This is a genomic window from Pseudoalteromonas gelatinilytica, from assembly GCF_001641615.1.
Classification (GTDB): domain Bacteria; phylum Pseudomonadota; class Gammaproteobacteria; order Enterobacterales; family Alteromonadaceae; genus Pseudoalteromonas; species Pseudoalteromonas gelatinilytica.
In genome coordinates this window covers 1-57390 of sequence record NZ_LRRU01000005.1, presented here as the reverse complement: position 1 = coordinate 57390, position 57390 = coordinate 1, and the positions used below count along the sequence as shown (strand labels likewise).

Sequence of the window (57390 nt, the reverse complement as noted above, 5' to 3'; positions counted from 1 at the left end):
CCAGCTTTTCGGGCTGACCACACATCTCATCATAAGCACTGGTGTGGCGTAAAACCATATCACCATAACTTAAGTGATCGAGGCGCTTTTGAATGTGCAACGGGCTAATATCGCGAATAAACTCACCTTGCTCATCAGTGACATAATATTCAACGTTATTGATCACCACAGACACCTGATACAGTGCCATTTCCAACGAATGAAGGATAACCTTTTGCAGTGGTTGGTGCGCTGCAAGTTCAGATAACTTAATTGCCATGTCGAACCCCTTTTGTATGTAGTACTTCTTATACGCGGGTTTGATATACTGTGATCAAATTAACTGTACAAAAATCACTCATGCTAGAAAAAGTACGACTTGCTAAATTTATTGCCCATGCAGGTGTTTGTTCTCGAAAGCAAGCATCACGCTTGATAGATCAAGGTGAGGTAACAGTAAATGGCCGTGCTGCAAATCACATAGATCACGTTAATGAGCACGATGATGTAATTGTACTTGGCGAAAAAATTTCAGCTAAAGCGCCACTCACCTACTTTGCATATCACAAGCCTGTTGGTATAGATTGCAAATTAAATGCTGACGACCCAACAAGCCTTATTCATAGCCTGCCTAAAACCACTCGCGTTTACCCAATTGGCCGGCTCGACAAGGACTCTCGTGGGTTGTTAATTTTGACTAATGACGGTGAGTTTTGTAATCAACTGATCCACCCTGATTACCACCAACCCAAGCGCTATTTAGTCACCGTAGATAAACCTCTTGATAGTGATTTTTGTAAAAAAATGGCAAACGGTGTGCCTGTAGATAAACAAATAACCCTTCCTTGTGAGGTGACTCAAGTCACCGAAACACAGTTTTGCATCGTCTTAAAGCAAGGTTTAAACCGGCAAATACGTAAAATGGCACGTTTTTGTGGCTACAAAGTCATCGACCTGTACCGCACAGATATCGCAAAACTGTCACTCACCACGCTGAATTTGCCCGAAGGGCAGATAGTCAGTATCAAAAAAAGTGACGTTCTCTAACAAAAAAGTTTGCATTATTTGATTACGCGTGTAATCTTAAATTAAAGATTACATCTGTAGGCATAAAAATGATTGAACTTTCTAAAGCTGAATTTGAAGTATTAGATGCGGTATGGCTTGGCTACCCAGCCACGGCTAGTGAAGTAATTGTGCGTTTAAGTGACGATAAAGAATGGCACGAAAAAACCATTAAAACGCTATTAAGCCGTTTAGTTAAAAAAGGCGCACTAAGCTTCGAGAAACAAGGTCGCCAATATAACTACACCCCTTGCATTGCTCGTGAAGAATACACATTAAAAGAAAGCCAAAGCTTTATTGAACGCTTTTTTAATGGCCGAATTGCGCCGCTGGTGAGTGGCTTTGCTAAATCAGAGCAACTCTCACAACATGATATTGATGAGCTGAAAAAGGTTATCGATGATTGGGAAAAACAGCAAAAATAAGGCGTTGTTATGTTAGATGCATTTTTTAATTGGTTGTTAGATCAACAACTTTTGATCTCATCTGCAATTATGTTTTTATTGCTGCTAGAGCGAAAGTTACTAAGCCAGCTATCGGCGCGCTTGGTTTATACACTGTGGGCGCTTTTACCAATTAGTTTATTGTTAGCGAACCTACCAGAGCACTTAAAGCCAATTCAAAACGACTTTATCAGTAAGCTGACTATCACGCCAAACACAGCAATAATGCCGCAGTTTACGCTCACTTGGTTTGCTATTTATGGCTTTATTAGTGCCGCACTGCTGATCACTGCCGTATATTTTCATTACCGTTTTCTAGCAAAACTGCAATTAGCGCCAATTACCCTTGATCAGCACAGCAACCAAAGCATGCGCTTGTACCAAAGTAATCAGGTGAGTTCACCAATGGTTGTAGGGGTTATAAACACCAAGCTAGTGCTGCCAACAAACTACCAAAGCCATTACAACAGCCATGCTTTAGCACTTATTTTAGAGCATGAATCAGTGCACATTAAACGCAAAGATAACCTAATTAATGCCATCGCTTTATGTGCCACTATTTTGTTGTGGTTTAACCCTGTCGCTTGGCTTGGTTATGCAAGTCTGCGCCGCATTCAAGAGCTTTCATGTGATGAGCAAGTACTCAAAAATAAATCAACTGAACAACGAATTTTATACAGTAAGGCATTAGTGCACTGTGCAAGCTTTAGCAGAACAGGCTTAATGGCTTATTCACAATACGGAGATAAAAACACCATGTTACAACGTCTAAATCAGATCAAGCAGATCGACAACAGCTCATTTATTGCAAAAACAGCGTTAGTTATTTTTACAATGGGCATGCTTAGCAGTTTTGCCATTGCAAAACAGCCGATGTCCGTTGAAAAGACAAAAGACTATCAAGCGGTAATGCGCGTAGAGCCGATATACCCAATTCAAGCGGCAGAGCAAGGTATTAGCGGTTCAGTCGTTTTGAAATACGATATTTTACCAAGCGGCGCCACCAGCAATGTTAGTGTGGTGAGCGCAGAGCCTGAAGGTGTTTTCAATCGAGAAGCGAAAAGAGCCTTAAAACAATGGCAATATGCGCCGTCTGAATCTGGCTTTAAAAATGCCTTAGTGCAACTCGACTTTGCCTTAGATGAAAACTATCAAGCAAAGGATTTAATAGAGAAAATTAAAGTTAGCTCTAAGTAAAAGTAACCACTTAAGACCCTAAAGCAAGCGCCTTATTTAAGCCGCTTGCTTTGTGGTTTTTAACTCATTGGCTTGTGACTAAAGGCAAACAGCAATCATCGCCACAGCACAAACATAACCCACTAGCCAGACTAATGAGCGCAGAATATCTTGGTTTATGTAGTAGAAAATACAATACAACACGCGGGCGATAACATGCATAATTGCTAAGGTTTCTGTCACCTGATAGACATTATTGCTACCTATTACAACTGCCAGCGCGACGGCAAAAATAATTAGTGACTCAAAGCTATTTTGATGTGCAGCCAATGCTCGAGCACCAAAGCCTGTTAGTTTAGCTTGTTGTTCACGCGGATGTTTATTGTCATAGCCTGACAACTTATTTTGTGCAAAAGCCACGGGGGCTTTAGCTAAATAAGGTATGAGCACTGCGATGAGTGCGCAGATAATCAATGTGGTCATGGTATTTCCTTATCTTTTAACTGTAATAGCTCACCCTACCGCAAACAAAAAAAAGCCGCTACTTAAAACAGCAGCGGCTAGCAATAGCATCATTGTCACTATAGCCTAATGACAGCATAAAAGCCCTGCGGCATATTGTCACAGCTGAGTTTTTCTCAAGTTGGTCGATAAGCTAATGCTCTCATACTTTGGTTTTGTTACTCTAATTGCCTCTCCTCATTAATTTATTTTCAATATGACTTGGATTTTCTTAACTATTTTTGCGGCATTTATGCAGTCGTGGCGCAACGCTCTGCAAAGTAAACTCAGTGTAACTGTGAGTGTTGCCGGGGTAACACTTGCTCGCTTTATCGTTGCCAGCCCAATTGCTGCCTTGTATTTATTTGCACTTTATCAGTATCAAGACGCCGCACTTCCTGATTTTAATCTCGCTTTTATTGGCTACATTGTTGGTGCCAGTATCGTCCAAATCGTTGCCACTGGTTTGATGGTAAAACTGTTTAAAATGAATAACTTTGCAGTCGGCGCAGGGCTTGCCAAAAGTGAAGCACTGATGGCGGCGATTTTAGGTGTAATGTTCTTTGGCTCAGCACTGTCATTGCTAGGTTGGGTTGGCGTATTTATTGGTGCAATTGCGGTATTGCTATTAAGTGGCATCGCGAATGTTAAACACTTTAATTTGGGCACCGCACTGCTTGGGCTTGCCTGTGGTACTTCATTTGCTCTTTCATCGTCATGGATCCGTGAGGCAAGTTTAAATTCAGGACTGACTTTTCCACACTCAGCAGCTTGGGTGTTAGTGCTGATAATTAGCTTACAAACACTGATGCTGTGCGTGTATATTGCATTAAAAGAGCGCGATACATTTAAGAAAATGTGGCATCACAAAGGCACCACGACCGCTGTTAGTGTTTGTAGCTGTTTAGGTTCTATTGGTTGGTTTAGCGCCATGAGCTTGCAGCATGTTGCTTATGTAAAAACATTGGGGCAGATAGAAGTATTCTTTACCATTTTGGTATCGATTCTTTGGTTAAAACAACCGCTAAAACGCCAAGACACGGCGGGGCTTGTGTTAATTGCACTGGCAGCCATTCTGGTAATGCTACCCAATTAGGTGCGTTTCTAGTCATTAAAAAAGCGGCTATTGCCGCTTTTTTAATGACTAATTTTGAGCGTTATCACTCCGCTAATTATCAGCAGTACTCCGGCAATGCGGCCAAATGTGGCGGCATCACCATAAAATAAAATACCGACCAAGAAAGTGCCCGCTGCACCGATCCCTGTCCATACAGCATAGGATGTCCCCATCGGAATATCCTTCTGCGCCAACCACAACATAAAGCCACTAGCGACCATAAAGGCGACGGCTATTGCAATGCCTAACCAGCGGCTGTCTGCCTGTTGAGACATCTTAAGGCCAACAGGCCAGCCAATTTCTAACAGACCTGCGACAATTAAATACAACCACGCCATTATTGATCTCGCTTTTTCAAGATCACGTCATACAAATCTTCACGGCGGTCTTTTAAGTTTCTTACCGTACCTTCACTGTGAAGAATTTTCAGTTTATCCATATCTAAATCACTGAATAACAGCATTTCGGTATTCGGTGTTGCTTCATTCAAGGTCGCATCATGCGGGAATGAGAAATCAGATGGGGTAAGCACTGCCGATTGTGAGTACTGTACATCTAAACTTTCTACCTCTGGTAGGTTACCAACCGAGCCTGCAATCACAACATAACATTCATTTTCGATTGCACGTGCTTGCGCACAATGACGAACACGTAAGTAACTGTTTTTAGTATCCGTCCAAAATGGCACGAACAAAATATCCAGCCCTTGCTTAGCGAGAATACGCGACAGCTCAGGGAACTCAACATCGTAACAAATTTGAATACCGACACGACCCGCATCCGTTTCAAATACCGCAATTTTGTCACCGCCTTGGATCACCCAGTCATTTTGCTCATGGGGCGTAATATGAATTTTGCGCTGCTCATCAATTTTACCGCTACGGTGGCACAAATAGCTGACATTATAAATCTTGTCATCTTCTGCGAGCGGCATTGAGCCGGTGATAATATTGGCATTGTATTCAACCGCCATGCGCGACATCGCATCACGGAATGTTTCTGTGTATTCGGCCAGATAGCGAATTGCTTCCGTTTGATTACTTTGCTCAGTGAGCCCCATTAATGGAGCATTGAAAAATTCCGGAAACAGAATAAAGTCACTTTTATAGTCAGACACCGTATCAACAAAATATTCCACCTGCTTGAGCAGTTCTTCCACAGACTCAACACAGCGCATTTGCCACTGTACAGCACCGACACGCACAATTGATTTAGTCGACTCAAGTACCGTATCAGTGGGCTCAAACATAATATTATTCCACTCTAGTAAAGTGGCATAACCAACGGATTCCTGATCTTCAGGAAGATACTTTTTAAGTAAACGTTTAACTTGGAAATCATTAGATAGCTGAAAGCTTAAAATCGGATCGTACAGCTCTTTGTGGTCAACTTTTTCGATGTACTCCATAGGAGACATCTCTGCACTGTGATTGTAATATCGCGGAATTCGCCCACCCGCTAAAATAGCGCGTAAGTTGTACTGACGGCACAGCTCTTTTCGTGCATCGTATAAACGTCTGCCAAGTCGCATCCCTCGATGAGTCGATGAAATAACCACATCCAAACCATAAAGTGCATCACCCTCAGGGTCACTAAATACTCGGTCGTGACCATCAACAATGTCTTCGTAGGTATGAGGGTTAGAAAAGCGCGCGTAATCTACCTGCACACTCAAGGCGATGCCCACCAAGACACCATCATCGACGATGCCTATTTGCCCTTCCGGAAACTGGTCTATCAGCCTAAAAATAGTGTGGCTAGGCCAAGCCCCACCAAGCCCTGGATAGGCTTGATCCATCAGAGTTTTGATTTGTGGATACTGTTCTTTAGTGAGATTACAGATCGCTAAATGCGTTTTTTCCGCCGGCATAGATACTCCTTTTTTAGGCACGAGAGAATAATCACAGCAAACATTGAGTCAGTATGTTTCTTGATTTGCTTTAACTAGAGTGGCATCAATTGCAAACTCTGCCAAGCCCTAAGCTTAGCAAACTCGATGTGAACAAACGCTTAGCCTCATTCATAAACAGAACCTACCTAAGTTTACAAAGCAAAAGCGAGCAATTATAAACCTGCATTGTTCAGCTTTTAATCTATAATTATGCTACTTCCATGTGTATTAGAGGTTGGATTGATCAAACATTTATTAAAACAATCAAAGCAATCTGGCTTAGAAGAAATTGAACACGTTAAATTTCTGATTATTTCCAAAATCGCATACTTTGCGCTAATTGTTCATGCTTTGCTGATCCCCGCATTTGCCCACATAGGGGCGAACATGCTTGCGTTAGTTAATATTTTGAGCGTGTTTGCTTGGGCCAGCGGTATCTTCTTAATTAAGCAAGGACTGACTTCGCTAGCACTCAGAGTATTTTGTCTAGAAGTAATTATTCATGCAGTGATTGTCTGCGCCACCCTAGGCTTAGGTGCAGGCTTTCAATTTTACTTGTGGACAGTGTCTTGTATTTTAATGATCGATTATCAATTAACCTTTAAACGCGCTGCTTTTTATAGCCTAATGATGATTGCGACATTCGCCCTGCTGTATGTATTTTTTGCAGATGTTCAGTACAGTTTTGCTTACCCTGAACTCCTCCCACACGTGAATGTGATCAACATCATTATTGCTGGCTTACCTATGGTCTACGGCATGGGTCTAATTAGAGAAATCACCTTGTCACAACGTGTTGAGTTAACCGACATGGCCGCTCGCGACCCACTCACTAAACTCTATAACCGCCGTTTTGCAAAAAAGCTGATTACTGCTGCACATCAAAAAAGCATCGAGCTTGAGAGCAACCTTTGCATTGTTATGGCTGACATCGATAAATTTAAAAATATTAATGACAATTACGGCCACGAAAAAGGTGATACGGTGCTCATTAATGTCGCAAGGCTCATTCGCCAATTTATTGATGATGACGATATTGCGGTACGTTGGGGGGGTGAAGAGTTTTTAATTTTATTAACCAATACAGATGCAAAACAAGCCTTTGCAAAAATTGAAGCGCTACGTTTAAAAATCGCCGAATTAGAGGCGCATCACGAGTTTCCTGATCTCAATGTCACCATGAGTTTTGGGCTTATTGAATGGCAACCGCTCGCTTCAATAGAAAAAATGCTACAGCACGCCGATGAGGCGCTGTATAAAAGTAAGCATGCAGGGCGCAACCAAACAACCGTTGCCAAAGGCCAACACCCTGCTTTTAAAGATGCTGATGCGGTTAATTAACCGCATCGATAGTGATACTGTGGGCAATCTCTTGCGGCAATAATGGTGTTAAACCATTACTGACATAATCATTAAATCCTGCGCGGTAAAATTCTGACAATGGGTGCCCAGACTGCCCTCCCGGAATTGCCATAATTGCTTTATCTAAGTGCCCAGGTTGGACAATAAAGCGCTGCGAAGCGCCAAAGCTACGTCCTTGCACCGAAGGCATAAAGGTATCACCAAACCCTGGCGCTGTTGGCATATTCAGTAAACTTTTCAATGCGGGTATTTGCTTAGCAAATGGGTGCTCAATCACTAATTCGTTAACCTTGCCCCACTCCCAGCTGTGCGGGTTTTTACCGTATTGCTCGGTTAGTTTGGTGATAACGCGATCAAAAGCTCCTACCATTTGCTGTTGCCAGTTTGCATACTCAGGATTTAACCATGCCTGAGGCTGCTCTTCGATAAGTTGCCAAACAGCGGGCTCTAAGTCTCGCTTTACTGGTTTTAAGCTACTATCGAGGGCTTTTAGCTTATTCTCTAACGGACTAAATAAGCCATTAATCACTTCACTGCGGTAGCGTTTGACTAGGGTGTAGCCAATTGAGTCGCTACAAGCACACGCCTGCCAATTATTTAGCTCTTTTAAATACAGGGCATATTTATCGCCGGCAGCGCTAAGCTGTTTGACCAGCAGTTTATGCCAAGCCGTTAAGAAACGCGCTTCGTTATCATGTTGTAAGTCGTAAAAATCGTGTTCGTTAAACTGCTGCTTTTCAAATAGGCGATCGCGAATTTGTGCCGAGCGAGCCCCCATTGCATAACCACCATTACCAAAGCGCTGATCATCCTCTGCTGAAACGACTCGTGAGTTGCCTGTCCATAATCGGCCACTTTCTGGATTTTTTACAAATGGACGCTGCGTTTCGTTATCATGCCATGCTGCAGGATACGCTTGCTCTGAAACAGCTAATTGATGCGGAACTTTACGGGCAGGCACAGCCCCCATATTCTTCCAAGCTGCATTACCTTTATCATCAACGACCATTAAATTTTGTACAGGAATTCCCACCTCAGCAGCAAGTGCTAATGCATCGTCAACAGTGTTTGCTTGCTCAAGCTTAAGTAATTCCATATCAACCGCATACTCATGGTGAGCAACCCAACTTAGCGCATAAGGTTTGCCGTTAATTTCTTTAACCGGGCCGTACTCACTCATGGTTAAAGCGTAATTTTCGCTGTTGCCGTCATTGAGTAAAATTGGTTCATCTATTTGCCAGGTTTTCTCTTTACTCTCAAGTGCGACCCAATCCGCTGTATCTAAATAACCGTTAGTGAATCCCCACGCAATTTTATTATTGGTCCCAACAACAATGGCAGGAGCGCCTGGTAAAGACACACCAGTGATTTGTTGCATTTCGCCATTGAGAGGGTAATTAAGCTGAGCACGGTACCAAATGATTGGCACTGCAAATGATAAGTGCATATCGTCAGACAGCATGGCTGCACCGGTTTCAGTTAGCTGCCCAGTTACAGCCCAGTTATTACTGCCAAGTTCTTTTCGGTCGGCAATCTCTGTCATAGCCCATTGAGCGTCTTTAAGATTAGGAATACCGCCGTCATAAGGCGCTAATTGGCTGTTATCGAGTGCAGCTTGATAGAGGCTAGGCTGCGTAATAAAGTCAACCATCTCCTTGCCATATAAATCTTCGATTTCGATCAATGCTTTGTCACGCTGAAACGTCGTCGATTGCAAATCAAGGTACATGCTAAAAATGATTAGCAAGCTATCTTCACTTTGCCAAGGCTTTGCTTCAGCGCCAGTGAGTAAATACTCAAAACTATCATAGCCAACTTGTGCATGGCCTTCATTGACTCCATTCGCATACGCTTTTAATAGCGCTTTATCTTTAGCGGGTAATTGTGCAACCGCAATCTGACTACGTTTACGTAGCTGATGAAAGCGCATTTTTTTATCAAGTCCAATAGCGGCTTTACCAAATAACTCGCTGAGTTCGCCAGCAGCATTACGGCGCAGTAAATCCATCTGAAAGAATCGATCCTGACCATGCGCAAAGCCTAATGCATAGGCCGCATCTAAACGGTTTTCGGCATGAATAACAGCTTGCCCCAACGTATCTCGCTCGATCTTGACAGACTGCGCAATAGCGCCACTTTTACCACGGCCATCAAGTGCCGGTAAACTTAAGTTTAATACGCCATAAACAAGCCCGGTTGCGAGTAACACCACCACGAACAAACCTATGAGTAACCATTTGATTATCTTAAACATGCCAATTATCCTTGCGCTAAAGTAACACTATATTAACCTGAGTTTTGTGAAAGAATAGTGTTGCGATACAAATAATTGCAATTAGTACTCTTAGTCTACTGTTCATTGTTAATTACCACAGAAATTGTCTATAGTAGGTAGAAAGTATAAAACCCGATATTTCTCATGCCGCTAGCCACCGAAACAGATAATAAAAAGCTGCAAAAACTGAAGCTAGCCTTCTGGGTTTCACTCGCCTGTGTGGTGGTAATTGGCTTCGTCATCGACCAAATTAATTACAGCCGTGAGAAAGATGCTTTTCGGGCGCAGGAGCTTGCAAAAATCAGCGCCTATCGTGCAGAGCTCGAAGCCACCTTAGTATCTAACATTCAACTTGTTAGGGGCCTTGCCGTTGCCGTTGCTGCCGAACCCAATTTAGACCAAGCTCGCTATGAGCAAATAGCCGCGCCCTTATTCGCAACCTCTTCAGAACTTAGAAACATCGGTGCAGCACCGGATATGATTATCCAAATGACTTATCCTCTCGCAGGCAACGAAAAATCCATCGGGCTAAACTTTTTAGAAAATCCAGCACAGCGTGATGATGCGATTAGAGCTCGAGATGAAAATCGTATTGTTATGGCAGGCCCTTTGGAGCTTGTACAAGGAGGCCAAGCGCTGATAGCAAGAATGCCGGTGTTCATTCCTCCTGAGAACACTTTTTGGGGACTCCTCTCGGTCGTACTCGATGTAAATAAAATCTATAGCAATTCGGGTTTGATTGCGCTTAGCCAGCATTATGATGTTGCACTGCAAGGCCGTGGTGGTCGCGGTTTACAAGGCGATTTTTTCTATGGCTCAGAAGATATACTTAACACAAAACCTCTAAGCTTTACGATAAACCTGCCCGGTGGTGAGTGGCGCATGTATGCCTCGCCAAAATCTGGCTGGCAGCCACCAAGCTCTGCTGTTTGGCCTCTAAGATTCGCCATTATTTTGTTCTGCATTTTGTTTGCTTGTGCTTCACTATTCTTTTTGCGCATGGTTGAAAGACAGTACAAAAGCGAACGCATGTTAGAAACCATGAGTAGCCTTGCCAAAGTGGGTGCATGGTCATTTAACCTTGAAACAAAAACCGTGTATTGGTCAGATATGACCAAGCAAATATTTAAGTTTCCACTGAATGTTCAACCTGAGTGGCCTGCTAACTTTACCCATTTCAAAGCTGGCGAAAGCCGCGATAAAATTCGCCGTTTGAACGAGCGCGCAATCAAGTATGGTGAAAGTTTTGAAACACAAGTTGAGATCATCACTGCAGAAGGTGATGAAATTTGGGTGCTGCTACATGGTGAAGCCGAACACAAAAATGGTCGTTGTATAAAACTTTTTGGCTCACTGCAAAATATTGATACCCGTAAACGTGTTGAGCTCGAAAATAACAAAATCGCCTTACATAACGAGATTTTAGCGTCTCTCACCGTCAATGATGCGGTACTGACAGGTAATCTAAACCTCTCCAAGCATGTTATTGTGCAAGCCATTTGTCATGCATTTGATATAGATCGCGCCAGTATCTGGCTATTCAGTGACGATCGACAATCGCTCAACACCTTTGCCATTCACGATCAGAGCCAACCCGAATTTAATGAAGCCATATCGTTGCAACAAATTGAATTTCAAAACTATTTTGATGCCATTAATAATCACGCAGTAATTAATGCCAGCGATGCCCAGCAACACCCTCTGACAAGTGATCTTCGTAGCAATTACCTAGATTGGTTTAATATACGCTCAATGTTAACGGTGATTATTCCCACAGGGAGTAAAAGCATGGGGGTGGTGTGCGCTGAAAAATGCTTTACACGTAGGCATTGGAGTAAAAATGAAGAAAGCTTTTTAATTGCCGTTGCCGCACTCATTGGTAGTTTGCATGCCAGCCAACGTCGTATAGAGACCGAACAACAACTCGTTCAAGCAAAAGAAGCTGCAGAACAAGCCGTAAAAGCCAAAAGTGAATTTTTAGCGAGTATGAGTCATGAGATCCGCACCCCGATGAATGGCGTGATCGGCATGCTCAATATCATTAAACAAAGCAAGCTAGATAGCCAACAAAACCACCATCTTGAACTTGCGCAATCATCAGCAGAGTCTTTACTGCATATCATTAATGATATTTTAGATTTCTCTAAAATTGAGGCTGGTAAACTCGATATTGAAAATGTCAGCTTCAACGTGTCTAAATTACTAGGCGACACAATCGAATCGTTTGCTATTAAGGCTGAACAGAACAATACCAAACTACTGCTTGATACAACGAATCTTCATCACGGGTTTATTATCAGTGACCCCAATCGGATTAGGCAAATCATCAATAACCTAGTGAGCAACGCGGTTAAATTCACAAAAGATGGTGAGATAATTGTTATCGCCAAGCTCGAAACTAGCAATGAAGAATTGTTCTTGAACTGCTCTGTTATTGATTCGGGAGTGGGAATTAAGCCTGAAAAGCAAGCCACTTTATTTGACTCATTCACGCAAGCAGATGCCTCTACCACCCGTCAATACGGCGGTACGGGGCTTGGCCTTGCAATTGTAAAACAGCTTTGTCAGTTGATGGCTGGAGATGTCAGTGTCGTTAGCTCATACGGAGAAGGCAGCACCTTTAATTTCTCAGTAAAGGTTAAACGTGATCACACGAAACATGCGCCAGAGCCAAGTCATATTATTGATAAAAAACATATCTTAATTGCTGATAGCTGTAAGCTCAGCAGCAATATCGCCAAAAAGCAATTGCAGTTGTGGGGAGCTGAGGTAGAAACTTACAGCGATATGCCAAACTTATTAAATCGCGCAGCCATGCCTGATAATAAGGGCTGCGATGCAATTCTAATAGATTATAAGTTTTATAACAGTGCTACTAAAGAATTGCAGAAAGAGTTCTTAAACTACTTCAATGCCACCAGCTGCAAGCGTATTTTAATGGCGCCTATGAGCCTAACAGAAAAACAAACAAGACAAACCTTAAAAGTTGAGAGTATTATCTTTAAACCATTAACGCAGTCTGATTTATTTAATGCTCTTGCGAACGACAAGTACATTGAACAGCAGCAGGTTAATAAAGAAACCCTAATTACCAAAGTGATGACAAACAGCGGTAGCGCTGAGTCGCAAGTGTTGCTGGTTGAAGATAATAAAGTAAATCAGATGGTGGCAGGTTCGTTGCTAAAACAAGCAGGCATTAGTTTTGATATTGCCGAAAATGGCCTTGAAGCGATTGCAAAACTTTCAAGCCGAGAACAAAGCCCCTATCAATTAGTGTTAATGGATTGCCAAATGCCAGAAATGGATGGTTACCAAGCAACACGAGCCATTCGGGCAGGTGAAGCAGGCGCAGCTCATCAGGGAGTTAATATCGTCGCACTCACTGCAAATGCGATGCAAGGTGACAAAGAGCGTTGTTTAAACGCAGGTATGAACGACTATGTTACCAAACCCCTAAAATTTGACTCGCTCAATAAAAAGTTAACAGTGTGGCTAACCACTGAAGAATAAAGAAAGAGAGTAAAACCATGCAATTATCATCAATTCAACAACGTGTTATTGGCTGTTTACTCGAAAAGCAAAGTACAACACCCGAACATTATCCATTATCTTTAAACTCACTGACTAATGCATGTAATCAAAAATCTAACCGTGAGCCAGTATTGTCTCTCACTGAAGCGCAAGTCCAAGATACACTCGATGAGCTTATTGCATCACGCTTAGTGACGGTTGATGAAGGGCTATCAGGGCGTGTAAATAAATACGCTCACCGCTTTTGTAATACCGAATTTGGCAGTTTGCAATTTACTGAGCAGCAACGAGCCATAATTTGTTTGTTACTGTTACGTGGCCCGCAAACACCAGGCGAACTGAGAACTCGCAGCAACCGCCTCGCTGAGTTCAGTAACGTCAATGAAGTCGAAGCCGCATTAAATGCACTTATAGAGCAAGAACATGTTGCGCGCTTAGCACGAGAGCCAGGCAAGCGAGAGAGCCGCTACATGCACTTATTTGTTGACCCAGACAGCATTACTGAAGACATGGCAAGTAACGAGCCGATGCAGGATAACAGTAGTGAAGTGCAACAATTACGAAGCGAAATCGAAGATCTTAAGCAGCAAATTAACGCAATAAAAGCGCATTTAGGTCTTTAATAAAAACTGCGCCCGTAACATAATGTACTAAACGCTGACAACCACAACGAAAAATAGGAGCTCTACCATGCGTGCCGACATTCTGGCGGAAATGAAAGTCCAACCAACTATTGATGTAAAAGCGGAAATCACCCGTCGTGTTAACTTTCTTAAAAGCCGACTTATTGCTGCGCACTCTCGCTCACTTGTATTAGGGATCAGTGGCGGTGTTGACTCATCAACCTGCGGCCGTTTATGCCAATTAGCGGTGGATGAATTAAACCAAGAACATAACACCAACGAATATCAATTTATTGCTGTGCGCTTACCTTACGGCGTACAAGCAGACGAAGACGAAGCACAACTAGCCGTTGATTTTATTCAACCGAGTAAACGTATGACGGTTAACATCAAAGCGGCTGTCGATGGCATGCATGAACAAGCAATGGCCGCGGTTGTTGGTGGTGGCGCCGAATTGCCAGAACAAGCTAAAATCGACTTTATCAAAGGTAATGTAAAAGCACGCCAGCGCATGGTTGCACAATATGAAATTGCCGGCTTCTGCCAAGGGTTAGTTGTTGGTACCGATCACAGTGCAGAGAACATCACTGGTTTTTACACAAAATTTGGTGACGGAGCGTGTGATTTAGCCCCCCTATTTGGTTTATCAAAACGTCAAGTTCGTGCACTTGCTGAGCACTTAGGTGCGCCAGCAGTACTTGTGCATAAAGCCCCGACTGCCGATTTAGAATGTGATCGCCCAGGCCTGACTGACGAAGAAGCGCTTGGCCTCACTTACGATCAAATTGATGATTTCTTAGAAGGTAAAGACGTCAGTAGTGAAGTTGAAGAAAAGCTGACTGGCATTTACTTACGTACTCAGCATAAGCGCCAAGCGATCCCAACTGTTTACGATGCGCTTTAAACAACACTCAGCAATTCATAAATCGTAAATGACACCTCGAGGGCAATGAGTAGAAATAAAAAGCTAATGAGTTGCCCGCTTTTCACTTTTGCACACACATAAGCACCAAGCGGTGCGCCAAGCACCACAACAGGAATTGCAGCTAATAAGTAGGCTTGAATTTGTGAGTTAATTGTCTCGAGGTAAAAATAATTCACGATACTTGCAACGACAGACGTCACAGCCATAATGATCACCGTGGTTGCCGTTGCACGTTGGATATTCGCGTTATAAGCAATAACTAACAGCGCAAAAATAGCAATATCGGCGCCCGACCCTACCAACCCTGATGCAACACCACCCAGCGTTGCAATCAACGCGACCCGCGTTTTATTCACAATAATCTTTGTTTGGCTACAAATATGCTGAGCTCGGCGATAAATACGCCATGCTAAGGTCAACGCAAAACATAATAATAGTGCGCTAAAGACCCCTTTCACCGCTAACCTTGGTAAATGATCAGCAATGAACAATAAACTCAATACAGCGCCTAAAATAGCCATTGGCGTCGCGATTAACACCACTTGTTTGTAGTAAGGGATACGGCTAAAAATAATTGTTAAAGCTGCTGCTGTCATACCAAAGCTTTGGATAGCAAGAGAGAACACTTTCGCTGTCGCAGGTTCAATTGCTAATAGTTTGGTCATTACCGGAAACGCTACCGCACCGCCTCCTAGAGCCGTGCCACCAGCAACAAATGAGCCAACGGCCATCGTTGCAGCAATACTCAATTGCGCCACAAAATTACTCACCGCATTAGCAGGCCCTTGCGAAAGCAATAAAGTACTGTAAACAGCGATTATAAATAGCCATGGCACAGTCCGTAGCCAGCTAAATGATTTTATGACAGCAAACATAGTGAAAAAGAAAAGCATCAAGTATGGCTATTATGCCTGAGACAGAAAACCGAGCAACTGATCTATGTTTGACAGTATCGCGTAGAAAGTTTGGCAACATGATTGCAGTAAAGATGAAATAGTTCTGTAATTTGGTTTATAGTTGTTACAGTTATAGCCATTAAATACATTACATTTCGTATTAAAAATCTAAGGTTTTATATTATTTTATGTCATCGCCCATATTAATTACTGGCGCAGGCCAACGTATTGGACTCGCTCTGGCCGAGCACTTTTTAGCGCAAGGGCAAGAAATCATAGTCACTTATCGTACCCGCCATGCAGCAATAGATGTGCTTGCAGGAAAAGGTGCTACTTGTCTTCATGCCGATTTTAATAGTGACCAAGCTATCGGGCATTTTATCGAAGAATTAAAAACCCATACCAATCAGCTCAAAGCAATTATCCATAATGCGTCTAGCTGGGATTGTGAGGAAAATAACCACGATTACGCAGACCTGTTTGATAACATGATGCGTATTCACGCCAAAGCGCCTTATTTAATTAATCTAGCAGCTTCTGATTTGTTGCTGCATTATCAGCAAAACAGTGGCCAAGCCGCAGATATTATTCACCTAACCGATTATGTGGTTGAAAAAGGTAGCCCTAAGCACCTTGCTTATGCAGCAAGTAAAGCGGCGCTTGATAATTTAACCAAGTCGTTTGCCGCTAAATTTGCACCAGCCATTAAAGTGAATGCTATCGCTCCCTCGCTTATCATTTTTAACGAGCACGATAGCGACGAATACAAAGCAAAAACATTAAAGAAATCGCTAATGGGCATTGAGCCCGGCTGCGCCGAGATTATTAACAGCGTAGAACTATTACTAAACAGTCACTACATCACAGGTCGCTCTATGCCTGTTGATGGTGGCAGACATTTAAAATAACGAATTACTGAGAAAGCTATGCACGATGATTTAAAAAACAGTTACCAACAAATAATTAGCGCAGTGGGTGAAGATCCTGCTCGTGAAGGACTACTCGACACACCAAAACGCGCAGCAAAAGCAATGGAATACCTAACTAAGGGTTATCGTCAAACGTTAGACGAGATCACCAATAATGCGGTATTCACTTCAGATGCCGATGACATGGTATTGATCCAAGACATTGAGCTTTACTCTATGTGTGAGCATCACTTGCTGCCATTTGTTGGCCGCTGTCATATCGCTTATATCCCTAACGGCAAAGTACTTGGTTTATCTAAGTTTGCGCGAATTGTTGACATGTATGCGCGTCGTTTCCAAATTCAAGAACAATTAACCCATCAAATTGCTAAAGCAGTTGAAGAAGTAACTGGCGCGAAAGGTGTTGGCGTAATCGTTGAAGCAAAACACATGTGTATGATGATGCGCGGCGTTGAAAAGCAAAACTCAAGCATGCGTACATCGGTTATGTTAGGTAACTTCAGAGCCGATCCAAAAACCCGTAACGAGTTTTTACAACTAGTTAGAGGGTAATGATGGCCAACGCAATTATTAATGTCACTAACCTCAGGCTACGAACCTTTATAGGTTTTAACCCTGAGGAACGTGAGAAAAAGCAAGATGTAGTGATTAATTTAGAAATTCACTATCCCGCTGATCAAGCTTGTGAGACTGACGCAGTCGATAAAGCACTAAACTACAAGACCATCACCAAAGAAGTGATCAGCCTTGTCGAAGAAGGCCACTTTTTGCTGTTAGAAAAATTGGTTGCTGAAATTTTAGCAATTTGCCACCAGCATCAAAGTGTTCACTATGCCAAAGTACGCGTCGATAAACCTCATGCGCTGCGCTTTGCTGATTCAGTATCACTGACCCTTGATTGGCTAAAAGGTTAAAATAATTTATCAAGTCCAAGAGCAAAGGCAAGCACAGCTAAATAACGTGCGCCTTTGCCTAGGGTCACGAGTAACAAAAAGATTGAAAACTTAACCCTAAAAATTCCGCCAACAACCGTTAAAGGGTCGCCGATAATAGGCAGCCAAGCAAACAACAAACTGTAAACACCGTACTTATTAAATTGCTGTTCGGCTTTGTCTATCGAGTTTTGTGAAACAGGAAACCATTTACGGTCTTTAAATCGCATAACCTGCGTGCCCAGCCAATAATTCACACAACTCCCAAGCACATTACCCACGGTTGCACTTAGCCATAACAACCAAAGTAGATAGTCACCACTGGCTATCATTGCAGTCATCACTAATTCTGAAGAGCTAGGTAATAAGGTTGCGGAAATAAACGCGCTGAGAAATAACGATAAGTAGGCCATAAACATCACATAAAAAAGCTCAGCAAATGGCTGAGCTTTTAGTATATGGCAATTAGTTTACTTTATAAATTCTATCGCCATAGGGTATTTAACTTCTTTACCATCGTTGGCTTTAATCGCCGATACGACCACCATAATCAATGATAATAGCGCAACCAATGGCAACAGAATGACACCAACGACAACAAACATCAGCATAAAGCAGACAATGTAGGCGATCATCATGGTTAATTGAAAGTTTAATGACTTGCGTCCATGCTCAGCTACAAGTGGCATTTCTTCTTTTTTTACAAGCCAAACAATCAAAGGTCCAATCACTGAGCCGAACGGGAAAAGCAAGCCGGCTAAGGCACTTAAGTGACAAAACATTGCCCATGTGCGCTGCTCTTTATCTGCCACAATTATTTCAACCTTTTGATTATCATCCATTTTAAATTCCTTGTTATGGGTCTGTTTGTCTCTCTACTATAAACTGTAATGACCTTTTACCCTAGCTAAATTGGTTAAATTTAATACTCCAAACCAACACTAAAGACTGTAATCAACGCTGTGATAAAAATGTGATAACTTTGTGAGAGTTTCTGGATATTGCTATTCGATACTGGTTTTGAATCATCAAAAACAGGAATCTCACATGAAAGCTTTACCTTTAACTTTGTTCGCTGCATGCGCAGTAACTAGCCTTGCAAGCCAAGCTGCTGAGCTTGATATAAAACTAACTAACCTCACGCAAGGTTTACACTTTACCCCTATCCTCATTACAGCTCATAACAGTGATAGCAAACTTTTCAGCGTTGCTATGCCTGCTTCTACAGCCCTACAAACTATGGCTGAAGGTGGCAATCTCGAGCCATTAATGACTGAAGCCACAGCCGCAAACAGCGACATGGTTGCCAATCCAGCTGAAGGTTTACTGGCACCAGCAAGCTCAACGATGGCGAGCTTATCCACCAAGGATGGCAATAACTACTTATCTCTAACAGCCATGCTACTGCCTACCAATGATGGCTTTGTAGGTTTAGATAGTTGGATGATCCCAACAGAAGCTGGTACCTACACTGTTTATCTCAATGCCTATGATGCGGGCACCGAAGCCAATGATGAGCTTGTTGTTGAAGGCTCAGGCATGCCGGGCACGCCAGGTATTCCTGCTGCACCGGGTGGCAATGCGGGTATGAATGGCAGCGGCGTCACCAGTAGCGAAACGAATATGATGGTGCATATTCATCCGGGTAACTTAGGCGACGACGATTTAGAAGCGGGGATAAGTGACCTCGATAACACCGTACACAGATGGTTAAATCCAGTTGCGATGCTAACAGTTACGGTTAAATAGGAGGTTATTATGCGCTTTTCAAAAAGCTTAATTATCCTCGCATTGAGTGCCAGCCTTGCGGCCTGTGGGGATTCAGATAATAACGAGGTGGAAGTAACAGATCCTGTAATGCCCGTTATGAGCTATGAATTTACAGTACAAGTTACGAATTTAACCAATGCCCAACCATTGTCACCGATTGCAGCCATTGCTCACTCTGAGGGTATGCTTTGGCAAATAGGTGAACCAGCTTCTGCTGCGCTCGAATTAATGGCTGAAGGAGGAGATAACAGTGAATTATTAGCAACTGATTTTGCTATGGCCTCAAGCTCAGCTGAGAGTCCACTCCCTCCAGGTGAGCAAGTCACTTTAATGCTGAGTACTGAGCAGCTTGATTCATTAAAAATCAGCTTAGCGACCATGTTGGTGAATACAAATGACGCGTTTACCGGTCTTAATGCAATAGACGTGTCTTCGTTAGCGGTTAATGAGTCACTGTCTCGCACTAGTTTTGCCTATGATGCAGGCACAGAGGCTAACTCTGAAGCACAAGGCACGATCCCAGGCCCTGCCGACTCAGGCGAAGGCTACAACGAAATGCGTGACGATATTAACCGTGTTGCAATGCACCCAGGTGTGGTTAGTCAAGATGATGGCCTGACAAACTCAGTGCTCACCAGCCAGCATAAGTTTGATAACCCGGTTGCTCGGATCACGATAACGCGGACGCAATAATAATCGCACTCCTTACACAGAAGGTCATAAGGATGTGCCTCTGTGATTTGGAGTGAGCCATGCGCCAAGAAAAATTATTAATCGTCGAAGATGATAGAGCAATCCGCCAACTTATTAGCACACAATTGCACTGCCTAAACTTACATATTGATGAAGCCTCGAGCGCAGAAACTGCAATAAAGAAGCTTGCCAGCTCAAGTTATGGCTTAGTACTGCTTGATATTAACCTGCCACAAATGGATGGCTTGAGCTTATGTCGCAAAATTAAAGAGCACTACCCAAGTATTGCCGTTATTTTACTGACCGCACTCAGTAGCGATATGGACAGAGTGATTGGTCTGGAAATGGGCGCTGATGATTACATTTGCAAGCCGTTCTTCGCTAGAGAGTTACAAGCACGAATAAAAACACAATTACGGCATAGGTCACAACTTATAGCAGCTCAATCACACCATGAAGATAGCGCTCAAGCGGCAATTCAACTTGGAGAGCTACACATTGAATTTGCCAGCCACCAAGCATTTTTAGCTGACCAAGTAATTAACTTAACCGCCACCGAATTTGATTTACTGGTCTACTTTGCCAAACACCCAAACCATGTTTTTAGCCGCCAGCAGCTACTAGACCAAGTATGGGGCTATCAACACAGCGGCTACGAGCATACGGTTAATTCCCATATAAACCGTTTACGCAGTAAGTTTGAGCAACATCACTCAGCCAATTTTATCGAAACAGTTTGGGGTGTAGGCTATAAATTAAACCCCGGTCAATTGAGTGCAAACTAATGAAATCAATGACGCTTTATCAAAAACTCGCTTGGTCATTAGTGATTATTTTTAGCCTGTTGTGCGCACTTGTTTTAAATTGGAGTAAGCAATTAGAGCAAAGCTCGGTACACCATGCTCAGCAAAATTTGCACCTCCAATTAGCCGAACATTTAGTGCATGATAACCCACTGATCCAGCAAGGTGTGTATGACTATAAGGCACTAGAAAACTTATTTCACACGCTGATGATACTTGGTCCGGCATTTGAATTTTATTTTGTAGATCCAGAAGGTCATTTACTGACTTATTCCGCCAAACCGGGGCAAGTCGTGAGGCAACAAATAAACTTAAGCCCGATACAGCAGCTGCTCGACAACCCCACTGCCACGCCAATTTATGGTGACGATCCACGTAGCAACGATGGCGTAAAAATTTTTTCGACCGCACCAGTTTATAATCAGCAACAACTGCAAGGCTATTTGTACGTGATAATTGGCGGGCAAGCTTACGATACAACCCTTAAAAACATTAAAGCCAATGATAACCTTTGGCTAGCCGCAATGTGGTTTATAGCCGCCTTAGTTGCGCTCTTTATTGCGATGTTGCTGTTATTTCGGTTTTTCACCTTACCGCTCAAAAAACTCAATAAAGAGCTTAATAAAATAGAAGCGGCTAACTACAGCCTAACCAAAATGTCATTGGACTCTAGCTATACAGCTGATGATGAAATTGGCAATTTAAGCAAAGGCGTCAATGCCATGCTGGCGCGTATTGATGAGCAATTTCAGTCATTACAGCACGCTGATAGACAACGCCGTGAGTTGCTCACTCATTTATCACACGATTTACGTACGCCACTCTCTTCACTGCACGGCTTTTTGGAGGTGATCAATAAACCGGATAGCCACTTAAACGAGCCTGAGCAACGTCATTATCTCAACCTTGCAATGGATAACTGCCAGCAACTAAAACAGCTGATTGAACAAATTTTTGAGCTGGCTAATTTAGAGTGCGGCCAAGTGAAAATACAATCCGAGACCTTTAATTTGGGCGAGTTGATTTATGATTGTGTGGCAAAGCTTGCTCTAACAGCGCAATCAGCAGGTATTTCGCTCAAGGTTATTCCCGAAATTTGCGATTTTACCGTGACAGCAGATATTGCAAAATTAGAGCGGGTGCTTACAAACTTAATCGAAAATGCCATTCGGCACACCCCAAATGGCGGTGAAATAGCCGTTAAAGTTAGCCAGCAAAGTGATCAGTTATACGTGGCAGTGTCTGATACCGGGGTTGGTATTCATGAGGATGAACTCAATGCGATTTTCGAACCTCATTATCAAGCACGTAATAGTATAAAACGAGGCTCAACAGGCTTGGGACTTGCTATTTGCAAGCAACTGCTCACCCTAATGGATAGTGAAATAAACGTAAAAAGTACCCTAGGAAAAGGCAGTGAATTTCGTTTTAATTTAGCAATGCAGGCATCCGCTTAATCACGGATGCCTGTGTTGTTATTATTTTTCGATACCCGCTAAATCGAGCATAAAGGCGTAATATAAAGCGGTATCTTGCAAGCTTTTAAAGCGCCCAGAAGCACCACCGTGCCCTGCTTCCATGTCGGTTTTGAACAGCAGCAAGTTATCATCGGTTTTATATTCACGTAGCTTAGCAACCCATTTTGCAGGCTCAAAATACTGAACTTGAGAGTCGTGTAAGCCGGTGGTGACTAACATATTTGGGTAAGCCTGCTTCTTAACTTGGTCATACGGCGAATATGACAGCATGTAATCGTAATAGACTTTATCATTCGGGTTGCCCCACTCGTCATACTCATTCGTTGTCAGTGGTAAGCTGGCATCTAACATGGTCGTGACTACATCAACAAAAGGCACTGCTGCAATCACCCCTTTATAAAGATCAGGCGCTTGATTCACAACAGCCCCCATTAGTAAGCCACCTGCACTGCCACCCATGGCAAAGATATTATCCTTATCACCATACTTTTGAGCTGCTAATGATTTAGTCACATCAACAAAGTCATTAAAGGTGTTTTGTTTTTTCAGCAACTTGCCGTCTTCGTACCAAGGACGACCCAGCATTTGTGAGCCACGGATATGCGCAATCGCAAACACAAAACCACGATCAAGTAAGCTTAATCGAGAGCTAGAAAAGCTCGGATCCATGGTCGCACCATACGAACCATAACCATATTGCATAAGCGGATTCGAGCCGTCTTTTTTGAACTTGTCTTTACGATAAACAAGGCTCACAGGAACATCGACACCATCTCGGGTGGTCACGTAAACTCGCTCAGAGGCATAATTGTCAGGATTAAAATCACCTAACACTTTACGCTGTTTAAGCAGGGTTTTTTCGCCACTTTCTAGGTTGATATCGTAGCTGCTGCCTGGCGTCGTCATACTTGAATAGTAAACACGTAAGTTAGGGTTATCTAACTCACCATTACCATAACTAAAGACCATATAAGTTGGGTCATTAAACGCTACGACTTGCTCTTGTTGGTTACGAAGGTCACGAATAGTGATACGGGTTTGCCCCATTTCTCGCTCTTCGTATACCAAATGATTGTTAAATAACTCGATGCCTTCAAGCTTTACGTTATCACGACCAGCAATTAGCGTTTGCCATTGCGCTTTATCATGCGCTTTATCGCGGTGCACTTTCATAAGTTGAAAGTTAACTGCATTTAAATTAGTAACAATGTAATACCAATCGCCTAACTTTTTGATGTCATATTCAAGCCCTGCTTCGCGTTCAATAAAACGTTTTGGCATTGCTTTGACATCATTAGCATCAATAACCGAGACGCCAGATGCACTGGTGCTACCATGACTAATATAGATCTCTTGTTGGTCTTTGCTCTTGTAAATACCGGTGTAATAACTAGTGTTTTCCTCTTCGTAAACGAGTTCATCGTCAGCTTGCGGGGTGCCTAGCGTATGGCGATATACTTGGTAGCCTAACAGCGTTTGTAGGTCTTTTTTGATGTAGTAAAAGGTTTTGTTGTCATTCGCCCACACGACATCACCTTCTGTGCCTTCAAGGCTTTCTGTGAGCATTTTACCTGTGGTTAAATCTTTTACTTTAATTGTGTAAATACGGCGACTCACGGTATCTTCACCATAAGCAAGCAAATTGCCATTTGGGCTCACAGCTAAACCGGTTACGGCAAAATAGTCATGATTTTTAGCAAGCTCATTCACATTTAAAATAACCTGCTTATCTTCTCCTAGGCTATCTTTGCTGCGTACATAAACCGGGTATTCGTCATCACCGCGCGTTTGTGAGAAGTAGTAATATTCCCCTTTTTTTGTCGGTACGGTATCGTCATCTTTCTCAATACGCCCTTTAAGCTCTTCGAATAGGGTGTTTTGTAGCGTTTGAGTATGTGCCAGTTTACTTTCAACATACGCATTTTCAGCATTCAAATGAGCAATAACAGCGGCATCTTTGCGTTCATCATCACGCATCCAATAGTAGTTATCGATACGTGTGTCACCATGAATGGTCATTTCATGAGGTATTTTTTTGGCGACGGGTGCTGCAATCTGAACTTGCTCTGTAATAACAGCTTGTTCTTTATTATCTGGGACTTTATTACACGCTGATAGAACAGCTAAAGAGAGTGCCGCAAGGCAAAGTGAATGGCCAACTTTCATGGGATTCCTGTGTTCGTTTTTATTATTCCGTCTCCAATATAAGTAAAAAAACTGCAATATATAAGTAGCCTTTGTGAAGCAATGTAAAAAGGGAGCCGAAGCTCCCTTTTATCAATTACTTATCAAGTAATTACTTTTGCTTACGACGACGCATAAATGCGAACGGTGCAGCAAGTAATGTTAACCATGCTAGTGAACCTGAAGAAGATTTCTTCTTCGGCTCTTCAACTACAACTGGTTGCTCAGATGCTTCATCAGCTAGGTTGTTAACTGTAACAGTTACCATCGCAGACTCTGAAACATTACCTGATCTGTCAGTTGCAACAACTTCAAGCTCAATTGATGTTAAACCAGCGTCATAATCAAGTACGTCTTGATTCATAACTACAACATCACCTGAAGATGTTACTGACACAGCCGTTGACGTTGAGCTAATTACGATAAACTCAGTTACAGGGCTTGCTAAGTCAGCACCGTAAGTTGCTTCTAAGGTACCAATTACCGTACCGTTTTCTGCATTTTCATTTACTGAGAACTCAGCATCAGCAACAACTGGTGGAGTGTTTGAATCAGATTCAGGTGTTGCAGCATATGCTTTAGAACCTGAGTCTGAAAGGATCATGAAATCTTCACCTGCATTGTATAATGTCGCTGAAGCACCTGGTTCAATTGAACTAACCACTTCACCAGCGTCATCAACAAGCATTGCATATACATCGCTTGATGCATCAGTGAATGTGTAAGTACCCATTGCAACATCACCTTCACCTGATGCAATTGGCGTCCATGTTTCTTCTTCTGTACGGAAACGAATGCTTGCACTCGCTTTACCCATATCTTCAGCAGTTAGACCAAATGCTTCAATACAGCTTTGCATTGTCAGGTGGTTATTACCGATGATTTGGTAAACATTGTCTAAGAAACCAGACGCGCTACCGTAACCGTGTGTAAAGGTAATTGCTGTGCCTGGCTCAACATCGTAGAACCATTCTAACTTACCATTTTGTACCGTTACATCGTATTCGCCATCTTGGTCCATATCGAAGTCAGCCATGAAGCCACCCACATAAGAGTGTGTAATACCTTCATTTAGAACAAGCGTCGTTAATGTCACAAAACCGCTTTCACAGATTTCAGTTGATACAGCAAACGTTTCGATTGACGCACCCACTAAGTCAAAGCGTTGGTCTTCATCAACATCATCAGTCATTACTGTTGGCGCGAACACTGGCTCAAGTGCTACAGCACCTGTATTTGTCACTTCATGTGCAACACCATTATCTGTTACCACAGGCATGAAGCTCATTGCTGCATTTGCTTTTGGTAATACGTGATAAACAAGGTGGAATGCTTCATCACTACCTTCAGAGAAGATTAACGCACCATCAAGTTCTAGGTTAGTTAAATCAGCCGTTGCATCTTGTGAGCCGATATTGTCATCCGTTAATGTCCACTCTGGTAACGTTGCAGGATCAATTGTCGCAGTTACGTCGAATGACATTGTTTGACCTGCAGGCACTGTGATTGACTCTGGGTAATCAAGAGCGAATGAACCACGCTCAACATCATCTGCATAACGTTGTTCAAGAGAAAGCGTGTACACTTTATCTTCGTTAGAGAAGTTCTTAACTTGAACTGTTTTAGTTAGCTCAACGGTTTCTGATGCATTCACTAAACCAAACGAAAGTGCTGCTTGTTTAGTATCTGCAGCCCACGCTGCAACTGGTAAGTTAGCCGCTTTGTTTACATCAACAAGACCCGCACCGATGTAACTAATTGGTGCAAGCTCAGCATCAGGGTTGATTGCTAATGGCTCCATAGTCACATTTAGGTTTGCAGTGTTCATTAACGTCGCTTTGATTTCAAACGCGTTACGCTCTGGTAGCGCTTCTTTCAATAAGCTCACCGCACCTGCTGTGATAGGACCAGAGAATGATGTACCCGTTGCGCCTGTAAGGCCATCACCAAGACCTGGATGAGCAGTCATGATGTTAACACCTGGTGCAGTAATTTCTGGTTTTAACAGACCGCCCATTGAAGGACCACGCGATGTGAAGTCTGCAATCGCACCAGACATAACAAGACGCTCAACCGTTAAATTAAATGTACCGCCCGCTTTAAGCGCCGTACCTGCTGCAAATGTTACGCCTACTGAAGGAATAGTAACAAGTGGCTCAGAACCACCCATAGGTGCTGGCGTACCATCATCAGTGTTGTTTGCGATAATAACAAATACTGCGCCTTTTTCTTGTGCGTAATATACTTTCGCACTGAAGTTACACGCACCACGGTCAAGAATTACGCCTTTACCTGTGAAATCAACATCATCAGCAAACGCTTCACATGCTGTTTGGTTTGCGTCAGGGTAAACTAGCTCAAGGTTGTCACTGGTGTAACTGAATGCGGTTTGTGGACCGAAGCTGGCTGGTTGTACAATCGCTTCTTCACCATTAACTGTACCACTACCAACTGATTCTTCACCTGTAGGGTGAGTCATTGCACCTACTGAAAGAGCGTTTTCAGTTGTACTTGGACCACCAACGATGAACGGGTATGCACCGTCATTACCAGCAGAGATAACAACGTTTGTGCCAAGCTTAACCGCTTGGTTGATGAATAAGCCTACAGCATCGTTGGCAATATCACCGTAATCACCACCTAGTGACATATTTACAACGTCAACACGGTCGCTCATATCACCGTCACCATTCGGATCCATTGCGCTTTCAAGTGCTAATAATTGCGCAAGACCTGGACAGCCACTATTACACACAGAGTAAACGAATAAATCTACGTTTGGCGCGATACCGTTCACAGAGTGAGAAACGTGTGTACCGTGGTTAGTTGTCACATCGATAGGGTCAGCATCATCATTAATAAAGTCGTAGCCGCCTAATACCTTACCTTGTGGCCAATCTACAGAAGCAGGGTCAGCAATCGCTGCAGCATATGCTTCATCTGTACCCGCACCGCCAAAAGCAGTGTGAGTGTAGTCAATACCTGTATCAAGTACAGCAACACGAACACCTTCACCTGTTGCTAAACCATTAGAAACTAAAGGCGTTGCTTCAATATAGTCAGCGCTGTCAGCAACATGCAACTCATAATCGTATACTGGGTAAATGCCCTCAACTTGAGAATTCGATAGTAACTTAGCAACATCTTGCTTGTTACCATTCACTACGATTGAACTTACTAATGTTGATGTTTTAGCAACAACTTGTACTGGTAAATCCATGCTATTAATAGCTTGTTCTACGCTTGCTTGCGCTACTTTTGCTTGCGCTTGAATCGATGCTACATCTGCACCCATTGTTTTCGCATTAATTGTTGCTGGAGCATTTAATTTTACTAGCCAGCTTGTCGCTTCACGATGAGCTTTCTGTTCTTTTTTAGTGACGGCGCTCGATTTAATTAATTTTTTACCGGCAAGATTATATTTAGAAAAGTCATTAGCTTGTGCACTAGCGCACATTGCACTGGTTACAGCCAAAGCAACTGCAGTTCTTTTTATTAGATTATTAGACATGGGTTCCCCTGGGATATGTTATGTTATCGTCTAAATAGTGATTGAAACTACGTTTCAGTCCCAATATAAAACGGAAAGCCAAACAAGAACAACATTTCCGTTACATTAGCGTTACATTCAGTACGCAACCGAACAACAAAACAGCTGTAAGCATATGTTTTTTTGAGGTTTAAACATGCAAGCTAGAGTTGTAAACATTTGTAAATGAACATCATGTATTGAGTTTTAATAAATAGAGTACGGTTAAATGAATTCAGAAGTAATCAACATTCTTACTATGGCAAAAGTGATTCAAACTGCTGTTGCACCGGTCTTTTTAATTACCGGTATTGCTGCAACGTTAGGCGTGCTTTCAAACCGCTTAGCGCGTATTACCGATCGAGCGAGACAGTTAGAGCGTAAGCTTAAAGTCAGTACCGATGAAGACTTCAATAAGTCGCTGACAACAGAGTTAAGAGCACTGTTAAAACGCTCACGCTGCATTCATATTGCATTTAGTCTGAGTGTACTCAGTGCTTTATTGGTGTGCGCCGTGGTCATGTGCTTATTCTTATCACACATTCAATCAATTAATTTAAGCGTGACGATTGCTAGCTGTTTTGTGGCTGCTATGGCACTGTTGATTTGTGGTTTTTTATCTTTATTAGGCGAGGTTTTCTTAGCAACAAGAAGCATGCGCCGCGGTATGATCTTCGCCGATATTGATATTAATGATTAATTAAGATTAACCGCAATACACTTGAATATTATATTGGGCTAAGATACAACTCAGTTAGTTTACTTTTATGACATCTTAAGGGGCAAAAGGAATGAAATTAAAACAATTAGTACTAGGTGCAATGCTTTCAACAATGGCACTGGGCGCATCAGCAAATTCTGTATTTGAAGAACCAAGCGATGCAATCGAGTATCGTCAGGCAGCATTTTCAATGATCCGCGTACAAATTGGTGACATGGGCGATATGCTAAAAGGAAAAGTACCTTTTGATGCAGAACGTTTTCAAAAGCGTGCAAACAATGCAGCGGCATTATCAAAAATGCCTTGGGAAGCTTTTGTAGCGGGTTCCGATAAAGGTGATACATCTGCACTTGCAGCTGTTTGGAGCGACAACGAAACCTTCATGAAAAAAGCAGTCGCTTTCCAACAATATGCTGATGAGCTAGCAGTAGCTGCACAAAGTGGCGACCAAAAAGTAATTGGTAAAGCATTTGGCGCATGGGCTAAAGGTTGTAAAGATTGCCATAAGTCTTTCAAAGACTAGTCTAGTAATCATTTAAACTAAAAAGGCGCTTATTAGCGCCTTTTTTCATGTTTTGAAGTTGCTACCCAAGCAAATAGCTGAGCGGCTCTGCGCCCCACGTCGTAAATAACACCACTAAGCATACTGCAAAAATAATAAAAGCGAGTACGGGTGATTTAGTGACTGGCTCAGTGACCGATACCTGATCGCTACTGCCCGTTAGCATGGGTTTTACTAAGTTCTTACCCTTGATACGGTAAATCACAATCGCCAGAATATGTAACACTATGGCATACAACAAAATATCAAAGTTTAGATGGTGCAACCAACCAGCAAGCTCTACGGTGTCTGTTGATACATGCGCCACCAGCGGGCCATCCGTTAAAATATCGTCACTAGTCATTAAGCCCGAGGTTAACTGCACAATAAGCAAAACAAAGAAAGCGATCACCATATAACTACCCGCCGCACCATGACCCGCCTTATGCTCACTGCTTTTAAACGATTTTATTGCCGCAACAGGCGAATGAATAAGTGCAGAGAGTTTTGCCGTTTTGCTACCAACAAGGCCCCAAACAAGGCGTGTAATAATAAGCGCCAAGGTAAAGTAGCCTGCAGCAAAGTGCAGCTCCAACATACCTTCTTCAGCACTAAAATAGAGTGTTGCGATGGCCGCAACTAATAACCAATGGAAGCTTCTTATAAAGCCATCCCATACTTTAACTTTAGACATTGTAACTTTCCCTTTAAAAGACGCTTATAACTTGCAGATATGAAATTTCAGCAACGGGTTCGGCTATACATTATTGCAAACTTCAGTTATTTTGACACACCTCTATTTCAGCCGTTTTGATCTGAGCCATAACAACAAACATGAGCGATAAGATGCATAAATCAACAATAAGAGCCTTGCTAAAAGGATTTTTCGACATGCTCCCCTTATGCCTTGCGGTGTTACCTTGGGGGATTTTATGTGGTTCGTTAGCTGTTCAAAATGGCTTCAGTGCTTTAGAAACACAAGCTATGTCGTTGTTGGTATTTGCAGGCTCAGCACAACTCGTTGCGATTGAATTAATGGCCGGCAATACCCCGCTTTTAACTATCTTATTTACCACACTCATTATTAGCTCACGGCACTTTTTATATGGTTTAGCTATTCGTCACAAAGTCATTGATCAACCCTTTCGTTGGCGCCTGCCTGTGAGTTTTGTATTGACGGATGAATTATTTGCTTTTTCGCATCATCGCAAAGCCTATCGCACAAAAGTGCGCCTTATTTATGCACTCAGTGCCGGGTTTAGTTTTTATATTGCCTGGAATATCTGGACCCTGCTTGGTATTGTCGCAGGAAGCCTCCTCCCCGATTTAACACACCTAGGGCTTGATTTCGCCATCGCAGCCACGTTTATTGCTTTAGTTATTCCGGGTGTAAAGAACCTTGCAACACTGGCTACTGTGATCACCGCTGGCGTTGTTGCAACGCTATTAAAAAATCAGGGCTTTCAACTTTGGCTTGTCACTGCGGCTCTTATCGCTATGACAGTGGGTTACCTAATTAGTCGCTGGCAGGCAAAAGAGGAGCATACACAATGATGACCACCATTTTATTAATGGCGTGTATCACCTTCTTCACACGTTACTTATTTTTGCACCGTGCATTACCGTTTAAAGTCGGCCCCAAAATGCAGCAATTCTTAAGTTTTAGCGCCCCAGCAGTACTCACCGCAATTTGGGTGCCCATTGTGTTTATTAATGACGAAGGGATAAATCTAGATTGGCAAAATCCCTACCTAAGTGCTGCTATCGTATCTGTTATCGTGGCTTATAAGACGCACAACATATACTACACAACACTGGCAGGGATGGGATTATTTATAATCTTAAGTTAAACGCTCGCTAGTAAAATCGCGCGGCTTTTTTCAAGTGTAACTTGCTCACGCTCACCAAGCGCTGTCATACCATGGCGCTCAAGCTGCGCAACAAGTTTATCTGCAACACTTTCATCTAGCTTATAATCGCTTAAACGAGTTGGCATTTTAACACTATGGAAAAATGCTTCTGTTGCAGCAATGGCGTTATCAATCGCCGCATCTTCATCGCTGATATCAAGACCTAACACTCGCTCTGCGTATTGTAATAGCTTGCCACGCTTCGTGTCTTTTTGCTCTGCCATCATACGCGGTAATACAATCGCTAATGTTTGTGCGTGGTCCAAGCCATACACCGCAGTCATTTCGTGGCCAATCATGTGGGTTGCCCAGTCTTGTGGTACACCTGCACCAATCAAACCATTTAATGCCATAGTTGCTGACCACATTATATTCGCACGCACTTGATAGTTATCAGGCTCAGAAAATGCTTTTGGCCCTTCTTCGATAAGGGTCATTAAAATCCCCTCAGCAAAGCGGTCTTGTAATTTGGCACCCACATCATATGTTAAGTATTGCTCCATCGTGTGCACAAACGCATCCACAATACCATTCGTTACCTGACGCTCAGGTAATGAGAATGTCACTGCAGGATCAAGAACTGCAAAACGAGGACGCACAAACTCACTGGCAAACGGCAGTTTGTCTTGAGTTTCTAAGTTTGATACAACACTGAACGTGTTTGATTCTGAGCCAGTTGCAGGTAATGTCAGTACAACGCCAAGTGCTACTGCAGATTTAACTTCAGCGCCTTTTGCTAAAATATCCCATGGTTCGCCAGTAAATTCTGCCGCAGCGGCAATAAATTTACTACCATCCACCACTGAACCACCGCCTACAGCTAAGATATAGTCAATTTGCTGCTCTTTAACCAGCTCTACCGCTTTCATACATGTTTGGTAACTTGGGTTTGGCTCAATACCCGCAAATTCAAACCAAGTATGCTCACTTAATGCGGCTTTAACTTGATCATAAACACCGTTTTTCTTGATGCTGCCGCCACCATAAGTAACAAGCACCTTGGCATTTTTTGGGATCTCATTTTGAATTTCTTTAATTTGTTGCTCACCAAAATGAATTTTGGTTGGATTTTCAAAGCTAAAATTTAACATGCTTACTCCCTTATATTTGTGAGTATTAATCAGTGACTCGACTATTGTAGTTGTTTTTATATAGGGATAAAGCCAGCAAATAGATAATCACTTTTGCAGACATGCAACAATAAACGACCTAAACTGCTATTAATTTACTGAGGCATTCTAGGGTACAAGATAATGTGGCAAGGCTTAGAGGAATTTTTATATGTTGTAGAGCACGGCAGCTTTACTCATGCAGCAAAGGCTATGGAAGTATCAACTTCACATATTAGTCGGCAAATACAACAACTTGAAAACCGTTTAGGCTCGGTGTTATTTCAACGCACCACTCGCAAAATAAGTCTTACCGATGCAGGCCGTGAATACGCAGTAAAATTAAAAGCAATTCGCCAAGAGTTAATCGATGCAAACAATCAATTACAAGGTGAACAACGTCAACCCAAAGGGCTAATTCGCATCACAGGAGCAGGCGAGTTCGTGGCAAACCAAGTTGCACCGAAAGTGGCTGAGTTCGTAAAGCGTTATCCTGAGGTAGAAGTCGATCTCGACTTTAATAGCCGCAACGTCAATTTAGTTGAAGAAGGCTTTGACTTAGCTATCCGCTTTGGCAGGATGCAAGACTCGAACTTAATTGCCCGCCCGTTATGTAAGCGTGCTATGACACTTGTTGCTAGCCCAGAATATTTAGCCAACCACACTCCCCTCAAAACACCTTACGATCTGGCTGAACATAATTGCTTAATAACCATGCGAAAACGTTGGCGATTTAATATTGACGAAGAAATCAAAGAAGTTCGTATTGATGGTAATTGGCGCAGTAACCACCCACAGGCAATTTTAAATGCTGCTGTAGCTGGAGTTGGCATCGCCCACTTAGCGTTAGATATTGTGGAGCCTTACTTAAAAAATGGCCAATTGGTTAGTATTCTGGATGAGTTTCAGGTTGGTGATAATGCATCTTGGTTAGTCTACCCAAGAAAAGATCTATTACCGTTTCGTGTACGTTTACTAATAGAACACTTAACCAATGCATTTGCTGATTAAAATTTACCCTTTTAGAAAAATGCCAAGCACGTTAGAATCACTGCAACAATAATAAAAAGTTATCACTATGAGCGAATTTCACCAACTCTCTGCTACCAGCCTACAAGGCCAAACCGTTGACTTTTCTGATTTTGAAAACAAGGTCGTACTTGTTGTAAACACTGCAAGTAAATGTGGCTTCACTCCACAATATGAAGGCTTACAAACACTGCATGAAAAATATCAAGAGCAAGGCTTAGTAATAATTGGCTTTCCTTGTAACCAATTTGGTAAACAAGAGCCTGGGGATGCGAAGGAAATTAAAGAAGGCTGCCTTATTAACTATGGCGTTAGCTTTTTAATGATGAGCAAAGTCGATGTGAATGGCGAACATGCTCACCCTGTCTTTAGATACCTAAAATCAGAGTTGCCGGGCTTTATTACCCGCAAAATAAAATGGAACTTCACCAAGTTTTTAATTGGTAAAGACGGCAAAGCCATTAAGCGATATGCGCCACTAACAAAACCTGAGCAGCTCGAGTCAGACATTGTTACTGCACTTAGCAAGTAACAATGTCTTAAAGCAATAAAGAGGCAAATTGCCTCTTTATCTAAATTTATGCTTAGTCGTTCAAGTACTCGTCAAAGTCGTCATCGCCTAAGTTTCTACGCAAGCGTTTTTGTTCAAGATAGTCTTCCAACTTCTTCTTAACGCGTTGCTTTTTCTTGTCGTGTTGATTACGCCCGACCATTTCGTACTCGTCTTCAACAAAATCGTCATCTAGCGCGTCATAACTAAATGTCTTACCCACAACCCACTCCATAAAGTGTTTGAGACCAATTCAGGAGATTAAAATTTGCTCGATGAATTGGCAAAGATTAAAAAGCTCAGTAGTAATTTAGTATCTAAAAAACCACCAAAATAAAGCCATACACCCATGCTAAATAGGCCATATGTCAATATTGTGAATAAATAGCGCTAAATTCGATTTCTGAAAAGTGAGAGTTTTTTATCGTTTCGATAAAACACATTTATGCATGTATATTTTTTAGTGAATTTGACTAAAAAGTGGTTAAAACTTTATTTTCATCACTTTGGTAAAAACAGCCAAAACAACACAACAATTTGAAATATATGAAATTATTAACTTTGGCATCTTAATTGATTATGTATTTGTGTCATTTCAAACAGGAAAGAAAAAAATGAAAAAGTTATTGTTAGTAAGTTCTTTATTTATCGCTACCAGCGCAATGGCTCATAACGATAATGATACAAATATTTCATTCAGCGGTGAGCAATGTGATGTTGAATTTAAAAATGATGTACGCATCACACCTAGCGAGTTAGAAGTATACACAGCCGATAATCGCACGATGAAAATCATCGATCAGCACACTTTGTATATCGATGGTCAAAGCGTATCGCTTGATGCTTCACAACAGCAAGCAATTGCAGATTACTCAGACAGCTTACGCAGCCAACTTCCTGAAGTAGCAAATATTGCGCTTGATGGCGTAAAAATCGCAGGCGTAGCAATTGAAGAGGTATCAAAAGCCTTCAATATTGACGGCCTAAACGACATTTCAGAATTAATGGACGATATCAGCGTAGAAGTGCAAAACGCTTTCTATCAGCAAGGTGCGTTCACCATGGGTCAGCAAAATTTCGAAAAATTTGGCCAAAACTTTGAAGACCAATTTGATGAGCAAATCGAATCAGCAGTCGAGTCAGCCATGATGCAATCGATGGGCAGTATTTTAGTGGCGCTAGGTTCTGAGCTTTTAGGCTCAGGTGGCGACATGGATGAATTTGAACAACGTATGGAAAACATGGGCGCACAAATCGAAGCGCGTGTAGAAACACAGGCAGCTCAACTGGAAGAGCGCGCAGATGCATTATGCGGCAGCTTTGCAGATATCGCTCACAAAGAACAAGAGTTAGTGGCGCTAGTACCAGAGCTAAGAGAGTACCAACTATTTACTTTCAAACAGAACGCAGAGTAATTGACGAATTAACATCCCTGAACCAAAAACTTGGTCCTTTCGCGCAGAGCTTGCTCTGCGCTTTTTTATTTTTTGGCCAGCACAGTCAGTTGCGATAACGTTTTAATCGCCTGCTCTAAGTTTTCAGACCAAGGCAAGCCATAACTTAAACGAAAACAGCTACGGTACTTTTTACCCGCTGAGAATATCAACCCTGGTGTAATGCTGATCCCCGCCTCTAGTGCCAAATGGAATAACTTTACCGCATCATATTGGCTACCAAGATCAACCCAGATAACACAGCCCCCTTGCGGGTTACTAATACGCGCACAATTTGGCATATATTGCTGCAGGCACCAAATCATGCGCTCTTTGTTGGTGCTTAAGCGCTGTCTAAGCAAACGAATGTTACGGTCGTACTCTCCGCTGGCTATAAACTCATACAAGGTCCACTGGTTTATAAGTGGCGCAGAGCAACTAAGCGCGCGTTTATGCCGTCTTGCTTGTTCTGCAAACTTACCGGCAATGATCCAACCTATGCGGTAACTGGGGGCAGCTGTTTTTGAAAACGACGCGCAGGTGATCACTAAGCCCTTTTTTGAATAGGCCTGTGCAGGCGTCGCACGCTTGGCTGTAAAATGTAAGTCGCCATAAACATCATCTTCAATAAGCACCACGTCGCGCTGCTCCAAAAGTGCCACTAATTGCTCACGCTTGGCATCAGGCATAAAGCTGCCAACAGGGTTATTTAATGAGGTAGAAAACACACAGGCTTTTATATCATGCTCATCGAGTGCTTGAGCCAAGTCATCTAGCCATATTCCTTCATCAGGACACAGCGGTATTTCCAGTGCCTTTAAACCTAAGCTTTCAATTAACTCGATAATGCCAAAATAACAAGGCGACTCGATTGCAATAACATCACCGGGTTTAGCGACACACTTAAGGGCAATCGCCAGTGCCTCTTGAGCACCGTTGGTGATCACTAATTCATCGCTATCAACCCCAATACCAAAGTCCAGATAGCGATGAATGAGTTGCTTTTTAAGTGGTGCAAAGCCATCCATTGGGCCGTAATTAATTGCCGATGCGCCAGCCAGTGTCATTACTCGGCGCATTGTTCGTGCCAGCGCTTTATCTGTTGGAGCTGCGGCCACAGGGTTGGCGATACCAAATGGCACCACATTAGCTTTATGGATAGCGCTGTAGACTTGCTCAATCAAGCCTTGCTTATTGACTGTGGTCGGCTCTCGACTGAGCCTAACTCGCTTTGGACGAGACTGATTTAACTGTGAAGACTTTAAAAAGTAGCCTGACTTTTCTCTGGCTTCGATCAGCCCTTGCCCTTCAAGTAATTGATACGCTTGCTTTACCGTTGGAATACTAATGTTGAGCTTATCAGCCATTTTTCTGAGCGAAGGTAATTTTTCACCCGGTAATAACGAGCCTTGCAAGCAAAGATCTCTAACTAGCTGAATAACTTGTTGATATAAGAACTCACTGTTACTACGACTGATAACTTGTGACATAGCCCACCAAACTGTATAGGTTGCATTTCTAGTTTTCTGTATATGTTAAGTATACAGAAGCGAACTAAAATGAACATACTTTCAATTTTTAGGTACTAACTATGAAAAGCGCCGCTCTCTACCTTGCTACAGTATTGATCTGGGGATCGACTTGGCTAGCTATTGAGTTTCAACTGGGTGATGTCGCTGTTGAGGTCTCTTTATTTTATCGCTTTGCCATTGCAGCCATTTTAATGTGGGCCTTTGTGCTGGTAAAAAAACTCCCTATGCAATATTCACTGCGTGATCACGGATTTTTTGCATTATTGGCTTTATTTAACTTTGGTTTAAATTATTTAGTGCTGTATTGGGCGCAGAATTATCTCACCTCAGCAATGGCCTCAATTGCCTTTTCGATGTTGCTATTAATGAACATTATTAACACCCGCTTGTTCTTCGCCAAGCCAATTGCAAAACGAATTTACTTTGGCGCACTACTTGGCGTAATGGGTATTGCCAGCTTGTTTTGGCCACAAATTCAGCAATTCGACTTGAGTAATGGTGCGTTGGTCGGGTTACTACTTGCGCTGTCAGGGACCTTTGTGGCTTCATTGGGAAATATGGTCAGCGTTCGAAACTCTCAGCGTAATATTGGCGTACTTCAGGGCAATGCCTGGGGCATGTTATACAGCGCTTTAGGGCTAGCTGCTTATGTTTTAGTAAGCGACGTTGAGCTGACATTGAATGCCCCAACCAGTTATTGGGTATCGCTCTTCTATTTAGCAGTATTTGGTACCGTAATCGCATTTGCTTGTTACTTCGCGCTACTTAAAAATATCGGCCCTGAGCGAGCAAGCTATGTAATCGTATTGTTCCCGCTGGTTGCAGTGGTTTTAAGCACCTTATTTGAAGGATTCGAATGGCAAGCGAATACCTTTATGGGATTTAGCTTGGTGTTATTCGGAAATGCTATCGTGCTAACTCCAACTCGACAAATTAAAGCATTTTTTGCTGCACGTAACCTACAGCAAAAAAGCTCCATCCCCAGTTAGAAGTGACTATGTCGCCTCTAACACCAAGCGCTGGCAAATTTTGCCGGCGCTTTTTTATGGCACATGAAAACGAAGTGCTTGTTTGTGAATCTTAACTTTAGCCGGAGTAAAACCAACGAGCTCACCATCGGCTTCTATAGCCAGTCCTTTCGAGGTGATCTCGGCAGTCGTTAAACGGGTATATTCCAGCGCGTGCAAACTATGATGCTTTACGAGCAGTAAATACAAAAAGCTGAGCAGGTTTTTCAATAAACCGCCAGCTGGCATGCAGTAGCAATCAAGCTGACCATCATTTAACTTTGCCCGAGGGGCAATCTTTAAGCCACCACCAAAGTAATGATGATTAGCAAAAATCGTTGCTAAATTACTGTAGTTGAGTGCTTTACCATTAAACTCACCCTGAAGTGATCGTGCCCGAAATGAAAATAGCTGTTTGATGCCCTGCCAAGTGTAGCCAAACGAGCTAAAACTTCCGGCTTTATTTAGTTTAGTCACGACTTCAGCGTCAAAACCTATTCCCGCCACATTAATAAAATAGCGTTGATTGATTTGTCCAACATCGATTAATTCTGTACGGCTATTAAAAACAGCTTCATACCAAGCCTGTTGTTTACACGCAAAGCCACGAGCAAAATCATTTCCTGTGCCTGCTGGAATTAACGCGATAGAACAGCGACTCGTCATTAATGCATTAACGGCTAAATGCAGCGTCCCATCACCACCAATCACCACAACTTGAGTCTGGTTTTTAGCCAAAAGCGCAATATCAGCGCAATCATTCTCAAACTTGCCTGTGGTTAAATACAATTCAGGCTCAATCTGTCTTTTTTTACATTCTTTTAGTAGCCAATCAACACTGTTTTTATGATTTTTTTTGTCACTTGGCTTTATTATTATCAACATCAACGGTTACTTCTTTTCTTGCATGGCAAAAACACCACGCTCGTTCAAATTATATTAATCTGAATAATTAATCACTTTCTCACTCTAAAAACGCATAAATAAAAACACCAAAAGCTAAAAACCTTTATTTACTTACACTTCAACGCAAATGCAATTGCATAAGCATGCAGAGCAATGTGTATTTAAAAACTTAACCCCATGTTAATAAAAGGCTTTCAGATTAGAAAAAGTTATCCGATAGACTCAATTTTTATCGTTTTATTTTTGTCCAGTTTGGTTGCAAAATACTCACGTTTTCAACCAAACACAACCCGGAGCAAAGTAATGAACCCAATTAATACATTAAACCAAAACGCTGCAGCTCATGTTGCCGTAAAACCAACAAACCGCAAAGCAAAAATGTTGGCAAAACTAAATCGCTACGGCAAAAAGTTAGCTCTTGGCGGCGCAGTACAACACAAGTAATCCCCAACCATGGTTACTTTATCGGTGCAGTAAACACCCAACCACTAACGAAGATCCTTCTTTAGCTCCTCCGTTTACTGCCCCAACCCCCTTCTTTTAAGTTAAAAACAGCAAATAATTAAACCTTTTTACAAAAAACCCCCTCTTTACGCTCAAAAAACAAGCAAACAAACTTTTTCCTATTTACACAGCCGATTCAGCTAAGTATTATTCTCGCATCACGATGTGGAGAGATGGCAGAGTGGTCGAATGCACCGGTCTTGAAAACCGGCAGGGGTTTGTAGCCCCTCTAGGGTTCAAATCCCTATCTCTCCACCACTTATTTTTATTTGTTGATTTATTTCAGCAAATTACAATCAGAATTATGCGCTGGAGAGGTGGCCGAGTGGCCGAAGGCGCTCCCCTGCTAAGGGAGTATAGGGTTTGTAGCTCTATCGAGGGTTCGAATCCCTCCTTCTCCACCATTTTATTATTAAAAACCGCTTTTAAGCGGTTTTTTTATGCCCGAAACCTTGCACACTTCATTATATTTCATGCATGCTAAGTATCTATTTGCTACACAAAGTGATGCTATGTTTCGTTTTGCATTTTTTACTCTTGCCCTATTTGCCAGCGCCAACAGTCAGGCCACTATTTATAAGTGCATGATTGACGGGGTTGCCACCTTTACAGAGCAGCCTTGTGGTAAAGACGCAGTAATCGTGAAAATTGCACCGCCACCAGCAACTAACCAACCCCCAGCCACAGAGCAGCCGGAAAAACCACAAAAGCCTGCGGACTTAAGTGTTGAGGATTATTTAAAAATTCAAAAAGCCGATCGCGAAATAGACCGCCTTCAGTTAGAAATCAAAGAACTACAAAAACAACAAAGTGAACGCATCGATAAACTCAATAATATGACGCAAGATGCCGCAAACAGGTTAGGTGCGCCTTCTATTGAAGATGCTATCAGCAAACAAAGTGAGCGTATTAACGCTTATTATAAAAGCCAAATCACCATCCTCGAAAAACAGGTAGCACAGTTAGAAGAAGGCAAGAAACAGCTAACTGAGCAAAACAGCCAGTCCAATTAGTCTAGCTTACCAAAACTGGTCAGACATGATATAACAGGTTTGCTGATTAAGTTTAGGGATCAATCGTTTTGCAAATTCACACGCTCGAAGGTTATATTCAAAATATCTATTTGGTTGAATATCCAGATAAATTGATGCTGCTTGATGGGTGTTGCCGTGCTGATGTGAATACTGTATTTGACTATATTACCGAGCAACTCAAGCGCCCCATCACAGACTTAAAACTGATAGTAGTCACCCATATGCACCCCGATCATGCCGGTGGAGCGCATGCATTAAGAAAGTTAAGCGGTGGCAAAATAGCTACGTCGAACGCCCCTGGGCAATGGTATAGAGGCATTGCTGGTTTTTTAATGCATTTAACCGATATCGCTTTGGCTTGGTGGGTCGCCGGTAGGTTAAATAAAAAACGCCACAATCTTTGGTACAGCCGCCATTTAGATGCAGATTATTACCTTGCCACAGATGCAACCCTACCGGGTTTTGACGATTGGCAAGCACTGCATAGCCCAGGTCATACAGACCGAGATATTAGTCTGTATCATATTCCTAGCGAGCGAATTTACATTGCTGATTTATTGGTAAAAGTAAAAGGGCAGCTTGTGCCACCCTTTCCTGTTTTTTACCCAAAGCTGTATTTAAACTCTTTGTTAATGCTAAAAGCGCTGCAACCAAAACGAATTATGTTTGCCCACAGTAACGAAGTTAGTATTGATGACATCGACTTTGAGCAAATTTTAGCGCTGGTCCCCGAAAAACCAATGACGCACTGGCGTTCCGTCAAAGCAAAGGCCCGACAAGCACTTAATTTAAAGCGCTTTTCACAGTCTTGATAAATTTATCAATATCCTGCTGCTCATTATAAATATGAGCTGAAACTCTTAAACCTAAGTGACGTTCATCAACCGCAATATTCGCTGCAATAAGCGCAGCTTTTACAGCCGCTTGTTGCTCGCCAAAATGCATAATGGCCGTTCCAGAGCATTTGTCAGCCTGTATTGGTGAACGCATATAATCAGCTAATTGATCATGAAACTGCGCGAGCATTGCTAAGTTATGAGCGCGTACTTTCTCAATACCAAGATCAGCAAAGTAATTAATACTATGCGAAGCCAAAATATAAGGTGCAACTGAGGGTGTGCCACCCCAAAAGCGCAACGCGGTTTGATGATAAGCAAAGTGCTTAATATCAAACTCAAACGGATTTTGATGAGAAAACCAGCCAACATCTTGTGGCTGACAAAGTGATAGCTGCTTGCTGTTAACCCATAAATAAGCAGCACCCGGTCCACCACATAGCCATTTGACACTCGAGCCCAACATAAAGTCGGCATCTAGCTTAGTTAAGTCGACCTCTAAAATACCTGCAGACTGCGCAACATCAAGTAAGCTCAATGTGTTGTGTTGTTTCGCGATATTTATAATTTCATGAATAGGCGCTTGCTGACCCGTGTTTGAATAAACATGGCTAATAAAGACTAAATCAATATCATTATTCGCTAAATATGACTGCCAAACCTGCGCATCGGTTAAGTCTTCATGCTTATCAATAAACACGATTTCAGCACTTTCAGGTAGGGCTTTTTGCATTGCAAAACCCATGCTTGGAAAATCACTTTCTGCCATCAACACTTTGCAATTTTCTTGTTGCAGTCGCTGGTGCGACATCAAAAGCTTAGTTAAACCACTCGATAAGTTAACTTGTGGGCAAAATAGCTCACTGTGCGAGTTAAATAATTTAGCGAGACTACTCGTAAATGCCTCGACACCTTGCAGCCACTGTTGCCATGGTTCTTTATTTTCATGTTGCCAAGCGGCAAAAAACTGCTGATGAAAATGCTGCTCAGCAGATTTTAATGGTCGCCCAACAGAGTGGTTAAGCAAATAGCTGCCTTGTGGAATTACAAAATCGTTTTTGTTCATTACTTAATCCACTGTTTTAACTTAGTTAAGTCATCGAAACGAGTGCGAATATCATCCCGCTTTACTGCCGCACGGCGATCACGCAACTGCTCTAGTGAGTTTAGTAACACATGCAAAGGCGGCCCACTGGCTGTGACTTTATCCATATGTTGTTGCTGCATTTGCTGTGAAGGCTGCGCAATATATTTACTGACCAATTGATTATGATGGCCAATGGCAGTATCACCATGCAGTTTACACACTTGAATGAACAGCTTTAAGTTAGTTTGTAACCATTCACTATCGCGCTCAGCTTCTGCCGCTAAGAAGTCATCCATAATACTTGTCATACGCATGCTCTCACGCAGGATCTGCTGATCTTCAGGCATCATATACAAGAATTTATCCACCAGCATTTGCGAGTAACTAGGTTCATTAGCAAAGCAAAGACCAAGTAATAAATCGATGACATTAATGCCCGCAAAATCACCGGCATTCGCACCTCGATATACCTCTTTACCTACTCGGTACGGCTTGTAATACGGACGTACACAATAGAAAAAACGGTCTGTGTCGAGCTTGTTATATAGCGCATTATTCGAATCAATCACATCAAGCAGCGCTTGTTTTGCTACTGCCAGTAAATCAGCCGTGATAGGGTGCGATATCCCTAACGGCTGAATTTTTAATAAAGCATCTGCCGCGCGCTTATACGCTAAAATGCCCTTGGTGTTGTAATCGACAAAGATTTTCTCATCTTCAAGGTCAGTAAAGCGCTTATACAAACCATCAACCGCTTTATTGTGGGTGGTTAAATGCGCCGTTGCAAATCGCGGGGTTACACCAATAGATGCACCGATGTGCATTGCCAACGCAGAGGCTTCAACAAGCGGTGAGCTTGTTTCACGAGAAGGCTCAGTGATTTCATGTCGACGGCATGCCGCCATATACAAACCAACATTACCTAATAAATCGAAGGCGTTATCAAAGCCTTCATCGGTATTGCCCTCAGCCAGTAAAGCACAAATATGCTCATTACCCTCTTGCTCTAATTGACGTTTAAGGTGCTCACCGACACCCTCTACATTCGCTTTATCGTCTTGTTGCCAATATAGTTTTTCTAATTCGCTGTTGATTTCAACAAAACGGGTGCGAAGCCAGCTATCAAATGCCTTGGTGTTCTCAGTCACAGGCTCACTCCAAAATAATTATATTGCGATAATGTTAACAGAGTTCAATGAGTGCTAATCGCCAAAATATAGACTAGAATCCACCTAGATTAGTGAAAATCACTCAAATTAAAATGAGATTAGACAAAAAAGACCAACAACTACTTAATGCTCTACAAGACAATGCAAGAACTTCTGTCTCGGAGCTGGCCCAGTCTGTTAGCCTGTCAGATACCCCTTGCCTTCGCCGCATTAAAAAGCTCGAATCAGCAAATGTGATCAGCGGTTATCATGCTGCCATCAATCCTAAAGCCGTTGATTTAAATGTGTCTGTGTATGCCTTTGTTCGCTTAAACCAAAACTCTGTTGCCGCTGCTGAGCAATTTGAACAGCAGGTTGAGAAGCTTGAACATGTGCTTGAGTGCTCTGTTATTTCAGGCAGTTATGACTATCTACTCAAGATTATTGCCGCTGATTTAGAAAGCTATGAAAGCTTTGTGAAACATAAATTAGGTAGTATTGATTGTATTGCTAACATCGAGTCGACGGTGGTTTTAAAACAAGCGTTCACTAAGCGTCATTTACCGCTCGCTTGACGCAGCTTGCTTGCAAATAAAACATAACTCGATAAGCTAAAAACAGGCTTTAAAAGGATGCTTAAAATATGAAATTCATCAACTTAGTTGCTCTTTCTTGGGCCATCAGTGGACTATTTAGCAGCCCATTAATGGCACAGCAACAAACCTGCCTTACTCAGCTTGAAGACCAAGCACTAATGATGAAAAGTAAGCGCGAAGGGCTATTTAGAGAACCATTACCAGGCAGCCATAGCACCTTTAGCTATAATATCGAGCAAGCATTTAGTGACTATTTAACCGCTGCGTACCTGCAAATTAGTAGCGAAAATCCGCGTGCTAGTTTGCCATGCCCTGTCTACACCGACACCTATCAGCAGCTTGTTGCACAAGGCGCTCGACCAGCTAACGCGACTGTTGCTGATTTAATAAGCCCATTTGAACTTAAACAGGCCGATAGCCGTAAAGCCGTGCTCTTGATCCACGGTTTAACCGACTCACCCTTTACCTATCACGACCTTGCACAGGTGTATTATCAACAAGGTTATACGGTGCGCACAATTTTACTACCTGGGCATGGTACCGCTCCTGCAGCACTTAGAGACATCGATGCCGATGATTGGCAAAAGGCTAGCGTGTATGCCATTGAGCGCACATTAAAAGACTTTGATCAGGTGATATTAGGGGGCTACTCAACGGGTGCTGCACTGGTTATTGATTACTTAACTCAAGGCCCGGTCGATAATAAAATTACGGCTGCTATGTTGTTTTCACCCGCAAGCGAGCCACACAATAAAAACGGTTGGCTGGCGAAATGGGTCGATGCGATTCCATTTGTGAATTGGATTGATAAAGATGCGGACCTTGATTTTGCCAAGTATGAGTCGTTTCCATTTAGTGCTGCCTCAGCTAGTCACGAAGCAATGAGCCGTATTAGCCTTGATGAACTACGTCATCGCCAACTGCCTAATTTAGCGATATTTAGTACCTTTAGTGATATTGACACCACAATAGATAACCAAGCAACCTTTAAGATTTTAACTAAGCTGCACGACCCAAAAACGCGCAAAAATAACCAGCTTGATCGCCTTGTATACTATGGGGATGACAAAAACATCCCAGCTAGCTTTCCAGCTGATTACCAAATAATTCGTGATGACTGCGACACCGATGACTGTAAAAAAATCAAAGGGATGTCACACATTGGTATCGTTAATAAACCCAGCAACCCTTACTACGGTCGTAAAGCTTTGTATCGCAATTGCGGCAGCTACTTAGATGACGACACGCTTTATACAGCCTGCAAATACCAAAAAGACGTTGTGATGGGTGAGCGCACAGCCGAAAATTTACAAGCGCACAAGCCCTTTGCGCGACTCACGTTTAACCCTTATTTCGATAAGCTTGCTATGCATATCAACGATTTTATCAAAGATATTGAATCGGCTGCACAATGACTGAGTTTAGCCACCGTTGGTTTAATCAAATAAGCGAGATTGATGCCGCTCTTTGGCAATCATTTTTTGATGATACGCCCTTTACAGAACACGCTTTTTTAGCTGCTTTAGAACAAAGTGGCTGTGTGAGTGAAGAGTCGGGCTGGCAACCCATGCACCTAGCAATTTACCAGCAAGAACAAGTCATAGCCCTACTTCCCGGGTATTTAAAACACCACTCTTATGGTGAATATGTATTTGACTGGGCTTGGGCTGAAGCCTATCAACAACATGGCCTAGAGTATTACCCTAAATGGCTGTGTGGCGTACCCTTCACACCTATTGCAGGGCAACGAATTAGTATAAATCACAATAAGCCCGCTGAAGTCTATGCGTATATTCAGCACATACTCACAGCAACGGTAGCGCAATTAAACTGGTCAGGTTGGCATATAAATTTTTGCCACCAGCAACAAGCGACAGCATTAACTAGCGACACCGTAATGCAACGTCATGGCGTGCAGTTTCAGTGGTTTAATGAAGGCTATAATGACTTTGAGGACTTTTTAGCTTCACTCACCGCAAGAAAACGTAAATCGCTCAAAAAAGAACGCGCTAAAATAGCTGAACAACAGATAACCATAGAATGGCTCGAAGGCGCTGACATCAACAAACAGCATATGCAGAAATTTAGTCATTTTTACCGCCAAACCTATTTGAAGCGCTCAGGCCACAATGGTTATTTGAATACCGCCTTTTTTGAGTTATTACAGCAAAGCATGGCCGACAAACTGGTGTTAATGTTCGCTAAGTATCAAGGAGAAGTGATTGCCGCCACACTCAGTTTTAAAGATCAGAACTGTTTATATGGTCGATACTGGGGAACAAATTATGAGCTTGATAGTTTGCACTTTGAGCTTTGCTATTACCAAGGCATTGAGTACTGCATTACCAATAAACTTAAAAAGTTCCATTCTGGCGCGCAAGGTGAGCATAAAATAAGCCGCGGTTTTAAGCCCGTAAATACCTATTCATTGCATCATATTCAGCACACTGAGTTTGCAGCAGCGATTAGTGATTTTATTACTAGAGAACGCCAACATATGGCGCTCTATAAAGCCCAATGCGAAAGCTTACTGCCTTTTAAACAGCAATAATTGGTTATTCGCTGGCATTTGCACATCTTCAACAAAGGTTAAGCCAGCTTGCTCTGCAAGTTGGCAAATCGCTTCAAAATCACGGATTGCACTATGTGCATCTTGCTGTTTTAAAAAAGCATCGAATTCTGCATTACTGGCACTGGTATACTTACCTTGGTATTTAAATGGTCCATAAATACACAATTTACCTTTAGGCGCTAAATGCTTTGCTACACCTTGGAAAAAGCGCTCCACCAGTGGCCAGCTAATAATGTGCATTGTATTCGCAGTGAAAATTGCATTCACTGTTTCAACCGGCCAAGGATCATTAAGGTCAAGTGTGAGTGGTGCATGCAAGTTAGTTAATGCAGCTTCTTGATGCCATTGTAAAATCCCAAGGTGATTAACCTCGCGATCACTACAGTGCCACTGTAAATGTGCTAAATGCGTTGCAAAATGCACACTATGTTGCCCTGTGCCTGAGCCGACTTCTAATACATCCGTCACATCAGAAAAGAACGCTTCTAATACGTTTAAAATAGGTAATTTGTTGTTTTCACAGGCTTGAGAGAAGGGTTTATCCATACAAATTAGTGCACCATGTTTGGTAATTAGTGCACAACAGTAAAGCAAAAATAAATAACAAAGTCGCGGTGAATTTATTAATTAAAAATATAAAGCAATAATTTTCAGCTAGTTACGAACTTTTATCAATATTGGTACAGCTTATGCTTTTTCATATGTGAATTAACCAATAGGAGCAATATTATGTATATCTCACCCTACACCGCTGTAGATGCAGCGATTGCAGCCAGCGAACGTGCTGAAAGCGAAAAAGCCGCCTTAACAAGTTGTGACGACAGAGCAACCGTGATCGATCTTCTTTCTCAATGTAACAAAGAAAATGTACAGGCGCCGAAAAAACATGAAACAGACCAGATTTTTATTCTCGGCTACAATTAATCACACACAGTTAATCCATTCAGTCTTAGCTTCATTATATAAGACTTGCACTAAAACCGATTAACTGTAATGATAACAATTATCATTACAGTTAATCGGTTTTTCTATGCACTCTCACAATGCTATGCTCCATTATCAGCGGCAAATGAAATGTGTTTGCCAAAGACCTGGGTTACATGCCCCTGCGCTTGTTGCTAACTATGTTGAAGCGGGTTTAAACATTGCACGCTATTACGAAAAGCATCACAACTTTATTTTGCAAGAGCTGTATCTAAGACGCACCTTTCATGAACTACTTGAAAAGATGTGTGATTCATTAGTGCATAATGCAATTCGTAAACAATGTTTGGCCCAGCTTTATAAACCGCAACTTGCGCTAAAGCGTTACTACAAAACTCATAACTGTATTGAAAAGTATTTCAGTTTGGAGCGAGAAGCGTGCCTTCTCAGCCAAGAATTTAACCCGATTTAGGAGTGTTTATGAGCCAATTTAGAACCGAATCAGATAGCATGGGTGAACTACAAGTCCCTGCCAATGCGTTGTATCAAGCTCAAACGCAACGCGCTATCAATAACTTCAAAATTAGTGGCTTAGCCATGCCTAAGCAATTTATCACCGCCCTCGCCTACATTAAGCAAGCTGCCGCGCAAAGTAATGCTGCTTTAGGCCATTTGAGCCAAGGTAAAGCTAAAGCCATTGAGCAAGCATGCCAAGAGGTCATCGACGGTAAACATTTTTCAGAGTTTCCTGTTGATGTATTTCAGACAGGCTCAGGCACTAGCTCAAATATGAATGCCAATGAAGTCATTGCAACGCTGGCGAGCCAATTTGCAGGCGAAACCATTCACCCCAATGATGATGTGAACATGGGGCAAAGCTCAAATGATGTGATCCCTACTGCGATTGCTGTTAGTAGCGCTATTAACATCATTTATGAACTATTTCCTAAACTCGATAAACTCAGTCAAAGCCTTCAAAACAAACAAGCCGAAGTAGGCCATATTGTGAAAACCGGCCGCACACATTTAATGGATGCTATGCCGGTGAGTTTTGCACAAACACTGGCGGCATGGCAGTTACAAGTGGATCATGCAATGGCTGGTATTCGCCAAGCACTCGAGCGAGTTTGTGAACTTGCACAAGGTGGCACAGCAGTTGGTACTGGTATTAATGCCGACCCTGCGTTTGCCGGTGAGTTTTGCCAACACTTGAGTGAGAATGTGGGTATTCGCTTTAGCCCAAGCAAAAACTTCTTTTATAACATCGGCTCACAAGATGCCATTGTTGCGCTGTCAGGTCAGCTAAAGGTACTTGCTGTCGCACAAATGAAAATAGCCAATGACTTACGCTGGATGAACTCAGGCCCTCTTGCAGGGCTTGGAGAAATTGAGCTTGAGGCTTTACAACCGGGCTCATCAATTATGCCGGGTAAAGTAAACCCAGTGATCCCTGAAGCTGCCGCTATGGTCAGCGCACAAGTCATTGGTAATGACGCCACCATTACAGTGGCTGGTCAAGCGGGTAACTTTGAGCTCAATGTAATGCTGCCTGTGATTGCCTTAAACATTTTGCAAAGTATCGAACTGCTGGCGAATAGCAGTGAAGCACTGGCAGATAAAGCGATTGCCAGCTTTAAAGTAAACCAAAGCAATGTTGATAAAGCGCTCGCTAAAAACCCAATTCTGGTTACTGCACTTAATCCGGTGATCGGCTATAGCAAAGCCGCAAAAATTGCCAAATTAGCTTATCAAGAAGGTCGTCCTATTATTGATGTTGCTGCAGAGCATACGGATATTTCGCGCGAAGAACTGAGCGAGTTACTGAACCCTGCCAAACTAACCCAAGGTGGTTTGTAATACCTATTTATTGCAGATAGGTGTAAAACTTTTATCTTACTGTAGCTCTGTGAATACAGAGCTACTTACTGAAAGCTAACGTTTTTATTGCTCCACTTTGAGCAATGTGTATGATAGTGAGTACTTATTCAACGATTTTTAGGTATGTTATGCGCTATCCTCTATTGGCAATTTTATTTCCTGTGTTATTAACTGCGTGCTCGGACGCTGCAACTAATGAGCAAGCCGAATCAACGGCAACCAGCAATAAACTTATCGAGGCACCAAAAGCCGTTGAAATAAAAAACGCTGAGGAAGTGACCAAAGCTGCCCCAGATAAAGCGACTATTAGCTCAGCCCATGAGCAACTTAAACAATTAATCGATGATCAAAGCTGTGATAACAGCAGCCAATGTAAAGTATTACCTGTTGGTAGTCGTGCTTGTGGCGGCCCAAGTAGCTTCATTGTTTATTCAACCAAAACAGCTGACACTGCTGAGGTTGAAAAACTTGCAAAAGACATCACCGCCCTTGAAAAGCAATTTAACGCAGCAAACGACATGATGAGTATTTGTCAGCATCTAACCGCACCGGGTGCGCAGTGTTCTGAGAATACTTGTGTTAGAATCGAAGGCTCAGCGGCAAGTGTATACTAAGGAATAAGCAATAATGGTTCGTTCATCGACTTTCAATAAATTTTTCATCACCACAACTGTGCTAGCAAGTATTGCTTTAAGCGGTTGCGAAACAACAACGTCGGGTAGCTCTGCGCGCGTTGATCTAGGTGATTTAAATGATCAGCTGAACGATATCGTTAGCAATAATAGCTGTACTGCGAGCTTTCAATGTAAGGTGTTAGAAGTTGGTGAGCGAGCATGTGGTGGCCCAAGTCGCTATGTGGTCTATTCAACGTTAAACAACGCACAAGAGCAAGCTGAACAACTTGCGGAGCGAATTACAGCAGCTGAAAAGTCATCTGATCAAGCATTAACCGTTAACGATTGCTCACCAGTCCTGCCTGTACAATCGCTGTGTATTTCACAGCAGTGCCAAGCAATCGAAATTAAGTAAACAATGCAATAAGGCCGGATACTATCACCACGCTGATGATACAAATCCCGGCCTTATAAATGTACTTTACTTGCATTGTATTATGCACCCAATAAGCATAAATGTAGCGAACAAAGTAACTTGCTGCAGTGCCAAATAATGCAAAAATAACTAAATACGCAAGTAAAATAATATCCACAGTCATGCCACTTCTTTAAAACAACTAGTCTCAGTGTAAGGGCTTAAAGAAGTAAAGGCAAAACCCTAGCTTTTTTTGCTGTGTGCAATGAGTAATTCTGCCACTCGCTGTTTCACAGCACGTTTATCATCAGCAGCAACACCAAACCGCTCAGCCAATAAGGCAATCTCTTCATCATTTAAGTTAAACGATAAGCGTTGTCTGGTTTTTTTCGACTTAACGTCGAGCTCCAAAATTTTACGGATCATATCTGATGGCGTAAGCTCTTGGTCAATGGCTTGCTTTTTAATTGATTTTTGCACTTCAGAGCTTAAATCAAATGCCATTTGTGTGGCTCTAACAGCTTGCTCCTGACGCTGCCATTTGGCTTTTGCATCACTCACTTGGCATCCCCAGGAAATAAGTCAACAATATCGCTAATTGGTCTAGTTAACGTCAGTGATACTTCTGTCTCACCGCCTTCCCAGATCTCAATATTTAGACTATGCGATTCATCGTCAGAGCTTAAACAGATCATTTCACACGGCTCACCACCTTCATCTTCATATCGAGGTAAAGGCTTATTACGGTAGTCCTTATTATGGAAATAACACACATAAGGTGCTTCTGATTGTTTATAGCTCGATGCTAAAAAGTGACTAAAACGCTCTGGACTATTTTGTACATTAATTGCCGTTAATTCGTCTTCATCAAAAATACGAGCAAACTCATCAAGGGTAAAAATCTCATCAACATCATCGCGTTGAATTTTGATCGCAAAGTTTGCCCACTGTTCACCGTCATCTGACTCAATTTGCAAAAACACCACTTGGCCAGATTCGCTTTCGAGTACCAACTCATACTCTGCACTACGCTGATACTGATACGTTTGCACATCAATAACACGCAGTGTCTGTCCTTTTAACCAGCTTGGGTAAGCGAACGAATCAATCACTGTTAGCATATCACCAACAAGTAATTGGCTTGGATCAGTAAGCTGACGCTCTGGGGCTTTTTTAGATTTGAAAAAGTTAAACATTGGCTGACTCCTTGTTGAAGCAAAAAAGGTAACCCAGTGCGTGGGTTACCTTTTGTTTTTCCGCTAACAGATTAGCTATTTTGCTTTGCTTTAATACGCGCCAAAATATCCGCGCTTTTCGGGCTCGTATCACCAATACCCGCTTCAGCCATTTTCGCTTTTAAATCATCGCCGTTAGTGTCAGCTTCTAATTGCTTAGCCGCACCTAACTGGTCTTGGCGGTCTTGCTGACGCTGCTTAATACGCTCTAGAGACTCACGTGCTGATGTCATTGATGAGCTATTCGTATTTAGCGTGCTGTTTACAGCCATTGTTGCTTGCTGCACACTTTCAGTCGTTTTAACCATTGTTAATTGACGTTGGTTTTCTTTAATCGACTTTTCAGCTTCTTTAACTTGCTGCTTTAGTTGCACAATGTGGTTACTAAAACCAGCTAACACTTCTTCGTTCTCTGCTTTTTCAGCTTCAAAATCACCGATTTTTTCTGCGATTTCTAATGCAAGAGCTTCGTTACCTTTTTCAAGTGCTTGGCCTGCATACGCTTCATGTTCAGCAATTGATGCATCTAGTGCGCTAATTTTACGCTTCGTTTGCATCTCTTTTGCCATTACTTCAGTCAGGCTTTTCTTAGCACGTTGTAGGGCATTTTGTGCATCAGCAATTTCTTGTTCAAAGATACGGATACCGTTTGCATCAACAATTGCTTGTCCTGCTTCACGAGCGCCACCACGTACAGCTGTAAATAGTTTCTTTAAAATACTCATAATCTTAACTCCAGAAATTGCTAATTAATCGTTTAAATAAATGGTCACGGCTTCAAGTGCATCAATCGCATTGTCTGCCAGTGTTACCAACTCATGGGTAATATCATCAAACGATGAATTAACCGATAACGCGCCAAAAATAGCGTATTTATCATCAATTTTTGCAAATGCGCTTAATGGGATTGGTACATTTAAACGTAGTAACGTTTCGTTTAACTCATTACGCATATCTGCTTGTACTTCGTCTTCAGCAAACAGGTAGCTAATACACAGTAATTGCTCTTCTGTTTGAGTAACAAAGATAGGTAACTCATCATTCCCATCGACGATAACTTGTAACACATCTTGCTCACCTTCGTTGGCAATCAAGAAAGACTCAAAGCTCACACCTTCTGTTTCAAAAGAAGCCAGTTTGATTGATAGTTCATTTAATTCCATGTCTCACCTTTTTACGTTTTGACATATTATGTCTGAGTTAAGATTTGCATAGCCGACATATTATGTCAACTATAAAATATCAATTTTTGTACAATTCGGTTTCAACTTGCCACGCTTGGCGGTAATAATCATATAAGGTTCCAGAACCTAATCTATTGACTTCAATCGTGTTTACTTGTTCAAAAAAATGATTCGGAAACACAAAAGAAGCCAATAAATATTCTTTGCTTACCCAACGAGATGGCACGGGTAATTCGTTAGTTTCACGAATTCGCTGACTTGCTGATTTGCCAGCGGTAGTCGCGATTGTCCAACCCCATTGACCAAACGAAGGAATATTTTGTTGGTATTGCTCAACATAACCAAAACCCGCAGCTTTCATTGTTTTAGCAATACTCAAAAATGCTTTCTTCGCATGATAAGGGGATGTTGATTGCACAGCCACAGCCCCGTCAGGTGCCAATAACTGACGTACATGATTGTAAAAATAGTCACTGTACATCTTATTGAGATCAGGGTGATTAGGGTCTGGTAGGTCAATTAAAATAGTGTCAAAGCGCTCGCCTTTTGCCAGCATTGCTTCGACCTCTAAAAAGGCATCTGCAATGCGAATATCAGCACGAGGGTCGCTCATAGAATGTTTATTTAGCGCTGTTAAACGTGTTCTGATTTTCTCTGGCGCATCATAGTCGCCAACATCATTACCAAATAAGTTTAACAGCTGACCATCTAAGTCAACCAGAGTGACATGCTCTACTGGCCACTTCAAAACATCACGTAATGCAAGCCCGTCACCGCCACCGATGATCAACACGCGGTCATGGCGATTTGAGGCCAACATAGCAGGATAGACAAGCATTGAATGATAAATTTGCTCATCCACACTTGAGAACTGTAAACGACCATTGAGGTAAAGATCAGTAATTGCATTGGGCTGATTGCGACTCAAACGCTCAGTTAACACCAAATGCTGATACTTAGTTGCTTGCGAGTAGATGACTTTATCTTTGTATAAAACATTGCTTAGATTTTTCATCCAGTTAGTGCCAAGCACGAGCACAAACGCAAAAAACACCAACAACAGTACATGGCAAACTAACAGTAACTTAGCGAAGCGAACGTGTTGATGATAGCGCCATAAAAATACGAGACCGGCAATAATATTAAATAACGCTGTCCACGCTGCTGCTTGCATAATTGGCATCGCGAGCATAATGCTCACCCAAATCGCAGCACCTATACCGGCACCGATATAATCAGCCCCGTAAATGGTGCCCGCATTGTTCTCTAAAAAGCGCCCATAGACTTGCTGGCGAATACGCGCAATTAACGGGATCTCCATACCAATTAATAGCCCAAGTAATAGACCAAACACATAAGGTAAAAAACGAGACCATTCTTGCAGCCTTTCAAACACGTAACCATTAAGTACCGTATCTGCAGGCAGGTTAAATATTTCGGAGAAGATATGCGGCAATGAATAACTGACAGCGATAACACTTGCTATCGCTAAAATACAGCCCATGCCGACCAAAGCAATAATGCTCTCAAGCCAAGCAAAAGCAGTAAATGCATCTTTAAACCAACGAGCTAAAAAGGCACCGATACCCATAGCGACAATCATGGTGCCAATCATGGCATATATGGCACTCTCGACCGAGCCTAATACACGACCAGCATAATGAGATAGAAGATATTCATAAATAAGGCCGCACCCAGCGAGTACGGCCATAACAGATATTAATAGGAAATCATGCCCAAGTAGATTGGCTCTACTTGGGGCGCTTGTTGTAGTAGACACTAATTAGGCACCTAACAAGGTTGCCATAGTCGAACCAATCGCAAATGAGATTGCTGCAGAGATAGCAGCTACACCTACGTTCTTCTGACGGTTCACTTCGTCTGAAATATCACAACCAGATAGGATGATTTTGATAGTCACTAAGTGTAGTAAAATGAAGGCAACTAAACTTACCGCTGCACTTAATGCCCAGTAACCTAAACTAGCTACAATATTGTCAGCCGCATAAGGAGCAATACCTGATGCAGCCGTTAATGCCAATGCACTACCCACTAAAAAGCCAGCGTAACGAATACCCACAGCTAAGTTGCCGTCAATAACCGCTTGTTGTAAGCAATCGCCACTGCGATTAGTACGTTTGAATAACTGCACGCGATATTGACTGATCAGTAGCATCGCAATGCTGCCAATTGCAAAGGCCGCGATCACGATTGGAATACCATGCCAGCCTTCGGTTGCCACCCAAAATAAAGCTGAGCGAATCACAATAGCGACACTCACTACATGACCAAAATCAATCAGTGCAGCAGTCGCATTACCTTTTACGATTTCGTCGTGCAGACTCACTTTGCGAAGCGCTACTTTGTCTTGGAAGAAATGACCTAGCTTAATAAGTACAATCGCCATCACACCATATCCAAGCATTTGTAATGCTTCTTGTTGCAAGGTTGGTGCAAATGAGCCGCTGCTCACGCCACTTAGAACAATAGCCAGTGCCACAAGTCCTGCCGCAAAGCTAATACCAAAAGCAAAATTATCACGCTCAGTTATTTCATCATTAGCGTGTAAGTTAGATACCCAGCCTTTGATAAATTTTAGGCTGACAAATAAAGCGATAATGATTGCAAAGTCGATTGCTAAAGCTTGCAACGACCAAGTTGTTATTCCATTAAATTCATACATGTGTTGTAACTCCGGTGGTTATTCTTTTCACTACTTACCGCGGCTAATGCCACGTGATGTTCTGCTCGAGCTGTTGCGTAATGACCCAGAGCTTTTACTGTAACTACTGCTAGAAGCATAGCTACTGCGTGTGCGTGGCGGCGTATAGCTGCTACGGCTTAATCCAGATGCACCACTGCGCTTTGTGGCATACGGACTAGTGAATTGTTTACCTTGGCGTTGATAAGACTGTCGAGTACGCGTCTCTACCGTTTGTTGTGCTTTAATCTGTTTTGGGCTCGAATAACGATAACGGCCATAGTCATTGTAATAGCTATACTTTCTATGGCGGCTCCAGCGACCATATTCAACTCGGTCGAATACATCGCCCAACATGCGATACATACCGTACCAAACCCAAAAACTGGTACCGCTGCTATTTGTTTGCCATTGCCCATAGTTAGGGTTACCAACTAACTGGTTACCAACACTTTCACCTTCAGCAGCTTCACTAATTGCACCAACCCGCGCTAGTGAGCCTTGCGACATATCGGCAAGCATATTGATAGGATCTGTCAGCGCATCCTGAAATAAAGACGGTTTGGCAGCATCACGAATAAGATCAAGTTGATGAAGGGTATCTTCATAAGGGGGTATTAGATAAGTAGACTTAACCTCAGCTAAGCGTTGTGTAAGACCTGAATAAATAGCCCCTTCACGAGTAGCATCAAGACTAATTACTCGCGCGATCTCAGAAAGTTGCGGCTGCTGCTCAGCAAGCACTTGTCCGTATTGTTTAAGTATCGTCGCATTACGCAAAGAGCCATTATCAAGCGCTGTACCAAGTTGATTTAATTCAACTTCAGCTTTTTCTATGGATTGTTGTATTGTTTGTTTCAGCTGCTCTTCTTTCGACTCACAGCCCATAAGCAAGCTTACCAAACAAAACAGGCTAATAAGTTTCCAAGCTTTTATTTGAGACATTCATGTCACCTGATTGTGGTTTAAAAACGCAAATAGTTTTACATAGCTCAAGTGCTAAACCAAGATTAAAATTGCAACAAAGGGTAAATTGGGTGGTAGGTTACATAAGTTAGCGAGAGTAAAGTTAGCGAGGGGAAAGTTTTAAGGTCTGGCGTAGGTTGGGTAGAGCGCAGCGAAACCCAACACATCACAGAGCTATCAGCTTTCAGCCTTCAGCCGCGCGGTGTGGGTGTTTGGTGCTGTGTCTCCCTCTGGCTCTAGGCTCTAGGCTCTAGGCTCTAGGCTCTAGGCTCTAGGTTCTAGGTTCTAGGTTCTAGGTTCTAGGTAAAGTGTACTTGTAGGAATGGCTTTAGCCGTGAATGTGTTTGTTATGGTCTAGATTCGGCACTGAAGTACCTCCTACGGGGTTTTGTTGCTGAGGGTGACTCTTCACTAAACAACCCCACAGATCAACTGACATCTACTATCTGACGTCTGATGTCTCCTGTCTATTCGGCACTGAAGTGCCTCCTACGGGGTTTGTTGCTGAGGGTGACTCTGTACTAAACAACCCCACAGCTCAACTGACCTCTAATATCTGAAGTCTGATATCTCTTGTCTATTCGGCACTGAAGTGCCTCCTACATGGGGTTGTTAGTGAGGGTGACTCTGTACTTAACAACCCCCCTACAGTTCAACTTTACCCTTGCTAACTAGCCACTCGCTAACTGACGTTGGGTTTCGCTGCGCTCTACCCAACCTACCTGAAGAATGAATAGGGCACGTTATGTGGATAGCTCTAAACGCAAAAAAGCCCGACTCTTTCGAATCGGGCTTTCTCTAATTTGGAGCCTGGCGATGTCCTACTTTCACATGGCAAATGCCACACTATCATCGG

General features: G+C 42.4%; 60 protein-coding genes and 2 tRNA genes (1 of these 62 only partly in view). 36 read left to right on the top strand and 26 right to left on the bottom strand.

Annotated elements, in window-relative coordinates:
* Positions 1–259 carry the 5' portion of a DUF6482 family protein gene (locus NH153_RS02540; RefSeq protein WP_063700650.1) on the bottom strand. The gene continues 47 nt to the left of window position 1, outside the view, so only the first 259 of its 306 coding nucleotides appear in the window; it begins with the start codon at positions 257–259; its stop codon lies off the left edge, out of view.
* A gap of 80 nt (positions 260–339) precedes the next feature.
* Between NH153_RS02540 and NH153_RS02535 the strand changes: the two genes are divergently transcribed.
* The 3 genes from NH153_RS02535 (at position 340) to NH153_RS02525 (ending at position 2684) form a co-directional block, all read left to right on the top strand.
* The gene (locus NH153_RS02535) at positions 340–1026 is read left to right on the top strand and encodes a pseudouridine synthase (protein WP_063700715.1); all 687 of its coding nucleotides are present in this window, start codon (positions 340–342) and stop codon (positions 1024–1026) included.
* Positions 1027–1094: 68 nt separating this feature from the next.
* Entirely contained in the window at positions 1095–1469 is a 375-nt protein-coding gene (locus NH153_RS02530) for a BlaI/MecI/CopY family transcriptional regulator (RefSeq protein WP_063700649.1), read from the top strand.
* A 9-nt stretch (positions 1470–1478) separates the two neighbouring features.
* Positions 1479–2684 (top strand): M56 family metallopeptidase, encoded by a 1206-nt coding sequence (locus NH153_RS02525; protein ID WP_063700647.1) that lies wholly within the window; start codon positions 1479–1481, stop codon positions 2682–2684.
* Between the two features lie 78 nt (positions 2685–2762).
* Here the strand turns inward: NH153_RS02525 and NH153_RS02520 are convergent, their stop codons facing one another.
* A complete protein-coding gene (locus tag NH153_RS02520; RefSeq protein WP_063700644.1) occupies positions 2763–3146 on the bottom strand; it encodes an MAPEG family protein in 384 nt (127 codons plus the stop codon).
* A gap of 235 nt (positions 3147–3381) precedes the next feature.
* Here NH153_RS02520 and NH153_RS02515 point away from each other — a divergent pair, with 235 nt between their 5' ends.
* Positions 3382–4260 carry a DMT family transporter gene (locus tag NH153_RS02515; RefSeq protein ID WP_082873973.1) on the top strand — a complete coding sequence of 293 codons (879 nt, stop codon included), beginning with the start codon at positions 3382–3384 and terminating at the stop codon, positions 4258–4260.
* Between the two features lie 41 nt (positions 4261–4301).
* Here NH153_RS02515 and NH153_RS02510 read toward each other — a convergent pair whose 3' ends face one another.
* Together NH153_RS02510 and NH153_RS02505 are read right to left on the bottom strand one after the other, a co-directional pair.
* Entirely contained in the window at positions 4302–4619 is a 318-nt protein-coding gene (locus tag NH153_RS02510; RefSeq protein ID WP_054554646.1) for a DMT family transporter, read from the bottom strand.
* Entirely contained in the window at positions 4619–6151 is a 1533-nt protein-coding gene (locus tag NH153_RS02505) for a carbon-nitrogen hydrolase family protein (protein WP_063700640.1), read from the bottom strand. Before NH153_RS02505 ends, NH153_RS02510 begins: the two co-directional genes overlap by 1 nt.
* Before the next feature lie 261 nt (positions 6152–6412).
* Between NH153_RS02505 and NH153_RS02500 the strand changes: the two genes are divergently transcribed.
* A complete protein-coding gene (locus NH153_RS02500; RefSeq protein ID WP_233999161.1) occupies positions 6413–7513 on the top strand; it encodes a GGDEF domain-containing protein in 1101 nt (366 codons plus the stop codon).
* Here the strand turns inward: NH153_RS02500 and NH153_RS02495 are convergent.
* Entirely contained in the window at positions 7506–9788 is a 2283-nt protein-coding gene (locus NH153_RS02495; protein ID WP_063700637.1) for a penicillin acylase family protein, read from the bottom strand. The two genes, NH153_RS02500 and NH153_RS02495, sit on opposite strands and share 8 nt — an antisense overlap.
* Before the next feature lie 165 nt (positions 9789–9953).
* Between NH153_RS02495 and NH153_RS02490 the strand changes: the two genes are divergently transcribed.
* The 3 genes from NH153_RS02490 to nadE all read left to right on the top strand — a co-directional run bounded on the left by NH153_RS02490 (position 9954) and on the right by nadE (position 14867).
* Positions 9954–13319 (top strand): response regulator, encoded by a 3366-nt coding sequence (locus NH153_RS02490; protein WP_063700635.1) that lies wholly within the window; start codon positions 9954–9956, stop codon positions 13317–13319.
* A gap of 17 nt (positions 13320–13336) precedes the next feature.
* On the top strand, positions 13337–13963 hold the full coding sequence (locus NH153_RS02485) for a YceH family protein (RefSeq protein ID WP_063700634.1): 627 nt from the start codon (positions 13337–13339) through the stop codon (positions 13961–13963).
* Positions 13964–14030: 67 nt separating this feature from the next.
* Entirely contained in the window at positions 14031–14867 is an 837-nt protein-coding gene (gene nadE / locus NH153_RS02480; RefSeq protein ID WP_063700632.1) for an NAD(+) synthase, read from the top strand.
* On the opposite strand, the gene NH153_RS02475 is transcribed toward nadE, so the two are convergent.
* The gene (locus tag NH153_RS02475; RefSeq protein WP_063700711.1) at positions 14864–15763 is read right to left on the bottom strand and encodes a sulfite exporter TauE/SafE family protein; all 900 of its coding nucleotides are present in this window, start codon (positions 15761–15763) and stop codon (positions 14864–14866) included. The genes nadE and NH153_RS02475 overlap by 4 nt on opposite strands.
* Before the next feature lie 209 nt (positions 15764–15972).
* On the opposite strand from NH153_RS02475, the gene folM reads away from it, so the two are divergent.
* From folM to folX, 3 genes are read left to right on the top strand one after another with little or no spacing between them, the layout of a single operon-like run.
* Positions 15973–16692, top strand: a complete 720-nt coding sequence (gene folM / locus NH153_RS02470) for a dihydromonapterin reductase (protein WP_063700630.1) — start codon at positions 15973–15975, stop codon at positions 16690–16692.
* Positions 16693–16710: 18 nt separating this feature from the next.
* Positions 16711–17265, top strand: coding sequence for a GTP cyclohydrolase I FolE (folE, locus tag NH153_RS02465; protein WP_063700628.1), 555 nt, complete (start codon positions 16711–16713; stop codon positions 17263–17265).
* A 2-nt stretch (positions 17266–17267) separates the two neighbouring features.
* Entirely contained in the window at positions 17268–17627 is a 360-nt protein-coding gene (folX, locus tag NH153_RS02460; protein ID WP_063700626.1) for a dihydroneopterin triphosphate 2'-epimerase, read from the top strand.
* Here the strand turns inward: folX and NH153_RS02455 are convergent.
* Complete coding sequence (locus NH153_RS02455; RefSeq protein ID WP_063700624.1) at positions 17624–18058, bottom strand: YqaA family protein; 435 nt, start codon at positions 18056–18058, stop codon at positions 17624–17626. The two genes, folX and NH153_RS02455, sit on opposite strands and share 4 nt — an antisense overlap.
* A 57-nt stretch (positions 18059–18115) precedes the next feature.
* Positions 18116–18487 (bottom strand): DUF4870 domain-containing protein, encoded by a 372-nt coding sequence (locus tag NH153_RS02450; protein WP_063700622.1) that lies wholly within the window; start codon positions 18485–18487, stop codon positions 18116–18118.
* A 205-nt stretch (positions 18488–18692) separates the two neighbouring features.
* Here NH153_RS02450 and NH153_RS02445 point away from each other — a divergent pair, with 205 nt between their 5' ends.
* Genes NH153_RS02445 through NH153_RS02430 form a run of 4 tightly spaced genes read left to right on the top strand, consistent with a single transcriptional unit; the run spans position 18693 to position 22368 of the window.
* Positions 18693–19394, top strand: coding sequence for a spondin domain-containing protein (locus NH153_RS02445; RefSeq protein ID WP_063700620.1), 702 nt, complete (start codon positions 18693–18695; stop codon positions 19392–19394).
* A 9-nt stretch (positions 19395–19403) separates the two neighbouring features.
* Positions 19404–20108, top strand: a complete 705-nt coding sequence (locus tag NH153_RS02440) for a spondin domain-containing protein (protein WP_054563701.1) — start codon at positions 19404–19406, stop codon at positions 20106–20108.
* Positions 20109–20167: 59 nt separating this feature from the next.
* Positions 20168–20893 (top strand): response regulator transcription factor, encoded by a 726-nt coding sequence (locus NH153_RS02435; protein WP_063700619.1) that lies wholly within the window; start codon positions 20168–20170, stop codon positions 20891–20893.
* Complete coding sequence (locus NH153_RS02430) at positions 20893–22368, top strand: sensor histidine kinase (protein ID WP_063700617.1); 1476 nt, start codon at positions 20893–20895, stop codon at positions 22366–22368. The genes NH153_RS02435 and NH153_RS02430 overlap by 1 nt, the downstream gene beginning before the upstream one ends.
* Before the next feature lie 21 nt (positions 22369–22389).
* Here the strand turns inward: NH153_RS02430 and NH153_RS02425 are convergent, their stop codons facing one another.
* Both NH153_RS02425 and NH153_RS02420 read right to left on the bottom strand, forming a co-directional pair.
* Positions 22390–24555: a S9 family peptidase gene (locus NH153_RS02425; protein WP_063700615.1), complete on the bottom strand. Its 2166-nt coding sequence runs from the start codon at positions 24553–24555 to the stop codon at positions 22390–22392.
* Between the two features lie 130 nt (positions 24556–24685).
* A complete protein-coding gene (locus NH153_RS02420) occupies positions 24686–28084 on the bottom strand; it encodes a S8 family serine peptidase (protein ID WP_063700614.1) in 3399 nt (1132 codons plus the stop codon).
* A gap of 247 nt (positions 28085–28331) precedes the next feature.
* Here NH153_RS02420 and NH153_RS02415 point away from each other — a divergent pair, with 247 nt between their 5' ends.
* Both NH153_RS02415 and NH153_RS02410 read left to right on the top strand, forming a co-directional pair.
* Positions 28332–28802: a DUF2721 domain-containing protein gene (locus NH153_RS02415; RefSeq protein WP_063700612.1), complete on the top strand. Its 471-nt coding sequence runs from the start codon at positions 28332–28334 to the stop codon at positions 28800–28802.
* Positions 28803–28893: 91 nt separating this feature from the next.
* Positions 28894–29346 carry a c-type cytochrome gene (locus NH153_RS02410; protein ID WP_063700610.1) on the top strand — a complete coding sequence of 151 codons (453 nt, stop codon included), beginning with the start codon at positions 28894–28896 and terminating at the stop codon, positions 29344–29346.
* A gap of 61 nt (positions 29347–29407) precedes the next feature.
* Here the strand turns inward: NH153_RS02410 and NH153_RS02405 are convergent, their stop codons facing one another.
* A complete protein-coding gene (locus tag NH153_RS02405; RefSeq protein WP_063700607.1) occupies positions 29408–30058 on the bottom strand; it encodes a cytochrome b/b6 domain-containing protein in 651 nt (216 codons plus the stop codon).
* Positions 30059–30210: 152 nt separating this feature from the next.
* On the opposite strand from NH153_RS02405, the gene NH153_RS02400 reads away from it, so the two are divergent.
* Positions 30211–30918: an AzlC family ABC transporter permease gene (locus NH153_RS02400; RefSeq protein WP_063700709.1), complete on the top strand. Its 708-nt coding sequence runs from the start codon at positions 30211–30213 to the stop codon at positions 30916–30918.
* A complete protein-coding gene (locus NH153_RS02395; RefSeq protein ID WP_063700605.1) occupies positions 30915–31214 on the top strand; it encodes a branched-chain amino acid transport AzlD family protein in 300 nt (99 codons plus the stop codon). Before NH153_RS02400 ends, NH153_RS02395 begins: the two co-directional genes overlap by 4 nt.
* Here NH153_RS02395 and NH153_RS02390 read toward each other — a convergent pair.
* A complete protein-coding gene (locus NH153_RS02390; RefSeq protein ID WP_063700603.1) occupies positions 31211–32365 on the bottom strand; it encodes an iron-containing alcohol dehydrogenase in 1155 nt (384 codons plus the stop codon). The two genes, NH153_RS02395 and NH153_RS02390, sit on opposite strands and share 4 nt — an antisense overlap.
* Before the next feature lie 162 nt (positions 32366–32527).
* On the opposite strand from NH153_RS02390, the gene NH153_RS02385 reads away from it, so the two are divergent.
* Together NH153_RS02385 and NH153_RS02380 are read left to right on the top strand one after the other, a co-directional pair.
* The gene (locus tag NH153_RS02385) at positions 32528–33394 is read left to right on the top strand and encodes a LysR family transcriptional regulator (RefSeq protein ID WP_063700602.1); all 867 of its coding nucleotides are present in this window, start codon (positions 32528–32530) and stop codon (positions 33392–33394) included.
* 67 nt (positions 33395–33461) lie between these two features.
* Positions 33462–33944 (top strand): glutathione peroxidase, encoded by a 483-nt coding sequence (locus NH153_RS02380; RefSeq protein ID WP_063700599.1) that lies wholly within the window; start codon positions 33462–33464, stop codon positions 33942–33944.
* 52 nt (positions 33945–33996) lie between these two features.
* On the opposite strand, the gene NH153_RS02375 is transcribed toward NH153_RS02380, so the two are convergent.
* Positions 33997–34185, bottom strand: a complete 189-nt coding sequence (locus tag NH153_RS02375; RefSeq protein WP_082389337.1) for a PA3496 family putative envelope integrity protein — start codon at positions 34183–34185, stop codon at positions 33997–33999.
* A 391-nt stretch (positions 34186–34576) separates the two neighbouring features.
* Here NH153_RS02375 and NH153_RS02370 point away from each other — a divergent pair, with 391 nt between their 5' ends.
* On the top strand, positions 34577–35377 hold the full coding sequence (locus NH153_RS02370) for a YggN family protein (protein ID WP_063700707.1): 801 nt from the start codon (positions 34577–34579) through the stop codon (positions 35375–35377).
* 65 nt (positions 35378–35442) lie between these two features.
* On the opposite strand, the gene NH153_RS02365 is transcribed toward NH153_RS02370, so the two are convergent.
* The gene (locus NH153_RS02365; RefSeq protein ID WP_063700597.1) at positions 35443–36885 is read right to left on the bottom strand and encodes an aminotransferase-like domain-containing protein; all 1443 of its coding nucleotides are present in this window, start codon (positions 36883–36885) and stop codon (positions 35443–35445) included.
* Positions 36886–36986: 101 nt separating this feature from the next.
* Between NH153_RS02365 and NH153_RS02360 the strand changes: the two genes are divergently transcribed.
* Positions 36987–37916 carry a DMT family transporter gene (locus NH153_RS02360; protein ID WP_063700595.1) on the top strand — a complete coding sequence of 310 codons (930 nt, stop codon included), beginning with the start codon at positions 36987–36989 and terminating at the stop codon, positions 37914–37916.
* Between the two features lie 54 nt (positions 37917–37970).
* Here NH153_RS02360 and NH153_RS02355 read toward each other — a convergent pair whose 3' ends face one another.
* On the bottom strand, positions 37971–38819 hold the full coding sequence (locus NH153_RS02355) for a diacylglycerol/lipid kinase family protein (RefSeq protein ID WP_063700593.1): 849 nt from the start codon (positions 38817–38819) through the stop codon (positions 37971–37973).
* 324 nt (positions 38820–39143) lie between these two features.
* On the opposite strand from NH153_RS02355, the gene NH153_RS21830 reads away from it, so the two are divergent.
* The 5 genes from NH153_RS21830 to NH153_RS02335 all read left to right on the top strand — a co-directional run bounded on the left by NH153_RS21830 (position 39144) and on the right by NH153_RS02335 (position 41190).
* Positions 39144–39284 (top strand): hypothetical protein, encoded by a 141-nt coding sequence (locus NH153_RS21830; protein ID WP_167350231.1) that lies wholly within the window; start codon positions 39144–39146, stop codon positions 39282–39284.
* Between the two features lie 227 nt (positions 39285–39511).
* Positions 39512–39602: transfer RNA gene (locus tag NH153_RS02350), tRNA-Ser, on the top strand.
* Positions 39603–39655: 53 nt separating this feature from the next.
* Positions 39656–39748: transfer RNA gene (locus tag NH153_RS02345), tRNA-Ser, on the top strand.
* 108 nt (positions 39749–39856) lie between these two features.
* On the top strand, positions 39857–40357 hold the full coding sequence (locus NH153_RS02340) for a DUF4124 domain-containing protein (RefSeq protein WP_167350230.1): 501 nt from the start codon (positions 39857–39859) through the stop codon (positions 40355–40357).
* A gap of 68 nt (positions 40358–40425) precedes the next feature.
* Positions 40426–41190 carry an MBL fold metallo-hydrolase gene (locus tag NH153_RS02335; protein ID WP_063700589.1) on the top strand — a complete coding sequence of 255 codons (765 nt, stop codon included), beginning with the start codon at positions 40426–40428 and terminating at the stop codon, positions 41188–41190.
* Here the strand turns inward: NH153_RS02335 and NH153_RS02330 are convergent.
* Positions 41162–42280 (bottom strand): aminotransferase class V-fold PLP-dependent enzyme, encoded by a 1119-nt coding sequence (locus tag NH153_RS02330; protein WP_063700587.1) that lies wholly within the window; start codon positions 42278–42280, stop codon positions 41162–41164. The genes NH153_RS02335 and NH153_RS02330 overlap by 29 nt on opposite strands.
* A complete protein-coding gene (locus NH153_RS02325; protein ID WP_063700585.1) occupies positions 42280–43449 on the bottom strand; it encodes a PrnB family protein in 1170 nt (389 codons plus the stop codon). Before NH153_RS02325 ends, NH153_RS02330 begins: the two co-directional genes overlap by 1 nt.
* Before the next feature lie 113 nt (positions 43450–43562).
* Here NH153_RS02325 and NH153_RS02320 point away from each other — a divergent pair, with 113 nt between their 5' ends.
* The 3 genes from NH153_RS02320 to NH153_RS02310 all read left to right on the top strand — a co-directional run bounded on the left by NH153_RS02320 (position 43563) and on the right by NH153_RS02310 (position 46596).
* Positions 43563–44024 carry an Lrp/AsnC family transcriptional regulator gene (locus NH153_RS02320; RefSeq protein ID WP_063700583.1) on the top strand — a complete coding sequence of 154 codons (462 nt, stop codon included), beginning with the start codon at positions 43563–43565 and terminating at the stop codon, positions 44022–44024.
* 68 nt (positions 44025–44092) lie between these two features.
* A complete protein-coding gene (locus NH153_RS02315; protein WP_063700581.1) occupies positions 44093–45460 on the top strand; it encodes an alpha/beta hydrolase in 1368 nt (455 codons plus the stop codon).
* Entirely contained in the window at positions 45457–46596 is a 1140-nt protein-coding gene (locus NH153_RS02310) for a GNAT family N-acetyltransferase (protein WP_063700579.1), read from the top strand. Before NH153_RS02315 ends, NH153_RS02310 begins: the two co-directional genes overlap by 4 nt.
* On the opposite strand, the gene NH153_RS02305 is transcribed toward NH153_RS02310, so the two are convergent.
* The gene (locus NH153_RS02305) at positions 46573–47163 is read right to left on the bottom strand and encodes a DUF938 domain-containing protein (RefSeq protein WP_063700577.1); all 591 of its coding nucleotides are present in this window, start codon (positions 47161–47163) and stop codon (positions 46573–46575) included. The genes NH153_RS02310 and NH153_RS02305 overlap by 24 nt on opposite strands.
* A gap of 183 nt (positions 47164–47346) precedes the next feature.
* Between NH153_RS02305 and NH153_RS02300 the strand changes: the two genes are divergently transcribed.
* From NH153_RS02300 to NH153_RS02280, 5 genes are all read left to right on the top strand, one after another.
* Positions 47347–47541 (top strand): hypothetical protein, encoded by a 195-nt coding sequence (locus tag NH153_RS02300; RefSeq protein WP_036974335.1) that lies wholly within the window; start codon positions 47347–47349, stop codon positions 47539–47541.
* Positions 47542–47686: 145 nt separating this feature from the next.
* On the top strand, positions 47687–48013 hold the full coding sequence (locus NH153_RS02295) for a hypothetical protein (RefSeq protein WP_058585360.1): 327 nt from the start codon (positions 47687–47689) through the stop codon (positions 48011–48013).
* An 8-nt stretch (positions 48014–48021) separates the two neighbouring features.
* Entirely contained in the window at positions 48022–49398 is a 1377-nt protein-coding gene (locus tag NH153_RS02290; protein ID WP_063700575.1) for a class II fumarate hydratase, read from the top strand.
* 149 nt (positions 49399–49547) lie between these two features.
* Complete coding sequence (locus NH153_RS02285) at positions 49548–50033, top strand: hypothetical protein (RefSeq protein WP_063700573.1); 486 nt, start codon at positions 49548–49550, stop codon at positions 50031–50033.
* Between the two features lie 13 nt (positions 50034–50046).
* The gene (locus tag NH153_RS02280) at positions 50047–50448 is read left to right on the top strand and encodes a hypothetical protein (protein ID WP_063700571.1); all 402 of its coding nucleotides are present in this window, start codon (positions 50047–50049) and stop codon (positions 50446–50448) included.
* Here the strand turns inward: NH153_RS02280 and NH153_RS21825 are convergent.
* The 8 genes from NH153_RS21825 to NH153_RS02240 all read right to left on the bottom strand — a co-directional run bounded on the left by NH153_RS21825 (position 50441) and on the right by NH153_RS02240 (position 56513).
* Positions 50441–50626, bottom strand: coding sequence for a hypothetical protein (locus tag NH153_RS21825; protein ID WP_054554683.1), 186 nt, complete (start codon positions 50624–50626; stop codon positions 50441–50443). The genes NH153_RS02280 and NH153_RS21825 overlap by 8 nt on opposite strands.
* Before the next feature lie 65 nt (positions 50627–50691).
* Complete coding sequence (locus tag NH153_RS02270) at positions 50692–51009, bottom strand: hypothetical protein (protein WP_063700569.1); 318 nt, start codon at positions 51007–51009, stop codon at positions 50692–50694.
* Positions 51006–51644, bottom strand: a complete 639-nt coding sequence (locus NH153_RS02265; RefSeq protein WP_055199258.1) for a hypothetical protein — start codon at positions 51642–51644, stop codon at positions 51006–51008. Before NH153_RS02265 ends, NH153_RS02270 begins: the two co-directional genes overlap by 4 nt.
* 71 nt (positions 51645–51715) lie before the next feature.
* Positions 51716–52408: a PspA/IM30 family protein gene (locus tag NH153_RS02260; protein WP_063700567.1), complete on the bottom strand. Its 693-nt coding sequence runs from the start codon at positions 52406–52408 to the stop codon at positions 51716–51718.
* A 24-nt stretch (positions 52409–52432) separates the two neighbouring features.
* Positions 52433–52846 (bottom strand): YjfI family protein, encoded by a 414-nt coding sequence (locus tag NH153_RS02255; RefSeq protein WP_063700564.1) that lies wholly within the window; start codon positions 52844–52846, stop codon positions 52433–52435.
* Positions 52847–52925: 79 nt separating this feature from the next.
* Entirely contained in the window at positions 52926–54578 is a 1653-nt protein-coding gene (locus NH153_RS02250; protein ID WP_420820056.1) for a polyamine aminopropyltransferase, read from the bottom strand.
* 72 nt (positions 54579–54650) lie between these two features.
* Positions 54651–55550 (bottom strand): DUF350 domain-containing protein, encoded by a 900-nt coding sequence (locus NH153_RS02245; RefSeq protein ID WP_062566277.1) that lies wholly within the window; start codon positions 55548–55550, stop codon positions 54651–54653.
* 30 nt (positions 55551–55580) lie between these two features.
* Positions 55581–56513 (bottom strand): hypothetical protein, encoded by a 933-nt coding sequence (locus tag NH153_RS02240; protein ID WP_063700561.1) that lies wholly within the window; start codon positions 56511–56513, stop codon positions 55581–55583.
* Positions 56514–57390: the final 877 nt, after the last annotated feature.

Excerpts from the sequence above, each read along its gene's own strand:
- NH153_RS02340 (WP_167350230.1), top strand. The coding sequence starts at position 39,857 with ATGTTTCGTTTTGCATTTTTTACTCTTGCCCTATTTGCCAGCGCCAAC.
- NH153_RS02360 (WP_063700595.1), top strand. The coding sequence starts at position 36,987 with ATGAAAAGCGCCGCTCTCTACCTTGCTACAGTATTGATCTGGGGATCG.
- NH153_RS02425 (WP_063700615.1), bottom strand. The coding sequence starts at position 24,555 with ATGAAAGTTGGCCATTCACTTTGCCTTGCGGCACTCTCTTTAGCTGTT.
- NH153_RS02490 (WP_063700635.1), top strand. The coding sequence starts at position 9,954 with ATGCCGCTAGCCACCGAAACAGATAATAAAAAGCTGCAAAAACTGAAG.
- NH153_RS02450 (WP_063700622.1), bottom strand. The coding sequence starts at position 18,487 with ATGGATGATAATCAAAAGGTTGAAATAATTGTGGCAGATAAAGAGCAG.
- nadE (WP_063700632.1), top strand. The coding sequence starts at position 14,031 with ATGCGTGCCGACATTCTGGCGGAAATGAAAGTCCAACCAACTATTGAT.
- NH153_RS02455 (WP_063700624.1), bottom strand. The coding sequence starts at position 18,058 with ATGGCCTACTTATCGTTATTTCTCAGCGCGTTTATTTCCGCAACCTTA.
- NH153_RS02410 (WP_063700610.1), top strand. The coding sequence starts at position 28,894 with ATGAAATTAAAACAATTAGTACTAGGTGCAATGCTTTCAACAATGGCA.
- NH153_RS02295 (WP_058585360.1), top strand. The coding sequence starts at position 47,687 with ATGAAATGTGTTTGCCAAAGACCTGGGTTACATGCCCCTGCGCTTGTT.
- NH153_RS02395 (WP_063700605.1), top strand. The coding sequence starts at position 30,915 with ATGATGACCACCATTTTATTAATGGCGTGTATCACCTTCTTCACACGT.
- NH153_RS02495 (WP_063700637.1), bottom strand. The coding sequence starts at position 9,788 with ATGTTTAAGATAATCAAATGGTTACTCATAGGTTTGTTCGTGGTGGTG.
- NH153_RS02365 (WP_063700597.1), bottom strand. The coding sequence starts at position 36,885 with ATGTCACAAGTTATCAGTCGTAGTAACAGTGAGTTCTTATATCAACAA.
- NH153_RS21830 (WP_167350231.1), top strand. The coding sequence starts at position 39,144 with ATGAACCCAATTAATACATTAAACCAAAACGCTGCAGCTCATGTTGCC.
- NH153_RS02535 (WP_063700715.1), top strand. The coding sequence starts at position 340 with ATGCTAGAAAAAGTACGACTTGCTAAATTTATTGCCCATGCAGGTGTT.
- NH153_RS02520 (WP_063700644.1), bottom strand. The coding sequence starts at position 3,146 with ATGACCACATTGATTATCTGCGCACTCATCGCAGTGCTCATACCTTAT.
- NH153_RS02265 (WP_055199258.1), bottom strand. The coding sequence starts at position 51,644 with ATGTTTAACTTTTTCAAATCTAAAAAAGCCCCAGAGCGTCAGCTTACT.
- NH153_RS02310 (WP_063700579.1), top strand. The coding sequence starts at position 45,457 with ATGACTGAGTTTAGCCACCGTTGGTTTAATCAAATAAGCGAGATTGAT.
- NH153_RS02280 (WP_063700571.1), top strand. The coding sequence starts at position 50,047 with ATGGTTCGTTCATCGACTTTCAATAAATTTTTCATCACCACAACTGTG.
- NH153_RS02320 (WP_063700583.1), top strand. The coding sequence starts at position 43,563 with ATGAGATTAGACAAAAAAGACCAACAACTACTTAATGCTCTACAAGAC.
- NH153_RS02405 (WP_063700607.1), bottom strand. The coding sequence starts at position 30,058 with ATGTCTAAAGTTAAAGTATGGGATGGCTTTATAAGAAGCTTCCATTGG.
- NH153_RS02435 (WP_063700619.1), top strand. The coding sequence starts at position 20,168 with ATGCGCCAAGAAAAATTATTAATCGTCGAAGATGATAGAGCAATCCGC.
- NH153_RS02240 (WP_063700561.1), bottom strand. The coding sequence starts at position 56,513 with ATGTCTCAAATAAAAGCTTGGAAACTTATTAGCCTGTTTTGTTTGGTA.
- folE (WP_063700628.1), top strand. The coding sequence starts at position 16,711 with ATGCACGATGATTTAAAAAACAGTTACCAACAAATAATTAGCGCAGTG.
- NH153_RS02475 (WP_063700711.1), bottom strand. The coding sequence starts at position 15,763 with ATGTTTGCTGTCATAAAATCATTTAGCTGGCTACGGACTGTGCCATGG.
- NH153_RS02285 (WP_063700573.1), top strand. The coding sequence starts at position 49,548 with ATGCGCTATCCTCTATTGGCAATTTTATTTCCTGTGTTATTAACTGCG.
- NH153_RS02305 (WP_063700577.1), bottom strand. The coding sequence starts at position 47,163 with ATGGATAAACCCTTCTCTCAAGCCTGTGAAAACAACAAATTACCTATT.
- NH153_RS02355 (WP_063700593.1), bottom strand. The coding sequence starts at position 38,819 with ATGTTGATAATAATAAAGCCAAGTGACAAAAAAAATCATAAAAACAGT.
- NH153_RS02530 (WP_063700649.1), top strand. The coding sequence starts at position 1,095 with ATGATTGAACTTTCTAAAGCTGAATTTGAAGTATTAGATGCGGTATGG.
- NH153_RS02370 (WP_063700707.1), top strand. The coding sequence starts at position 34,577 with ATGAAAAAGTTATTGTTAGTAAGTTCTTTATTTATCGCTACCAGCGCA.
- NH153_RS02245 (WP_062566277.1), bottom strand. The coding sequence starts at position 55,550 with ATGTATGAATTTAATGGAATAACAACTTGGTCGTTGCAAGCTTTAGCA.
- NH153_RS02380 (WP_063700599.1), top strand. The coding sequence starts at position 33,462 with ATGAGCGAATTTCACCAACTCTCTGCTACCAGCCTACAAGGCCAAACC.
- NH153_RS02510 (WP_054554646.1), bottom strand. The coding sequence starts at position 4,619 with ATGGCGTGGTTGTATTTAATTGTCGCAGGTCTGTTAGAAATTGGCTGG.
- NH153_RS02515 (WP_082873973.1), top strand. The coding sequence starts at position 3,382 with ATGACTTGGATTTTCTTAACTATTTTTGCGGCATTTATGCAGTCGTGG.
- NH153_RS02440 (WP_054563701.1), top strand. The coding sequence starts at position 19,404 with ATGCGCTTTTCAAAAAGCTTAATTATCCTCGCATTGAGTGCCAGCCTT.
- NH153_RS02400 (WP_063700709.1), top strand. The coding sequence starts at position 30,211 with ATGCATAAATCAACAATAAGAGCCTTGCTAAAAGGATTTTTCGACATG.
- NH153_RS02290 (WP_063700575.1), top strand. The coding sequence starts at position 48,022 with ATGAGCCAATTTAGAACCGAATCAGATAGCATGGGTGAACTACAAGTC.
- NH153_RS02430 (WP_063700617.1), top strand. The coding sequence starts at position 20,893 with ATGAAATCAATGACGCTTTATCAAAAACTCGCTTGGTCATTAGTGATT.
- NH153_RS02315 (WP_063700581.1), top strand. The coding sequence starts at position 44,093 with ATGAAATTCATCAACTTAGTTGCTCTTTCTTGGGCCATCAGTGGACTA.
- folX (WP_063700626.1), top strand. The coding sequence starts at position 17,268 with ATGGCCAACGCAATTATTAATGTCACTAACCTCAGGCTACGAACCTTT.
- NH153_RS02250 (WP_420820056.1), bottom strand. The coding sequence starts at position 54,578 with ATGGCCGTACTCGCTGGGTGCGGCCTTATTTATGAATATCTTCTATCT.
- NH153_RS02445 (WP_063700620.1), top strand. The coding sequence starts at position 18,693 with ATGAAAGCTTTACCTTTAACTTTGTTCGCTGCATGCGCAGTAACTAGC.
- NH153_RS02255 (WP_063700564.1), bottom strand. The coding sequence starts at position 52,846 with ATGGAATTAAATGAACTATCAATCAAACTGGCTTCTTTTGAAACAGAA.
- NH153_RS02505 (WP_063700640.1), bottom strand. The coding sequence starts at position 6,151 with ATGCCGGCGGAAAAAACGCATTTAGCGATCTGTAATCTCACTAAAGAA.
- NH153_RS02385 (WP_063700602.1), top strand. The coding sequence starts at position 32,528 with ATGTGGCAAGGCTTAGAGGAATTTTTATATGTTGTAGAGCACGGCAGC.
- folM (WP_063700630.1), top strand. The coding sequence starts at position 15,973 with ATGTCATCGCCCATATTAATTACTGGCGCAGGCCAACGTATTGGACTC.
- NH153_RS02300 (WP_036974335.1), top strand. The coding sequence starts at position 47,347 with ATGTATATCTCACCCTACACCGCTGTAGATGCAGCGATTGCAGCCAGC.
- NH153_RS02390 (WP_063700603.1), bottom strand. The coding sequence starts at position 32,365 with ATGTTAAATTTTAGCTTTGAAAATCCAACCAAAATTCATTTTGGTGAG.
- NH153_RS02420 (WP_063700614.1), bottom strand. The coding sequence starts at position 28,084 with ATGTCTAATAATCTAATAAAAAGAACTGCAGTTGCTTTGGCTGTAACC.
- NH153_RS02330 (WP_063700587.1), bottom strand. The coding sequence starts at position 42,280 with ATGAACAAAAACGATTTTGTAATTCCACAAGGCAGCTATTTGCTTAAC.
- NH153_RS02415 (WP_063700612.1), top strand. The coding sequence starts at position 28,332 with ATGAATTCAGAAGTAATCAACATTCTTACTATGGCAAAAGTGATTCAA.
- NH153_RS02525 (WP_063700647.1), top strand. The coding sequence starts at position 1,479 with ATGTTAGATGCATTTTTTAATTGGTTGTTAGATCAACAACTTTTGATC.
- NH153_RS02260 (WP_063700567.1), bottom strand. The coding sequence starts at position 52,408 with ATGAGTATTTTAAAGAAACTATTTACAGCTGTACGTGGTGGCGCTCGT.
- NH153_RS02485 (WP_063700634.1), top strand. The coding sequence starts at position 13,337 with ATGCAATTATCATCAATTCAACAACGTGTTATTGGCTGTTTACTCGAA.